General features: G+C 68.1%; 44 protein-coding genes and 3 pseudogenes (1 of these 47 running past the window's edge). 20 read left to right on the top strand and 27 right to left on the bottom strand.

Annotated features, from left to right (window positions below):
• The 5 genes and pseudogenes from ABTX62_RS29030 to ABTX62_RS29050 form a co-directional block, all read left to right on the top strand.
• Positions 1-512: transposase family protein (locus ABTX62_RS29030; RefSeq protein WP_352118950.1), on the top strand; the 512-nt coding region annotated here is incomplete at its 5' end.
• Positions 513-523: 11 nt separating this feature from the next.
• Positions 524-1324: pseudogene (locus ABTX62_RS29035) on the top strand (low temperature requirement protein A); the annotation flags it as partial.
• Positions 1325-1418: 94 nt separating this feature from the next.
• A complete protein-coding gene (locus ABTX62_RS29040) occupies positions 1419-2447 on the top strand; it encodes a P1 family peptidase (RefSeq protein ID WP_352118951.1) in 1029 nt (342 codons plus the stop codon).
• Between the two features lie 205 nt (positions 2448-2652).
• On the top strand, positions 2653-3870 hold the full coding sequence (locus tag ABTX62_RS29045; protein ID WP_352118952.1) for a L,D-transpeptidase: 1218 nt from the start codon (positions 2653-2655) through the stop codon (positions 3868-3870).
• A gap of 191 nt (positions 3871-4061) precedes the next feature.
• On the top strand, positions 4062-4808 hold the full coding sequence (locus tag ABTX62_RS29050) for a DUF6227 family protein (protein ID WP_352118953.1): 747 nt from the start codon (positions 4062-4064) through the stop codon (positions 4806-4808).
• An 89-nt stretch (positions 4809-4897) separates the two neighbouring features.
• Here the strand turns inward: ABTX62_RS29050 and ABTX62_RS29055 are convergent, their stop codons facing one another.
• The 5 genes from ABTX62_RS29055 to ABTX62_RS29075 form a co-directional block, all read right to left on the bottom strand.
• Positions 4898-5053 carry a hypothetical protein gene (locus ABTX62_RS29055; RefSeq protein WP_352118954.1) on the bottom strand — a complete coding sequence of 52 codons (156 nt, stop codon included), beginning with the start codon at positions 5051-5053 and terminating at the stop codon, positions 4898-4900.
• 149 nt (positions 5054-5202) lie between these two features.
• Positions 5203-7257: a PTS fructose transporter subunit IIABC gene (locus ABTX62_RS29060; protein WP_352118955.1), complete on the bottom strand. Its 2055-nt coding sequence runs from the start codon at positions 7255-7257 to the stop codon at positions 5203-5205.
• A 145-nt stretch (positions 7258-7402) separates the two neighbouring features.
• Positions 7403-8350 (bottom strand): 1-phosphofructokinase, encoded by a 948-nt coding sequence (pfkB, locus tag ABTX62_RS29065; RefSeq protein ID WP_352118956.1) that lies wholly within the window; start codon positions 8348-8350, stop codon positions 7403-7405.
• The gene (locus ABTX62_RS29070; protein WP_352118957.1) at positions 8347-9108 is read right to left on the bottom strand and encodes a DeoR/GlpR family DNA-binding transcription regulator; all 762 of its coding nucleotides are present in this window, start codon (positions 9106-9108) and stop codon (positions 8347-8349) included. The genes pfkB and ABTX62_RS29070 overlap by 4 nt, the downstream gene beginning before the upstream one ends.
• Positions 9109-9520: 412 nt before the next feature.
• The gene (locus ABTX62_RS29075) at positions 9521-11029 is read right to left on the bottom strand and encodes an MFS transporter (RefSeq protein WP_352118958.1); all 1509 of its coding nucleotides are present in this window, start codon (positions 11027-11029) and stop codon (positions 9521-9523) included.
• 62 nt (positions 11030-11091) lie between these two features.
• Here ABTX62_RS29075 and ABTX62_RS29080 point away from each other — a divergent pair, with 62 nt between their 5' ends.
• Positions 11092-12075 carry a helix-turn-helix transcriptional regulator gene (locus tag ABTX62_RS29080; RefSeq protein WP_352118959.1) on the top strand — a complete coding sequence of 328 codons (984 nt, stop codon included), beginning with the start codon at positions 11092-11094 and terminating at the stop codon, positions 12073-12075.
• Between the two features lie 122 nt (positions 12076-12197).
• Here ABTX62_RS29080 and ABTX62_RS29085 read toward each other — a convergent pair whose 3' ends face one another.
• Together ABTX62_RS29085 and ABTX62_RS29090 are read right to left on the bottom strand one after the other, a co-directional pair.
• On the bottom strand, positions 12198-12896 hold the full coding sequence (locus ABTX62_RS29085; RefSeq protein WP_352118960.1) for a TetR/AcrR family transcriptional regulator: 699 nt from the start codon (positions 12894-12896) through the stop codon (positions 12198-12200).
• 670 nt (positions 12897-13566) lie between these two features.
• Positions 13567-14565: a sigma-70 family RNA polymerase sigma factor gene (locus ABTX62_RS29090; RefSeq protein WP_298564440.1), complete on the bottom strand. Its 999-nt coding sequence runs from the start codon at positions 14563-14565 to the stop codon at positions 13567-13569.
• A gap of 194 nt (positions 14566-14759) precedes the next feature.
• Between ABTX62_RS29090 and ABTX62_RS29095 the strand changes: the two genes are divergently transcribed.
• Positions 14760-15278, top strand: coding sequence for a GNAT family N-acetyltransferase (locus ABTX62_RS29095; protein ID WP_352118961.1), 519 nt, complete (start codon positions 14760-14762; stop codon positions 15276-15278).
• A gap of 50 nt (positions 15279-15328) precedes the next feature.
• Here the strand turns inward: ABTX62_RS29095 and ABTX62_RS29100 are convergent, their stop codons facing one another.
• A complete protein-coding gene (locus ABTX62_RS29100; RefSeq protein ID WP_352118962.1) occupies positions 15329-16114 on the bottom strand; it encodes a dioxygenase family protein in 786 nt (261 codons plus the stop codon).
• A gap of 87 nt (positions 16115-16201) precedes the next feature.
• On the opposite strand from ABTX62_RS29100, the gene ABTX62_RS29105 reads away from it, so the two are divergent.
• On the top strand, positions 16202-16735 hold the full coding sequence (locus ABTX62_RS29105) for a MarR family winged helix-turn-helix transcriptional regulator (RefSeq protein ID WP_283973940.1): 534 nt from the start codon (positions 16202-16204) through the stop codon (positions 16733-16735).
• Positions 16736-16847: 112 nt separating this feature from the next.
• Here the strand turns inward: ABTX62_RS29105 and ABTX62_RS29110 are convergent, their stop codons facing one another.
• Complete coding sequence (locus tag ABTX62_RS29110; RefSeq protein WP_352118963.1) at positions 16848-18389, bottom strand: MFS transporter; 1542 nt, start codon at positions 18387-18389, stop codon at positions 16848-16850.
• Between the two features lie 362 nt (positions 18390-18751).
• Positions 18752-19396: a TetR/AcrR family transcriptional regulator gene (locus ABTX62_RS29115; RefSeq protein WP_352118964.1), complete on the bottom strand. Its 645-nt coding sequence runs from the start codon at positions 19394-19396 to the stop codon at positions 18752-18754.
• 359 nt (positions 19397-19755) lie between these two features.
• On the opposite strand from ABTX62_RS29115, the gene ABTX62_RS29120 reads away from it, so the two are divergent.
• Both ABTX62_RS29120 and ABTX62_RS29125 read left to right on the top strand, forming a co-directional pair.
• Complete coding sequence (locus ABTX62_RS29120) at positions 19756-21036, top strand: M6 family metalloprotease domain-containing protein (protein ID WP_502998029.1); 1281 nt, start codon at positions 19756-19758, stop codon at positions 21034-21036.
• A 549-nt stretch (positions 21037-21585) separates the two neighbouring features.
• Positions 21586-23226, top strand: coding sequence for an IclR family transcriptional regulator domain-containing protein (locus tag ABTX62_RS29125; RefSeq protein ID WP_352119000.1), 1641 nt, complete (start codon positions 21586-21588; stop codon positions 23224-23226).
• Positions 23227-24199: 973 nt separating this feature from the next.
• Here the strand turns inward: ABTX62_RS29125 and ABTX62_RS29130 are convergent.
• The 13 genes and pseudogenes from ABTX62_RS29130 to ABTX62_RS29190 all read right to left on the bottom strand — a co-directional run.
• A pseudogene (locus tag ABTX62_RS29130) lies at positions 24200-24358 on the bottom strand (IS5/IS1182 family transposase); the annotation flags it as partial.
• Between the two features lie 31 nt (positions 24359-24389).
• Positions 24390-26609: a protein DpdD gene (dpdD, locus tag ABTX62_RS29135; RefSeq protein ID WP_352118966.1), complete on the bottom strand. Its 2220-nt coding sequence runs from the start codon at positions 26607-26609 to the stop codon at positions 24390-24392.
• A complete protein-coding gene (gene dpdK / locus ABTX62_RS29140) occupies positions 26606-27118 on the bottom strand; it encodes a phospholipase D-like domain-containing protein DpdK (protein WP_042176375.1) in 513 nt (170 codons plus the stop codon). The genes dpdD and dpdK overlap by 4 nt, the downstream gene beginning before the upstream one ends.
• Positions 27115-31596, bottom strand: a complete 4482-nt coding sequence (gene dpdJ / locus ABTX62_RS29145) for a protein DpdJ (RefSeq protein ID WP_352118967.1) — start codon at positions 31594-31596, stop codon at positions 27115-27117. Before dpdJ ends, dpdK begins: the two co-directional genes overlap by 4 nt.
• The gene (locus ABTX62_RS29150) at positions 31593-32303 is read right to left on the bottom strand and encodes a hypothetical protein (RefSeq protein ID WP_352118968.1); all 711 of its coding nucleotides are present in this window, start codon (positions 32301-32303) and stop codon (positions 31593-31595) included. Before ABTX62_RS29150 ends, dpdJ begins: the two co-directional genes overlap by 4 nt.
• On the bottom strand, positions 32300-35371 hold the full coding sequence (gene dpdH / locus ABTX62_RS29155; protein WP_352118969.1) for a protein DpdH: 3072 nt from the start codon (positions 35369-35371) through the stop codon (positions 32300-32302). Before dpdH ends, ABTX62_RS29150 begins: the two co-directional genes overlap by 4 nt.
• Complete coding sequence (dpdG, locus tag ABTX62_RS29160) at positions 35368-36291, bottom strand: protein DpdG (protein WP_352118970.1); 924 nt, start codon at positions 36289-36291, stop codon at positions 35368-35370. The genes dpdH and dpdG overlap by 4 nt, the downstream gene beginning before the upstream one ends.
• A complete protein-coding gene (gene dpdF, locus ABTX62_RS29165; protein ID WP_352118971.1) occupies positions 36291-38897 on the bottom strand; it encodes a protein DpdF in 2607 nt (868 codons plus the stop codon). Before dpdF ends, dpdG begins: the two co-directional genes overlap by 1 nt.
• Positions 38894-42298, bottom strand: coding sequence for a protein DpdE (gene dpdE / locus ABTX62_RS29170; protein WP_352118972.1), 3405 nt, complete (start codon positions 42296-42298; stop codon positions 38894-38896). Before dpdE ends, dpdF begins: the two co-directional genes overlap by 4 nt.
• Before the next feature lie 1446 nt (positions 42299-43744).
• A complete protein-coding gene (gene dbpB / locus ABTX62_RS29175; RefSeq protein WP_352118973.1) occupies positions 43745-44848 on the bottom strand; it encodes a DGQHR domain-containing protein DpdB in 1104 nt (367 codons plus the stop codon).
• Between the two features lie 46 nt (positions 44849-44894).
• A complete protein-coding gene (gene dpdA, locus ABTX62_RS29180; RefSeq protein ID WP_352118974.1) occupies positions 44895-46115 on the bottom strand; it encodes a tRNA-guanine transglycosylase DpdA in 1221 nt (406 codons plus the stop codon).
• Positions 46112-47245, bottom strand: coding sequence for a DGQHR domain-containing protein DpdB (dbpB, locus tag ABTX62_RS29185; RefSeq protein ID WP_352118975.1), 1134 nt, complete (start codon positions 47243-47245; stop codon positions 46112-46114). Before dbpB (ABTX62_RS29185) ends, dpdA begins: the two co-directional genes overlap by 4 nt.
• Positions 47242-48138: a hypothetical protein gene (locus ABTX62_RS29190; protein WP_352118976.1), complete on the bottom strand. Its 897-nt coding sequence runs from the start codon at positions 48136-48138 to the stop codon at positions 47242-47244. Before ABTX62_RS29190 ends, dbpB (ABTX62_RS29185) begins: the two co-directional genes overlap by 4 nt.
• Positions 48139-48261: 123 nt before the next feature.
• Here ABTX62_RS29190 and queC point away from each other — a divergent pair, with 123 nt between their 5' ends.
• The 6 genes and pseudogenes from queC to ABTX62_RS29220 form a co-directional block, all read left to right on the top strand.
• Positions 48262-48957 (top strand): 7-cyano-7-deazaguanine synthase QueC, encoded by a 696-nt coding sequence (gene queC, locus ABTX62_RS29195; RefSeq protein WP_352118977.1) that lies wholly within the window; start codon positions 48262-48264, stop codon positions 48955-48957.
• Between the two features lie 2 nt (positions 48958-48959).
• Positions 48960-49595: a 7-carboxy-7-deazaguanine synthase gene (queE, locus tag ABTX62_RS29200; protein WP_352118978.1), complete on the top strand. Its 636-nt coding sequence runs from the start codon at positions 48960-48962 to the stop codon at positions 49593-49595.
• The gene (gene queD / locus ABTX62_RS29205) at positions 49595-49951 is read left to right on the top strand and encodes a 6-carboxytetrahydropterin synthase QueD (RefSeq protein ID WP_042176402.1); all 357 of its coding nucleotides are present in this window, start codon (positions 49595-49597) and stop codon (positions 49949-49951) included. Before queE ends, queD begins: the two co-directional genes overlap by 1 nt.
• Positions 49952-49955: 4 nt before the next feature.
• The gene (locus ABTX62_RS29210) at positions 49956-50732 is read left to right on the top strand and encodes a GTP cyclohydrolase I FolE2 (RefSeq protein ID WP_042176403.1); all 777 of its coding nucleotides are present in this window, start codon (positions 49956-49958) and stop codon (positions 50730-50732) included.
• 355 nt (positions 50733-51087) lie between these two features.
• Complete coding sequence (locus tag ABTX62_RS29215) at positions 51088-51300, top strand: hypothetical protein (protein WP_352118979.1); 213 nt, start codon at positions 51088-51090, stop codon at positions 51298-51300.
• Positions 51301-51425: 125 nt separating this feature from the next.
• A pseudogene (locus ABTX62_RS29220) lies at positions 51426-52061 on the top strand (NF041680 family putative transposase); the annotation flags it as partial.
• A 40-nt stretch (positions 52062-52101) separates the two neighbouring features.
• Here the strand turns inward: ABTX62_RS29220 and ABTX62_RS29225 are convergent.
• From ABTX62_RS29225 to ABTX62_RS29235, 3 genes are all read right to left on the bottom strand, one after another.
• Positions 52102-52335 carry a hypothetical protein gene (locus tag ABTX62_RS29225; protein WP_352118980.1) on the bottom strand — a complete coding sequence of 78 codons (234 nt, stop codon included), beginning with the start codon at positions 52333-52335 and terminating at the stop codon, positions 52102-52104.
• An 89-nt stretch (positions 52336-52424) separates the two neighbouring features.
• Positions 52425-52874 carry a hypothetical protein gene (locus ABTX62_RS29230; RefSeq protein ID WP_352118981.1) on the bottom strand — a complete coding sequence of 150 codons (450 nt, stop codon included), beginning with the start codon at positions 52872-52874 and terminating at the stop codon, positions 52425-52427.
• Between the two features lie 124 nt (positions 52875-52998).
• On the bottom strand, positions 52999-53121 hold the full coding sequence (locus ABTX62_RS29235; RefSeq protein ID WP_352118982.1) for a hypothetical protein: 123 nt from the start codon (positions 53119-53121) through the stop codon (positions 52999-53001).
• 234 nt (positions 53122-53355) lie between these two features.
• Between ABTX62_RS29235 and ABTX62_RS29240 the strand changes: the two genes are divergently transcribed.
• Together ABTX62_RS29240 and ABTX62_RS29245 are read left to right on the top strand one after the other, a co-directional pair.
• Complete coding sequence (locus tag ABTX62_RS29240; RefSeq protein ID WP_352118983.1) at positions 53356-53604, top strand: hypothetical protein; 249 nt, start codon at positions 53356-53358, stop codon at positions 53602-53604.
• Positions 53605-54515: 911 nt separating this feature from the next.
• Positions 54516-55175, top strand: coding sequence for a hypothetical protein (locus tag ABTX62_RS29245; protein ID WP_352118984.1), 660 nt, complete (start codon positions 54516-54518; stop codon positions 55173-55175).
• Positions 55176-55385: 210 nt separating this feature from the next.
• Here the strand turns inward: ABTX62_RS29245 and ABTX62_RS29250 are convergent, their stop codons facing one another.
• Positions 55386-55724, bottom strand: a complete 339-nt coding sequence (locus tag ABTX62_RS29250; RefSeq protein ID WP_352118985.1) for a helix-turn-helix domain-containing protein — start codon at positions 55722-55724, stop codon at positions 55386-55388.
• Between the two features lie 191 nt (positions 55725-55915).
• Here ABTX62_RS29250 and ABTX62_RS29255 point away from each other — a divergent pair, with 191 nt between their 5' ends.
• Both ABTX62_RS29255 and ABTX62_RS29260 read left to right on the top strand, forming a co-directional pair.
• Positions 55916-56863, top strand: coding sequence for a hypothetical protein (locus ABTX62_RS29255; RefSeq protein WP_352118986.1), 948 nt, complete (start codon positions 55916-55918; stop codon positions 56861-56863).
• Between the two features lie 220 nt (positions 56864-57083).
• A protein-coding gene (locus ABTX62_RS29260) for a site-specific integrase (RefSeq protein ID WP_352118987.1) crosses the window boundary here: on the top strand, positions 57084-57671 show its 5' portion. It continues 327 nt past the right edge of the window; 588 of the gene's 915 nt are visible here — the first part of the coding sequence; the start codon lies at positions 57084-57086; its stop codon lies beyond the right edge, outside the window.

Below are 57671 nucleotides of genomic sequence, written 5' to 3' on the forward strand. Positions count from 1 at the left end.
CGAGCCTCGCCGAGGCGGCGCGGACGGCCTCAGCGAAGGCGTTCGTGCTGTTGGACGGCACGCTCCTGCCGATCGACCGCATCGCCGCGGACCGGCCGTTCTACTCCGGCAAACACAAGAGGCACGGGATGAACGTGCAGGTCATCGCCGACCCCTTCGGCCGACTGCTGTGGGCCTCACCGGCCATGCCCGGCGCCGTCCATGACATCCGCGCGGCCCGCGAACACGGCATCGTCGAGGCCCTCACCGAGGCAGGCATCCCGTGCTGGGCCGACAAGGGATACCGAGGTGCCGGCGGCACGGTCCGCATCCCGTGCTGGGGACGGTGGGAGACCCTCTCCGCAGGCCAGCAGGCGGTGAACCGGTCGCACGCGAAGATCCGAGCCCTCGTCGAGCAGGCCGCCGCCACCCTCAAGTCCTGGCGACTCCTCCGCAAACTGCGGTGCTCAACCACCCGGATCACCAGCCTCGTCCAGGCCGTCCTCACCCTTCATCTGACCAGCTCAAAGTGAGGTTGGAAAAGGCTCAGTGGCTGCGGGCGGCCCGCTCCGGCGAGGGGGCGGAGCGGACGACGGCCCTGCGCTATGCCGGCGGCGTGCTGGCGTGCCAGGTCGGCTGGCTGGGGCTGCTGCTCCTGCCCGAGGGGGCGCGGCCCTGGTGGTTCCTGGTGATGGCGCTGCTGGAGATGTGCGTCCCGCCCTTCGCGGAGCGGGGCTACACGACGCCCTGGCATCCCCGCCACATCGCGGAGCGGTACGGGCTGTTCACCATCATCGTGCTCGGCGAGACGATCGCCGCGGCCACGGTCGCGGTGAAGTCCGGCATCGACGAGAACGACGCGCTGGGCGAGCTCCTCCCCATCGCGGCGGGCGGGCTGCTGGTCGTCTTCGCCGCATGGTGGATCTACTTCGCGGTGCCCGTCCACGGCCATCTGCGCACCAGCCGGCAGGCGTTCCTGTGGGGCTACGGCCATTACCTGGTGTTCGCCTCGGCGGCGGCGATCGGGGCCGGGCTGGAGGTGGCGGTGGAGCAGACCGTCGGCACGGCGCACATCTCCACACTGGCGGCGTCGGCGGCCATGACCCTGCCGGCGGCCCTGTATCTGCTCACGGTGTGGGTCCTGCACTCGCGCCACTTCAAGCGGGGCATCACCCAGCAGCTGGTGCTGCCGACGACGGCGTTGCTGGTGATCTGCTGCACGTTCCTGGGCCACTGGGCGGTGTTCGCGGCGGGCGTGGTCTGCGCGCTGTCGGTGGTGGCCGGGGAGACCCTGGCCACCCGCCCGGCCGTCCGGGGCGGCGGACCGGCGACGTGGACCGGGTGAGGGCACCCGCGGCACCGCCCCACCCCGGAGGTCAGTCGGCTGACGCGGCACCGACCGGCTCGCCGGGGCCGGCGGCTGGACGACACTGTGGGGCATGACAGTTGACGCACTGACGGATGTCGCCGGCCTGCGGGTGGGGCATGCGACACGCACCGGCGACGGTTGGCTCACCGGCACCACGGTCGTGCTCGCCCCGGAGGGCGGAGCCGTGGCCGCCGTGGACGTGCGGGGCGGCGGACCCGGCACCAAGGAGACGGACGCGCTGGATCCACGCAACGTGGTGCGGAAGGTGGAGGCGGTCGTGCTGACCGGCGGCAGCGCGTACGGGCTCGACGCGGCGTCGGGGGTGATGGCCTGGCTGGAGGAACGGGGGCGCGGGATCCGGGTCGGGTCCGACCCGGCACATGTCGTGCCGGTGGTGCCCGCAGCCTGCGTCTTCGACCTGGGGCGGGGCGGTGACTTCCGGGCCCGGCCGGACGCGGCGACCGGCCGTGCCGCGGTCGAGGCGGCCGCGGCGAGTGAGCTCGGCGCACCCGTGGCGCAGGGGTGCGTGGGCGCGGGCACGGGAGCGGTGACCGGGGTGATGAAGGGCGGCATCGGCAGCGCGAGCACGGTGCTCGACTCCGGGATCACGGTGGCCGCGCTGGTGGTGGCCAATGCGGCGGGGTCGACGGTGGATCCGGAAACGGGGGTGCTGTACGGGGAGTTGTTCCATGGGCGGGTGGAGTATCCGGAGGCGGAGGTCCACGCCGCCGCGCGGCGGCGTCTCGCGGAGACGGCCGCGCGGAGCGCGCCGCCCCCGCTCAACACCACCCTGGGGGTGGTAGCCACGGACGCCGGCCTGACGAAGGCGCAGGCACAGAAGCTGGCCGGCACGGCGCATGACGGCATCGCCCGGGCGGTGCGTCCGGTGCACCTGCTCAACGACGGTGACACGGTGTTCGCGCTGGCGACGGGGGACCGCGCACTGGACGCCGCGAACCCGCTCGCCCTGAACGAGATCCTCGCGGCGGGCGCGGACATGGTGACACGCGCGATCGTGCGGGCCGTACGGGCCGCGGAGCCGGTCGACGGCCCGGGCGGGGCGTGGCCGTCGTACGGGGAGTTGTACGGGGGCCGCTGAGCCAGGCCCTCGGCGCTCAGCGGATCCACAGCAGCCGCCCCGTCCCCCGGGCACTCAGTGGAGCCACAGCCGCCCCGGGATTTGTCGCGGTTCTGTCACGTGACGGCCTTCATGAGGAACGGACGGAACCCGACCGGCTCCCCGGCACCTCTTGCCTCACGTACTGGAGCGGATCACGCGACATCACACGAACTGGGAGCAGCCCGTGACAACGCCGAACATTTCAGCGCGGCGCACGCTGGGGGCCTGTGCCGCCCTGGTGGTCGGCGCCCTGACGCTCACCGCCTGCGGTGGCAGCGCCAACGCCAAGGACGACGAGAAGAACGGCAAGGGCGGCACCAAGACGTCCGTCGCGAAGATCGCCATCTCGGCGAAGGACGGCTCGACCGGAGCGTCCATCAACAGCACCGGCGTGAAGGTCAGCGACGGGAAGCTGACCGACGTGAAGATGACGGTCGCGGGCACCGACCAGACGGTCGCGGGCTCCGTCTCCGCCGACGGCAAGGTGTGGAAGCCGAAGGAACAGCTGGAGCGCGGGACGAAGTACCAGATATCGGCGACCGCCAAGGACGCGGACGGCAAGACCGCCGCGGCCAACTCCATCTTCACGACGGTGACGACGTCGAACAGCTTCATCGGGACGTACACGCCGGACAACGGCACGACGGTCGGTGTGGGCATGCCGGTGTCGTTCACCTTCGACAAGGCCATCACCGAACGCAAGGACGTGCAGTCGCACATCACGGTGACGTCCAGCAGCGGGCAGAAGGTCGTCGGGCACTGGTTCAACGGGCAGCGGCTGGACTTCCGGCCGCAGGAGTACTGGAAGCCCGGCTCCAAGGTCACGATGAAGATCGACCTGGACGGCGTCGAGGGCGCGAACGGCGTCTTCGGCGTGCAGAAGAAGACGGTCACCTTCACCGTCGGGCGTTCGCAGGTCTCCACGGTCGACGTGAACACACAGACCATGACGGTCGTGCGGGACGGCAAGACCCTCAAGTCGGTCCCGATCTCCGCCGGCGACGCGCAGCACACCACGTACAACGGGCAGATGGTGATCTCCGAGAAGTTCGTCCAGACCCGGATGAACAGCCGAACGGTGGGGCTGGGCGGTGAGTACGACATCCCGGACGTGCCGCACGCGATGCGTCTGACGACGTCCGGCACGTTCCTCCACGGCAACTACTGGTACAACAAGGGAAATCCGCCGTTCGGCCGCCAGGGCACCAGCCACGGCTGCGTGGGTCTCGCGGACGTCCGGGGCGCCGGGGGCGACACGCCCGCCAAGTGGTTCTACGACAACTCCCTGATCGGGGACGTGGTGATCGTGAAGAACTCCCCCGACAAGACGGTGGCGCCGGACAACGGGCTCAACGGATGGAACATGGCATGGAGCCAGTGGGTCGCGGGCAGCGCGTCCTGACTGACCGTAAGACCATCTGAAAGATCGTCCCATCTGGGGTTTTTGACGCACCGGCCGGGCCGCGCGGGAACTTTTCGCGCGGTCCGCGCGTTTTCCCGGACGTACGTTTTCTCGGTTCCCGGACATGATGTCCGACCGAGGGGCTACGGTATGCACTCACAAGGTGACATGCAGCAACGCCGGGAGAAACCTTGAGCGTTCCGTACGAGACGGCAGCGTACGAACCCCACGACTCGCCCGAGTCTCCGGAGGAGCACCTCGCGCGACTCCTCGGCCGCGCCCTGAACTCCTTCGAGCTACCGGACGAGACGATAAGGCGGCTGGACTGTGCGCTGGCGCACGACGGTTCGCTGCACTCCGCGCACCACAGCGCGGGCCTGCACCGGGAGACCTACCGGCACACGTGGCTGCTGGCCGACGGTTCGGCACTCACCCTCTGGGAGCTCGTCCACAACCCCGCGCCGGGCAGCGAACCGCAGCACGAGGTGTACGTCGACGAGGAGGAGCTGCGCGCCGCCACCATGCGGCTGCCGCTGCCGCCGGACACCCCGGACTTCGAACTGCCGGTGACGGTGCAGCTGTCCCCGGCCCCCACGCCCCGGCACGCCTACGCCGGGGAGGACTCGGCGGACCACGCGCGCAGGTTACTGCGCCGGGCGGAGAACGCGGACCGGCCGGGCGCGGACACGGCGGCCCGGCTGGCCACGGCGTCGGGGTACCAGATCACCCAGGCGTTCGGCCGACCGTGCCGCGCGGGCCGGGCGGGGCTGGGCTTCTCGCTCTACGAGCACGCGTTCTTGCTGCGCGACGGCGAGGAGGTCTCCCTCTGGGAGGTCGAGCACACGGCGACGCCGGACGGGCGGCACATGTGCGAGGTGTACACCAGCGAGGACGCGGCGCGCGAGGCGATGGAGCGGCGAGCGGCGCAGCTGTCCTGAGCCAGGGCCTGACGCTGGGTTCATCCCGGCGTCGCGGGGGTCTGCCGCACGGCGCCGTACCGCACGCCGGCCTGATCCAGACGCTAGACCTAGAGTTTGTCGCCGAGTTGGCGTATCAGCTCGGCGAAGGCGGCTCTCTCCTCCGTGGTCAGTTCCACGGACTCCGACCGGGAGCCCGCCTGCCGCTGTTGCGGGAGGGCGGGGAGCGGGTGACCTTCGGGCCACCGGGAGACGTGCTCGGGCATGCGCCCCAGTAGACACCACGGCCCGGGACTTCGGTCCCGGGCCGTGACTTTCGTGATCTATCTCGCAGGTGGCATGAACCGTTCACACACCCCGAAAGGGGGCGAACCTCCACCGCTTCACCGCTTCACCGCTTCACCGTTTCAGCGCTTCACGCCGCGACGGGCTGCTTGCTCTCCGCCGTGCGGACCGCGCCGTCCTCACCGGAGGCCGGTGCGGCGCCCGGGGCCGGCTTGCGCAGACCCTTCAGGACGACGACGAGGGTCGTCGTGACGCAGACGCCCGCGGCGATGGCGACCAGGTAGAGGAACGCGTTGCCGATCAGCGGGACCACGAAGATGCCGCCGTGCGGGGCGCGCAGCGTGGCGCCGAAGGCCATCGACAGGGCACCGGTGACCGCACCGCCCGCCATGGAGGCCGGGATGACGCGCAGCGGGTCGGCCGCGGCGAAGGGGATCGCGCCCTCGGAGATGAAGGAGGCGCCGAGCACCCAGGCGGCCTTGCCGTTCTCGCGCTCGGTCCGGGTGAAGAGCTTGCCGCGCACGGTCGTCGCGAGGGCCATGGCCAGCGGCGGGACCATGCCGGCCGCCATCACCGCGGCCATGATCTTCATCGCCGAGTCGCTCGGGGCGGCGACCGCGATGCCGGCCGTGGCGAAGGTGTAGGCGACCTTGTTCACGGGGCCGCCGAGGTCGAAGCACATCATCAGGCCGAGGAGGGTGCCGAGCAGGATCGCGTTGCTGCCGGACAGGCCGTTCAGCCAGTCGGTCATGCCCTTCTGCGCCTCGGCGATGGGCTTGCCGATGACGACGAACATCAGGAACCCGACGATCACCGAGGAGATCAGCGGGATCACCACCACCGGCATGATGCCGCGCAGCGCCGCCGGGATGTTCACCTTCTGGATCGCCATCACCACGCCACCGGCGATCAGACCGGCCGCGAGACCGCCGAGGAACCCGGCGTTGATGGTCAGGGCGATCGAGCCACCGACGAAGCCGGGGACGAGACCGGGCCGGTCGGCCATGCCGTAGGCGATGTAGCCCGCCAGGACCGGGACGAGGAAGCCGAAGGCGACGCCGCCGATCTGGAAGAGCAGCGCGGCCCAGCTGTCGGCCTGGGTCCACAGGAAGTGGTCCATCACCGAGGGCGCCTTGTTGATCTCGTAGCCGCCGATCGCGAAGCCGAGGGCGATCAGCAGACCGCCCGCCGCGACGAACGGCACCATGTAACTGACGCCGGACATCAGCCACTTGCGCAGCTTGGTGCCGTAGCCCTCGCCGGAGTCGCCGGAGCGCTCCACCGGAGTGGCCGGGGCGGATCCGGAGGTGACCTCACCGCGGGCGGCCTTCTCACGGACCTCGGCGATGAGTTCGGCGGCGCGGTTGATGCCCGCCTTCACGCCGACGTCGACGGTGGGCTTGCCGGCGAACCGCTCCTTCTCCCGTACGGGCACGTCGTGGGCGAAGATCACGGCGTCCGCCGCCGCGATGACCTGCGGGTCGAGCCGGGTGAAACCGGCCGAGCCCTGCGGCTCGACGGTGAGTTCGACGCCCGCCTCCCGGCCGGCGTTCTCCAGCGACTCGGCCGCCATGTAGGTGTGGGCGATGCCGGTGGGGCAGGAGGTGACGGCGACGATGCGGAACGGGCGCTCGGTGGACGGTTCTTCAGCGGTGGTGTCGTCGGTGACCGTGGCGGCGGCGGGAGAGGCCGCTCCCGCCGACGCCACGGCGTCTGTGGAACCCGCCGGTGCGGGTGCGTCCGGCTCGTCGCCGCGGATCAGGGCCGCCGCGGCCGGCGCGTCGCTCACCGCGCGCAGGGCGTCGGTGAACTCGCTGTTCATCAACTGCCGGGCCAGCGACGACAGGATCGTCAGATGGGCGTCGTCGGCGCCGGCCGGCGCGGCGATCAGGAAGATCAGGTCGGCGGGGCCGTCCGGGGCGCCGAAGTCGATGCCGTCGGCGCTGCGCCCGAAGGCGAGCGTCGGTTCGGTGACGTGCGCGCTGCGGCAGTGCGGGATGCCGATGCCGCCGTCGAGGCCGGTCGGCATCTGGGCCTCACGGGCGGCCACGTCGGCGAGGAAGCCGTCCAGGTCGGTCACCCGGCCCAGGGCCACCATGCGCTCGGCGAGGGCACGGGCCGCCGCTTCCTTGGTGTCGGCCGAGAGGTCGAGATCGACCAGGTCCGCCGTGATCATGTCGCTCATCGCGGGCTCCTTAGCACGCGTATCGCCCGGTGGGAGGGGTGGGCGGGGAGGGGGACGGGGATGCGGTGGGGGGTGGCGGAGAGGAAGGAGGGGGGTAAGGGGGAGGCCCGCCGCTCGCGCGTAGGTCCATGCTGCTCGCCGTACGTCATGTGACCGGCTCCTTCAGCACTCGGTCCGCCGGGACCTCGCCCGTGACCGTCACCGCCGCCGGGTCCAGGTCGCGCGGGGTCGGCATCACACTGCCGGGCAGCTGGACGGCGGCCGCACCGTGCGCGATCGCGGAGGCGAGGGCTTCGGGGCCGTTGCCGCCGGCGATCAGAAAACCGGCGAGGGAGGAGTCGCCGGCGCCCACGTTGCTGCGGACGACGGCGACGCGCGCGCTGCCGAACCAGGCACCCTCGTCGGAGACGAGCAGCTGCCCGTCGGCGCCGAGACTCGCCAGGACGGCCCGGGCGCCCATCTCGCGCAGTTCCTCGGCGGCCTTCACGACGTCGCCGACGGTGGCGAGGGGGCGGCCGACGGCTTCGGAGAGCTCCTCGGCGTTCGGCTTGACCACGTCCGGCCGCTCGCGCAGGGCCGCGAGCAGCGCGGGCCCGGATGTGTCCAGGGCGATCCGGGTCCCGGCGGCGTGCGCGCGGGCGACCAGCTCGGCGTACCAGGAGGGGGCGAGTCCGCGCGGCAGGCTGCCGCAGCAGGCGATCCAGGAGGCCTCGCGGGACTGCTGCCGCACGGTCTCCAGGAGTAGTTCCCGCTCGGCGTCGGACAGTTCGGGACCGGGCGCGTTGATCTTCGTCAGGATGCCGTCGGACTCGGCGAGGGCGATGTTGGAGCGGGTCGCCCCGGCGACCGGGACGGGCGCGACCTCGATGCCCTGCTGGTCGAGCAGCTCGGCGACGAGGGCACCGGGGGCGCCGCCCAGGGGCAGGACCGCCACCGTGCGCTGTCCCGCGGCGGCCACGGCGCGCGAGACGTTCACGCCCTTGCCGCCCGGGTCCATCCGCTCGCCGGTGGCGCGGATGACCTCGCCGCGGTCGAGGGACGGCACCTCGTAGGTCCGGTCCAGGGACGGGTTGGGGGTGACGGTGAGGATCATGCGCGCACTACTTCCGTGCCGCCGCGCTCGATCGCGACGGCGTCTTCAGGGCTCAGCCCGCTGTCGGTGATCAGCAGGTCCACATCGCTCAGGTCGCCGAAGCGGGCGAAGTGCTCCTGGCCGTGCTTGGAGGAGTCGGCGAGCAGCACCACGCGGCGGGCGGCGGCCACGGCCGCGCGCTTGACCGCGGCCTCGGCGAGGTCGGGGGTGGTCAGACCGTGCTCGACGGAGAAGCCGTTGGCGGCCACGAACAGCACGTCGGCGCGGATCTCGCCGTACGCCCGCAGCGCCCAGGCGTCCACGGCGGCGCGCGTCCGGTGCCGTACGCGCCCCCCGATGAGGTGCAACTGCATGCCGGGGTGGTCGGCGAGGCGGGCCGCGATGGGGAGGCTGTGCGTGACGACGGTGAGGGAGGCCTCCAGCGGGAGGGCGGCGGCCATCCGGGCCACCGTCGTCCCGGCGTCGAGGATCACCGTGCCCTCGACGGGCAGTTCCGCGAGGGCCGCCTTGGCGATGCTGTCCTTCTCGTCTGCGGCGGTCGTCTCGCGCTCGGAGAGGTCCGGCTCGAAGTCGAGCCGCCCGGCCGGGATGGCCCCGCCGTGCACCCGGCGGACCAGACCCGCGCGGTCGAGGGCCTTCAGATCCCGGCGGATCGTCTCCGCCGTCACCTGGAACTCCTCGGCCAGCGACACGACATCCACTCGGCCGCCGTCGCGGGCGAGCCGGAGGATCTCCTGCTGCCGCTCCGGTGCGTACATGTCCGTTCGCCTCCGCCTCATGCCCGAACGTGTGGTTTCAGCGGCACGCTACGCCGAGATGTCCGAGAAGTAAACAGCTTCGGACCCAATCGGGCATGATCGGAAAAGCGCACGGATCCGGAACCGTCGTGCCGGGCCCGATCGAAGACGCGGGCGGGCCGGGGACCGTAGTGACCGGGCCGACTGAAAACGCGGACGGCCGGCACCGTAGCGACAGGCCGATCGAACGTCCGGCACCGTAGCGCCAGGCCGACCGGAAACGCGGACGGCCCGGCACCGTAGCGACAGGCCGACCGAAAACACGGACGGCCGGCACCGTAGCGACAGGCCGACCGAACGTCCGGCACCGTAGCGACAGGCCGACCGAACGGCCGGCACCGTGGTACCGGGCCCGTCCCCGCGACCGCCGCTCTCAGGAGACCAGCACCCGCTCCTTCTCCTCCACCGGCGCCCGCTCGCCCTCCACATGCTGCGCGGGCCGCTTCGGCAGCGCGAACATCAGCAGGAAGATGGCGCCCATCACCGCGGCCACCCATCCCAGCGCGTTCTGGAAGGCGTCCACGAAGGCCGGACCGATCTGCTCCGGCCGCAGGCGGTCGGAGATCGTGCCGAAGAACACCACGGACACCAGTCCGAGACCGAGCGCGTTGCCCATCTGCTGCACGGTGTTGATCAGGCCGGACGCCGAACCGGCGTGCTCGCGCGGCACCTCCGAGAGGATCGCGTCGGTCAGCGGCGCGACGATCAGCCCCATGCCCACGCCCATGACGACGAGCGGGAGGGCCATCTGCCAGGGCTCTATGGCGAGGCCGTAGTGCCCCGACTCCCAGATGTAGAGCAGCACCCCGGCCGCCATCACCAGCGCGCCCGCCTGGAGCACTTTGCGCCCGAAGCGCGGGACCAGCATCTGCACCGACATCCCGGCGGCCGCGGACACGGCGATCGAGAACGGGACCCCGGTCAGCCCGGCCTTCAGCGGGCTCCAGTCCAGCCCCGTCTGCATGTACAGCGTCCACACCAGGAAGAACACACCGAGCCCGATCCCGAAGACCGTCTGCACAGCGATCCCGGCCGCGAAGCTCTTGACCCGGAACAGCGACAGCTCCACCAGCGGGGAGCCGTCCCGCGCGGTCTTGCGCCTCTCGTACGCCACCAGCGCCGCGAGGACGACGAGCGAGCCGGCCATCGAGACGTACCCCCACACCGGCCAGCCCAGCTCACGGCCTCGGGTCAGCGGGTAGATCAGCGTCAGCAGGCCCAGCGTCACCAGCGCGACGCCCACCAGGTCCAGCTTCAGAGCACGCGGCGCCTTGGACTCGGTGATGAAGCGGCCGCCGAGGATCAGGCCGGCGACACCCACGGGCAGGTTGATCAGGAAGATCGACCGCCACCCCCAGCCGAACAGGTTCCACTCGGTCAGCAGCGCGCCGAGCAACGGACCGGACACGGCTCCGAGACCGACCACCGCGCCGAACAGCCCGAACACCTTGCCCCGCTCGTGCGCCGGGAAGGTCGCGTGCACGATCGACAGCACCTGCGGCACCATCAGCGCCGCCATGCCACCCTGCAGGAGGCGGGAGGCGACCAGCATCTCGGGGTTGACCGCGAGGCCGCACAGCGCGGAGGCGACCGTGAACCCGCCGATGCCGACGAGGAAGATCCGCTTGCGGCCGTGGATGTCGCCGAGTCGTCCGCCGGTGATCAGACCGGCGGCGAAGGCGAGGGCGTAACCGGCGGTGATCCACTGGATCTGGCTGAAGGAGGCGCCCGCCTCCCGCTGGATGGACGGGATGGCGATGTTGACGATCGTCACGTCGACGAGGTCCATGAAAGCCGCGGTCATCACGATCGCGAGGGCGAACCAACGTCGGCGGTCGGTCCCGCCGCCCGCCGTGCCCGGGGTGGTGTCGGTGGAGTTCATGCTTCGACGTTAGAGCCCCACTAGGACGGGTCATGACCTACTGGTGCGGCATCCTCATGCGTATGACGACGGACACTCCGGCTCGGCTGCTGACGCTCCTCTCCCTTCTCCAGACGCCCCGCGAATGGCCCGGCGGGGAACTCTCCGAGCGGCTCGGGGTCTCCCGCCGCACGGTCCGGCGGGACATCGACCGGCTGCGCGAGCTGGGCTACCCCGTGCAGGCGACCAAGGGCTCCGACGGCGGCTACCGGCTGGTCGCCGGGAAGGCCATGCCCCCTCTCGTGCTCGACGACGAGGAGGCCGTGGCCATCGCGGTCGGGCTGCGCGCCGGAGCCGGGCACGCCGTGGAGGGCCTCGACGAGGCCTCGGTGCGGGCCCTGGCCAAGCTGGAGCAGGTCCTGCCGGGCCGGCTGCGCCACCGCGTGACCACCCTGCAGGCCGCGACCACCCCACTGACCAGCGGCGACGGGCCGAGCATCGCCCCCGAAACCCTGACCGTCATGGCTTCGACGGTCGCCGGACACGAGCGGCTGCGGTTCGCCTACCGGGCGGCGGACGGCACCGAGTCGCGGCGGCTGACGGAGCCGTACCGGCTGGTGTCGACGGGGCGCCGCTGGTACCTGGTGGCGTACGACATCGACCGCGACGACTGGCGCACGTTCCGCGTCGACCGGGTCAGCGAGCCCTTCGCCACCGGGGCCCGGTTCGTGCCCCGCGAGCTGCCGACGGGGAACGCGGCGGAGTACCTCCGGCAGTCCATGCAACGGCAACAGCAGACCTACGACTTCGAGGTCACGTTCGCCGCACCGGCCGCTTTCGTCGCCGCCCGGGTGCCCGCGTGGCTGGGCACGCCCGAACCGCTGGACGAGCACAGTTGCCGGCTGCGCGGGTCGATCGGCGACGCCGTGCAGTGGGTGGCGTTCCGGCTGGCGATGCTGGAGTGCGACTTCGTGGTGCACGAGCCGGAGGAACTGCTGGCGGCCGTACGAGAGTTGGGGGCGCGGTTGAGCCGGGCGGCCGGCGGCCGGGACACGGAGGGGGCGTGAGCCCTCGCGGCCACGGACACCGGAGGTCCATGCCACTCAGGTCTACGACCCTCGCAGGTCACCCCCGCCGGAGGACTCGGCCCTCGCAAGTCACCCCCGCCGGAGGACTCGGCCCTCGAAGGTCACGCCCTCGGGAGGTCACGCACCCACGGGAAGTCCCGTAGCGCCGCAAGATTCCGCAGGGCGAGTTCCGCCGGACCGTCCGGGCCCTCGACGGGTCCGTCCCCCTCGGCCCAGGCCTCCAGGGCCGTCCGCACGGCGGCACTGGCCACGGCGGCCGCGAAGCGCGCCCGGGGACCCTCGGCAACGTTGTCGGAACCGTCCGGCCCTGCGGTCGTTCCCGAGGCACCGGCACGTGTCACCACCTCCGTCAGCGCCTCCCCCAGCAGCCGCTCCGACGTCTGGCACACCTCCGCCCACACCCTGCGCAGGGACGGGTTCACCTCCGCCAGGCGCAGCAGCGTGCGGACCCACTCCCAGGAGGACGCCGAGACGCCGAGGCCCGGGGTGAGGGTGTGGCGGACCCCCTGCTCCAGGGCGCACAGCACGCCGGTGCCGGCGGGAGCGGCGCGCACCGCCTCCACCCAGCGCAGGGCGCCGGCGGCGTAGAGGGGGGCGACGGCCTCCTCCTTGGTCGCGAAGTACCGATAGAAGGTGCGCGGGGCGATGCCGGCGGCCTGGGCGATGTCCTCAGCGCGGGTGGCGCGCAGGCCGTGCCGTACGAAGAGGCCGGCCGCAGCCCGGGCGATCTCCATACGCGTCTCGGCCTTGCGCCGCTCGGTCAGTGAGGACGGAGGCGGGTTCGGGGTGGTGCTGCTCACGCCCGGCAGGTTATGCCCATGTGACACAATCTGCCATCTGGCGGGCCACCCCGTGGTTCAGGTACGGGGTGGCCCGCCCTCCAGCAGCCCATCCCCACACTCCGCCGGGCCACCACACCGGCCACCGCACCGGAGCGCTGCGAGCGGCCGGGGGCGACGGCCGGAGACGGCGGCCAGAGGCAACGGCCGGAGACGGCAGCCGGACAGAATGAAAGCCGGGCTCCGGCATCCGGGGGGAAGGACGCCGAAGCCCGGCCTCGGGAAAGTCCCGGCGCCGGGGGGAGTGCGACGGGACTTGGCTGTCGGGGGCAGGGGGTGTGCCCCGGACTCGGGCTCGAACTGGTGGGCCCAGAAGTCTTGTTCCCTCAGTCCGCGAATTGAAGCGGCGTTACAACGCCATGTTTGCGCGGTCTTTCGCCACCCGGCGTACGCGGTGACCCCCGGGCGCACACGATCCGTCACCCACTGGCCGCGGGAACGGGTCGTTCGTACGCCCGGACGTTCACCGTGCCCTCCGTGCTCTCCGTGCTCTCCGTGCTCTCCGTGCTCTCCGTGCTCTCCGTGCTCTCCGTGCTCACCGGTCTCGCGCCGGCCCACGAACGGGCGGTCCGCGCCGCGCGGGCGGACGCGCGGGCGGACGCGCGGGCGGGGCCGGAGGACGGGGCGGGGATCACGCCGCCGCGTCGAACCCGGTGCTGCGGGCCAGCTTCTTCAGCTCCAGCAGCGCGTGCTTCTCGATCTGCCGGATGCGCTCGCGGGTCAGGCCGTGCTCCTTGCCGACCTCGGTCAGCGTGCGCTCCCGGCCGTCCTCGATGCCGTAGCGCATCTTGATGATCGACGCCGTGCGCTGGTCGAGCCGGCCGATCAGGTCGTCGAGCTCCTCACTGCGCAGCAGTGTCAGCACCGACTGCTCGGGCGACACCGCGGAGGTGTCCTCCAGGAGGTCGCCGAACTGCGTCTCGCCCTCGTCGTCCACCGACATGTTCAGCGAGACCGGGTCACGGGCCCAGTCGAGCACGTCGGTGACGCGCTCCGGCGTCGAGCCGAGCTCGGTCGCGATCTCGGCGGGCTCCGGGTCCCGGCCGTGCTCACGGTTGAACTCGCGCTGCACACGGCGGATCCGGCCGAGCTCCTCCACGAGGTGGACGGGCAGGCGGATCGTGCGGGACTGGTCCGCTATCGACCGCGTGATGGCCTGGCGGATCCACCACGTGGCGTACGTGGAGAACTTGAAGCCCTTGCGGTAGTCGAACTTTTCGACCGCGCGCACCAGGCCGGCGTTGCCCTCCTGGATCAGGTCCAGCAGCGGCAGACCGCTGCGGGGGTAGCGGCGAGCGACCGCGACGACCAGGCGCAGGTTGGAGCGGATGAAGACGTCCTTGGCCCGCTCGCTTGCGTCGACCAGGGCCCGCAGTTCCTCCGGCGAGGCCCCGGCCTTGTTCTCCTCCAGGCCGTCGAGGATCTGCTGTGCGAACACACCCGCTTCGATGATCTGCGACAGCTCGACCTCCTTGGCGGCGTCGAGCAGCGGTGTGCGCGCGATCTCGTCGAGGTACATGCCGACCAGGTCGCGGTCGGCGATCTCGCCGCCATGGGCGCGAACACTGCTTGCCGCGTCGGCCGTCTCGCCGGTGGCGGACTGACGACGGGCGACGGCACGGGTTGCCATGCGAGCTCCCTTGCGATGGTGAGGTCAGCGGGTGGTCCTTCGGACGCTGGACTCCGTCTTTCGAGACTCTCCGGACTCTCCTCGGGTGCCCTGCATCCGATGGAAACAACGACTGGAATCAGGACAGAATTCCCAACCCGGCCCCCGATTTTTCTGATCATGCAGTACCCTGTCCGGCCACGCAGGGAGGCGCGATGCTGTCGGAACGTACAGAGGTGCAGGTCAGGCCAGGAGTCGAGGACGACCTCGAAGCCCTCACGGTCCTCTACAACCACTTTGTACGTGAGACGGCGATCACATTCGATACCGCGATCTTCACTCCGGAGGAGCGCCGCCCTTGGCTGCTCTCCCACCCTGAAGACGGGCCGCACCGCCTGATGGTTGCCAGGGAGCCGGACACACAGCGGATTCTGGGTTACGCCACTTCCAGCCCTTTCCGAACGAAGCCCGCCTATGCCACCTCCGTGGAGACGACTGTGTACGTCGCCCCGGACGCCGGCCGGCGTGGCATCGGCACGCTCCTCTACACGACCCTCTTCGAGGCGCTGTCCGGCGAGGATCTGCACCGCGCGTACGCGGGCATCGCACTGCCGAACGAGGCGTCGGCCCGGCTGCACGAAGGCTTCGGCTTCCGGCACGTCGGCACGTACCGGGAGGTCGGACGCAAGTTCGGCCGCTACTGGGACGTGGCCTGGTACGAGAAGCCGCTGTAGGTGCCCGCACCACAACCGCGCAGTCCCACAGCCCCACAGCCCACCCCGCCTCAGCCGAACTGCACCGACCGCTTCGCCAGCCCCATCCAGAACCCGTCGATCACGGATTTCTGCGTGTCCAGCTCGCCGGCCGCGTCGGCCGCGCCCATGGTCACGAACAGCGGGGCGAAGTGCTCGGTGCGCGGGTGGGCCAGCCGCCCGGCGGGCGACGTGTGGGTGAAGTCGAGCAGGGCGTCCACGTCACGCGCCTCCAGCGCCCGCCGGCCCCAGTCGTCGAACTCGGCCGACCAGGCGGGGACGCCGCCCTGCCGGAGCGCGGCCAGGTTGTGGGTGAAGAAGCCGGAGCCGACGATGAGCACGCCCTCGTCCCGCAGAGGGGCGAGCTTGCGGCCGATCTCCAGCAGCCGGACCGGGTCGAGCGTCGGCATGGACACCTGAAGGACCGGGAGGTCGGCCTCCGGGTACATCTCGACGAGCGGGACGTAGGCGCCGTGGTCGAGGCCGCGGTCGGGGACGTCCTGGACGGGCATGCCGGGGGCGCGCAGCAGCTTGCGTACGGACTCGGCGAGCTCCGGCGCGCCGGGGGCGTCGTACGTCACCCGGTAGTAGTGCTCCGGGAAGCCCCAGAAGTCGTAGACGAGCGGGACGGTCCTGGTGGCGCCGAGGGCCAGCGGGGCCTCCTCCCAGTGGGCGGAGACGATCAGGACGGCCTTGGGGCGCGGCAGTCCGGCGGCCCAGGCGGCCAGTTCACCGGGCCAGACGGGGTCGTCCGCCAGGGGTGGCGCGCCGTGGCTGAGGTACAGAGCGGGCATGCGCTCCTGAGTGGCGGCGGACATGCTGCGGCTCCTTCCACAATGGTTCCCTGACAAACTGTACGGGCCATTTATTTAAAGTTCAAGAAGGGTCCACGTAGAGTGGAAGACATGAAGGCACCCGCATCCGCACCGACACCCGGCTCCGCCGCGGCGCCCCAGGAACCGCGCTGGCTCACCGACGAGGAGCAGCGCGTCTGGCGCTCGTTCATGGAGGGCGTCACCCTCCTCGACGACCACCTCGACCGTCAGCTGCAGCGCGACGCGGGCATGCCGCACGTCTACTACGGCCTTCTGGTCAAGCTCGCCGAGGCACCGCGGCGGCGGCTGCGGATGACCGAGCTCGCGATGCTGGCGAAGATCACCCGGTCCCGTCTCTCGCACGCCATCGCGCGCCTGGAGAAGAACGGCTGGGTGCGCCGCGAGGACTGCCCCGACGACAAGCGGGGCCAGTTCGCCGTCCTCACGGACGAGGGCCTCGACGTGCTGCGGCAGACCGCGCCGGGCCATGTGGAGGCCGTGCGCCAGGCGGTCTTCGACCGGCTCACCCCGGAACAGCAGAAGTCCCTCGGCGAGATCATGCGGATCGTCGCCGAGGGACTTCAGCCCGCCGAAGCGGGTGCGGACCTGCCCTGGCTCCGCTGACGCGGGAGCCGGGCAGGTCCTGGATTCCGTAGGTACGAGGCGTCCCCTTCCTCGTACCTGCGGACGGCCCGAAGTACCTACGGATGGCCCGAAGGGGTGGAGGGCGCGGCCGTCAGTGGGCGACGACCGGGATCTGCACCTCGTCCGCCGCGTCCGCGTCGGAGCCGGTCACCGTGGTCGTGCCCGGGCGTCCGGCGTTGACGAAGGTCAGGGCGATCACGGCGGCCGCCACGAGGATGCCCACGGCGAACCAGATGGCGCTGGTGTAGCCCTCCACCATGGCCTCCAGCTGGACCAGCCGCTGCTGGGACCGGCTGGCCGCCCCCGCGATGTGGTCGGCGACGTACGCCGTGGTCGCCGAGGCGGCGATCGTGTTCAGCAGGGCCGTGCCGATCGCGCCGCCCACCTGCTGCGAGGTGTTGACCATCGCCGAGGCGACACCGGAGTCCCGCGGCTCGACGCCCTGGGTGGCCAGCGACATGGCCGGCATGAACGCCGTACCCATGCCGAGACCGAGCAGCAGCATCGCCGGGAGCAGCAGAGCGGCGTACGAGGAGCCGATCTCCAGCTGGGTCAGCAGCAGCATGCCGAGCGCGGCGACCAGGAAGCCGGGGCCCATCAGCAGGCGCGGCGCGACCCGGGTCATCAGGCGGGTGCCGATCTGGGTGGAACCAGTGATCATGCCCGCGATCATCGGCAGGAAGGCGAAACCGGTCTTGACCGGCGAGTAGCCCTTCACGATCTGCAGGTAGTAGGTCAGGAAGAGGAACAGGCCGAACATCGCGATGATCGCGAGGCCGAGGGAGAGGTAGATCCCGCCGCGGTTGCGCTCGGTGATCACGCGCAGCGGCAGCAGCGGGGCCTTGACCTTGGACTCGACGAGCACGAAGGACGCCAGCAGCACCGCCGAGGCGACGAACATGCCGACGGTCACGGAGTCGCTCCAGCCGTCCGACTCGGCGCGGGTGAAGCCGTAGACCAGGGCGACCAGGCCGAGGGTGGAGAGGATGACGCCCGGGATGTCGAGCGCGGAGCGGTTGCGGCCGCCCTCCGGCTCACGGATGACGAAGTAGGCACCGGCCGCGGCGACGATGGCGAAGGGGATGTTCACGAAGAACGTCCAGCGCCAGTCCAGGTACTCGGTGAGGAAGCCGCCCAGGATCAGGCCGACGGCGCCACCGCCACCCGCGATCGCACCGTAGATGCCGAACGCCTTGGCGCGCTCCTTGGCGTCGGTGAACATCACCGCGAGCAGGGAGAGCGCCGCGGGCGCGAGCAGCGCGCCGAAGACACCCTGGAGGGCGCGGGCGCCGAACATCATCGCCTCGTTGGTGGCCGCGCCGCCGAGCGCGGAGGCCACGGCGAAACCGCCGAGCCCGACGACGAACGCCCTCTTGCGGCCCCACAGGTCGGCTATCCGGCCGCCGAACAGCAGCAGACCGCCGAAGGCGAGGGCGTAGGCCGTGACGACCCACTGCCGGTTGCCGTCGGAGATGCCGAGGTCCTGCTGCGCGGACGGCAGGGCGATGTTCACGATGGTGGCGTCCAGGACGACCATCAACTGGGCCAGCGCGATGAAGACGAGCGCTTTCCAGCGGCCGGGATCCGGTTCTCTGGCCGGTGCGCCGAGAGTCTTCGAGGCTGCTGCAGACATGGGGATACCCACTTCGGGACTTCGTGACGGAAATTCGGGACGTCGTGCTGAAAAGGCTGACGAGAGCCGACGGCTCGTCCACGGGGACGGCCGCAGGGACTGTCGTTCGGGTTTAAGACCGGTGGGGCGGCCTGAACTCATCGGGCTGAGACGATCGGACGGAACCTGACGATCGGACGGAACCGACCGGAGCGAGCTGGTGGAACTGAACCGATCGGACTGAGCTGGTCGGACGGAACCGACCGGGCCGGGTTGGCCGGTGGGCGAACCGATCGGACTGAGCTGATCGAACTGAACCGATCGGACTGAACCGATCGGACTGAACCGATCGGATCGAGCTGGTCGTTGGTCGGATTGATCGGTCAGGGCCGGCGCAGGTCCTCCAGGGTCACGGCCGTACCCGGGAGAGCCGAGCGAGCGGGAGCCCGCAGCCCGTCCAGGAACAGCTGAAGGTGGCGGTGGACGAAACGGTCGGCCCGGAAGCAGTCCGTGCCGGCCGGGGGCCGGCTGAGCTGGGCCACGGCGATCATGACGTCCCCCACGTCCACGTCGGACCGGAGCTGTCCGGCCGACCTGGCGCGGTCCATGACCTCCGCGACCTGCCGCTCGACTCGTTCGCGCGCGGCCTCCAGGTCCGGATGGTGCTTGTCGAACGTGCTGGAGACCATCGGGCACAGCGCGCTGATCCGCTCGTCGGCGGCGGCGTGCACGAAGCGCTCCAGCGCCTCGAACGCGTCGCCGGTCTCGGCGAGCGCGAGCTCGGCCGCGGCGGCCGTACGGTCCATGACGGAGCAGACGACCTCGCGGACGAGCGCGTCGCGGTCCGGGAAGTTGCGGTACACCGTGGCGTTGCCGACGCCGGCCCGGCGGGCGATCTCGTCGAGCGGCACCTCGGGGCCGTGCTCGACGAACATCTCCCGGGCGGCGGTGACGATCCGCTCCCGGTTGCGCAGGGCGTCGGCACGGGGCCGGGACACCTTGCGCGCTTCGGGGCCGGCGATCTGCACGGCGTACTCCTGCTCTGAAGGGGGTGGCGTTCCCTGGAAGGGGTGGCGCTCCGATCCGGGGAGCGGGTCCCCGTTTCGGTCGGACACATGGCTAAACGGGGAGTGGGTCCCCGGTATTTCCCACTGACGCGACCATTGTTTGTGATCTGACTCACAAACCCCGCGGGCCGCTACTCGCGAGAAACCCACGATCGGTCTCCTCCAACGGGTGTCCCCCCACCCCCCGGCGCAGGGTGAGCACAAGGGTGCAGCCGGAAGCCAGAGGCTGCCGTGGCGCGGGAGGTCCCTTGCAGATCCCTTGCAGGCAGCCGCAGCCTCGGCGCCCCCGGCCGGACCGCACGGGTCCGCCCGGCCGCCGGATACCCAGGCGCCGACTGGCCGCCCTGGCCTGTGTGTCCGCGCTGACCTTCACGGTCAGCACCTCGGCCGGCACGGGTCGTCTCACCCCGGGCGCCAGTACGGCGGGAGCGGGCCCGGTCGTCCTGTCCCACACCCCCGCACACGGCCCCTGCATGATCCGCGGCGCCCGTGAGGTCCAGATGTCCGAGGGCATCCCCACCTCCCCCGGCTACACCCGCTCCACCGGCACCGTCCGCGCCCTCACCTTGATGATCGACTTCTCCGACGCCCCGGGCGAGGGCGAGGCCCAGGACCGCTTCCGCGAGTTCTTCCCGCAGACCCGCGAGTGGTTCCGCACCAGCTCCTACGGCCGCCTCGACTACCGCCCCGAGACCCCGATACCGGGCTGGCTGCGGATGCCGAAGTCCTTCCGGGAGTACGGCATAGAGCGCGGAGCCCCGTTCGAGCCCGGCTACCGCGCGCTGGTCCAGGACCTCGTGGCCGCGGCCGACCCGAAGGTGGACTTCCGCGCGTACGACCTGCTGAACGTCCTGGTCACCCCGAACGCCGGCCCCTCCGCTCTGGACACGGTCCTGTCCGTCACCTTCGCCGGCAACCCGGACGCCCCCACAGCCGACGGCATACCCGTGGCCAACGCCTCCTTCGTCTACTCCCGCCAGGACGACGGCTCCGGCTCCTACGACCGCACCGGCTACCGCGTCCTCCCCCACGAGAACGGCCACGTCTTCGGCCTGCCCGACCTGTACACCGCGGAGGGCGGGGGCGCGGTCGGGCACTGGGACATCATGAGCGAGGACTGGGGCGCCAACAACGACTTTCTCGGCTGGCACAAGTGGAAGCTGGGCTGGCTGGACGCCACCCAGGTCCACTGCGTGGCGACCCCCGGCACCACGGAGTACACCCTCACGCCCCTGGCCCGGGCCGGCGGCTCCAAGCTGGTCTTCGTCCCCCTGGACAGCAGAACCGGCTACGCCGTCGAACTGCGCACCCGCGCCGGCAACGACGAGGCCGTCTGCCGCCCCGGCGTCCTGATCTACAAGGTCGACGCGCGGGTGGACACGGGCATGGGCCCGGTCACCGTCCATGACTCCCGCGGCGACAGCGGCGGCTGCACACGCGCACCGAACGTCCACGCGGAGCTGTCGGACGCGCCGTTCACACCCGGGGAGACATTCCGGGACGCCGGGAGGGGCATCACGATCGAGGTGGCGGAGTCGGGGACGGGAGCGGCGGGGGCGAACGCGGAGAGGGGTTACCGGGTGCGGGTGACGAGGGAGTAAGCAGTACGGCGACACACGCAGGGGCGCACGGGCGACGCCCGCAGACTCACGGCGACGCAGGCAGGGGCACAGGGGCGACGCCCGCAGGCGCCGGCCCCTCGAACCCCGCCCTGCCTCCGGACAGCGCATTCCGGATTACGGTGGGCCTGCCGCGACCGTCGCGAGCGCCGTACCGGAGAGCCGATGCCAGCGAAGCCCACGTCCGAGACCCCGCAGGGGTCCGCCCCGCCGGCCGCCGAGAAGAGGCCGCCGGTGGAGAAGGCACCGCCGGTGAAGAAGAGGCCACCGGGAAAGACGCGGCCACCGGCCGAGAAGAGGCCACCGGTCGAGCATGGGCCGCCGACCGAGAAGGAGCGGCCGACAGAGAAAGAGCGGCCGACCGAGAGTGAACCGTTGGCCGGGAAAGAACCATTGGCCGGGAAAGATCCGTTGGCCGAGAACGAACCACCGACAGAGAAGGCCACCGCGCCCGCCGCGCGGAAGGACGCGCCAGCCACGCGAAAGGGCGCGCCAGCCGCTCACACGGCGAGCACCGCCCGAGAGAGGGAGATCCCCGCCGAGGCGGTCACTCCCCTCATCCGCGGCATCGCGGTGCTGCGGGAACTGACGGAGGCGGACGGCACGCTGAGCCTGAGCGGCCTGGAACGGGCCACCGGCCTCGCCCGCTCCACGGTCGACCGCATCACGGCCACTCTCGCCCGCATGGGCTACGTCCGCTTCGACGGCAGGGACGTACACCTGTCCCCCCGTCTGATGGAACTGGGCAACGCCTACATGTCGGCCCTGCGCCTGCCCGCGCTGCTCTCCCCGCACGCGGACGCCCTGGCCGACGAACTGGACGAGTCGGTCTCCCTCGCGGTCGCCGACCGCGACGGCATCCGCTTCATCCATCAGGCGACCCGCCGCCGCGCGATGTCCCTCAGCTTCCGCATCGGCGACCTCCTTCCCGCCGAACGCACCGCGCCCGGGCCGCTGTTCGCGACGGAGTGGACGGCCGCGGACTGGCAGCGCTGGCGGGACCGCAGGGCGGCCGACCCGAGGGACCTGTCGTTCACGGCCGTACCGCCACGCAGGTACGGGGCGGACACGCGGGACGACGAGACCTTCGCCGACCGTACGGCCGAGGCGTCGGCCCGCGGCTGGTCCGTGGACGACCAGCTGATCGAGCCGGGCCTGGTGGCGATCTCGGTACCCGTCCGCGCTCCCGGCCCGGACCGCCGGATCGTGTGCGTGGCGAGCGTGGTCAGCCACACGAGCCGGCACACCGCGCACCACCTGAGGACGGCCCTCCTGCCGAGGCTGCGGTCAGCGGTCGCGGACATGGAGCGCGCGCTCCGCCGCACCCCGCCCGCCGAACCCGGCCCGCCCCCCTCGGACCTGGCGCTCTGGACGGGCGCCTCGAAGCAGCAACTGGGCCGCGAGTTCATCGAATCCCTGGCCCGGGGCCTGACGGTCCTCACGGCCTTCGGCGAGGGCAGGCCGGAACTGACCCTCACGGAGGTGGCCCGGGCGACGGGCCTGGCCCGGGCGACGGCCCGCCGAGCCCTGATCACCTACGAGCACCTGGACCTGGTGGCCCCGGCCGGCCGCACCTTCACCCTCACCCCTCGGGTCCTCTCCCTCGGCTTCCCGCCCCTGTCCCGCACCTCCCTCCCCGAGATCGCCCAGCCCCACCTGGCCGACCTGACGTCCCGCATCCACGAGTCGACGTCACTGGCGGTGCTGTCGGACTCCGGCGAGGAGATCCAGTACACGGCCCGGGTGGCGACGGCCCGGGTGATGAGCGTGAACATCACCGTGGGCACACGTCTGCCGGCACACGCCACGGCCTTGGGCAGGGTCCTCCTGGCGGACGCGCCCGAAGACGCCCCCCGACCGGAGCCCCTACGGGCCTTCACCCCGCCCACGATCACGGAACAGCAGACCCTGGAAATGGTCCTGACCTCGGTCCGCTCACAGGGCTACGCCCTGGTGGACGAGGAACTGGAAGAGGGCCTCCGCTCGATCGCCGTCCCGATCCGCGACCGGTCGGGCCGGGTGGTGGCGGCCCTGAACGCAGCGATGCACGCGAGCCGCCGCACGCCGCGGGAGTGCGTGACGGACCTCCTCCCCGAACTGACGGCGACGGCCGGCCGCATCCAGACGGACCTCCACACAGCGGCCCGCTTCACCCGCGTCCCCATGTCCTGACCACAGCCCCCTCCGGCACCGGGCCGCGTCGCCGGACGCCCCCACGCCGCCCAGCCGGTCCGGATCCCCGACCTGACCCCACACCCGCCCCACCCACATCCGGTACGCTGACGCCTGTGGTCCTCCCAGACCACGGGCACATCGCTGCTTGCGTTTGCTGCCACTGCCTTCGTGGGATCTGTCGGAAATTCCGTCGTCGCAGCTCAGGCCTCATGCCATGCGACGCCCCCAAACGCTGCAGCGCTGAATCCCAAACGTTTCTGCCGTGTTTTTGCAGCTCACGACCCGTGTCGCACTCGGCAAAAACGAGGCGTGATACACCGCAACCTGTGCACGCCCGCGATAGCAGGGCGACCCCAGCTGGCCGCCCATGCCTGGCGCTCTGGGGGTGAGGGGCTCACCCATAGGAGGGCACACAGCTTGCTACTTGAATAGCTGTCTGCGCAGTCTTGCAGTGTGCCCACTTACTCCAACCCACAGCAGCCCATCGACCGCCGCGTCTGCCTGCTCCTCCTAGATGACCAGGACCGCCTAATGCTGTGCGGCGGTTGCTGCAGCGGCTGGACTATCCCTCAACTATGGCTCGCTCCCGGCACCGACTTTCGAGACGGAGCCGCTCACTACCTCGCCGAACGGCTTCGCATCACCAACCCCCGCTTCGGATCTGTCTATGGAGTCCTTGAAACACAGGATCCCAACTGTTGGGAGCACGACCGCCACACCATTTCACACGTATTGATCGTGAGGATCAGTTCTGACGTGTCTGATGCGCTTCAGGCAACTTCTCGGACACATGCCAGGTGGGGACTCGGCGAACTCAAGTCCCGTTACCGGGAAGTCTCGCCGGAGGGAGTCGTCCCCCTCGCCTCAGGCTACGTAGAGGGGTGGCTTCCCGATGGCCCCATCTCTCTCCACTAAGGCCTACTCTGCAAATGATTCATGACGCACACTGGGTGACCCGCTGGCTTTTGCATCACCCGGCGAAGGCGAGGTTGCGCAGGCGGACGAGGCCATGCGTGGCGTGGTGAACTCCCTCTCCTTTCAGGCGGCAGTCGCGAAGAATCTTCCAGGTCTCGATCGGGGCGAAGGCGTGTTCGACGCGGGCGCGGACCTTACGGTTGGAGGCGTTGTGTCCCTACCTCCAGACGAAGAGTGCGACTGACTCAACCTTCCGCGAGTTCGCGCAAGATAGCAGACGAGCCCCGAGAGTTGACGAGCACGACTGGTCGCGTTCCCCGCTTGGCAGTAATGAAGTCGGTGGCGGCATGCTTCGCCGATGCTGTCACCACGACGAAGACGTCAGCGTTCGCTGCCTGTGCGGCAAGTTTGCTGCTGCCGTCGTGTTCGGCGCTCGTCTCGACGTCGATCTTGGGTACCAGGATGCGCAGTACCTGTGCCGCCCGGATGGTGGCCGACTCGGTCAGGGAATACAGCACCACCTTTGAGTCCTGCAGGTAGCGGTACGGCGCTCCAGGGTCGGTGTCCTGTACTTGCTCGGCAAGCAAGTCTTCCGGGGCGCCGACTCCCAGTTCGCCGGCTATGAGCTTGATGGCCTCAATGTCGGTTGGGTCCAGTGCCGTCTTAAACGGCCTTACCGTGTTGGTGATCTTGTAGAAGAAATCAACAGTGGCGGGACTCGTTGCCGCTGCCGATGTAGCTGTCGCCGTCTGCAGTATGTCGATCGCCCACGTCGTCGTTACAGCTGAGACGTTCGCGGAGATGATGAGATCGGTCCACTCGAGCGCTGAGGCGAACACCTCGGATGTGGGGTTGGCAGACAGCAGATAGTCCAGTAGGGCTTGGGTCTGCACCCGAACGCCAGCCGAATTCTTGCCGCTCAGCGCGAGACCGGCAAGGACACGTTCGCTGAGTTCGGCCGCTCCATCCTCAGTGAAGATGTCGCGGTGCGCCGCCATGAACTGGCCCCCGATCTCACCGAGTTTGCCGAGTACCTCGTCGGATGCATCGTGAAGCCATGCGGTCAGTGCACTGTTGCTCAGTGGCGTCCAGGCGTCAGTTATTTCGGGGCCGGCCGCCAGTGCTGCGCTGCCATGGTCGCCTTCCAGAGCGTCCAGCCAGGTGCGCCAATCCACGTGGGGGCCGTCTTGGGTGAACTGCTCCAGCCAGGCAAGATCATCGCGCAGGCGTGCACTCGCTCCGCCGATCAAGCCATGCAGGTGATGCGTGGAGACGTACTCAAGCACCAATGCTGCTTGCTGTGGTGACTGCAGGTCGCGCGCACAGGTCAGGAGCAGGTATGCCGCGTGGAGGCTCGGTTCGAGTGTCAGCACGACTTCGATGGCTGCCTGAAGTTCGCCCCGGGCCATCATCCCGGTCGCGCGCTCGAGGGGCGATTCGCTCGGGGCGCCGGGCTGGTCCAGGGGGGCGGGTGGCTCCGACGGGGTGGTGGGCTGCGGGGTTTGTTCCCGGTGCAGGTGCAGCACGTTGCGCAGATGGGCGGGGAGGCCGGGTTCGACCGTGCCGGCTTCGTCGAGGAGTCGGTTGAGAGTGTCGTCTCCCGCGTCCTCTTCGACCGCGATGAGGAACTCCACGACAGCCTGCGCCCGACTCGTTATCGGTGTGCCCGAGAACAGGGGCCGGAATGCCGCGGGGAGCGCGGCAACAGCACCGAGTAGTTCATTCTCTGCGCCTGCTGCGTCGTGCGAGGCGAACCATCTGGCGTAGACCGCCTGCTGGATCACTTGAGTGACGCTCAAGGGGCGACGCATGGCGAGGACGTGGTCGAGATCCCGGTCCCCGAGAACGGCCTTCCAATCCTCGAGTCCAGCGAACAGTCGCAGTCGCAGGAAGGCCAGGTTCGGCTGGTCGAGATCGGCGGTCGCCTCAAGTTCTCGCAGGCAGGCCAAGGCGACAGTACGGTCGCGGGCAGCGATGGCGTGTCCGAGGTCGTCGAGGACCTCGACGGTGGTTCGGGGGGCGTCGAACTCCGAGGGCGGCCGGCCGTTGAGGAGTTTGCTGAGAACCAGCAGGGCGTCGCGTACCTGGCCTCGCGCGTGTTTCCAATCCTCCGAATCCGCTGTCGGGCGGGGCAGCACCTCAAAGCGCAGTGGCTTGACAGGTGCCTTTGCCAGTGCGGCGTCGAACGGATCAGCCGGGTTGAGGGCACCACGGTGGCGGGGCAGGTCGCTGAAAGTGGGGCCGATCCAGCTGTCGAGGATGGCGAGTGTCTCGCGCTGCTGGCGCGGGGTGGGCGCGAACCCGTACCACCACAGACGGCCGTGAGAACTTCGTGGCAGGAATCCGATCTGGCGCTGCTGGATGCCTGCCATGAAGTTCTCGAGGATGAGTTGTAGGTTCGGTTCTACCCGTGTGGGCGTGATGTCGTTGCCTGGACCGAAGAATTCCTTGAAGTCGACGCTCATGGCAATTGGTACCTGTTCTGGTATTCGACCCAAGCGCGAGCGATCTGGTCGGGGTCGGATACGACGGTGACGCCTTCCTGGTTCACTCTCTGGCCGAAGAAGGTGAAGTTCATCGAGCCGTGAACATGGAATCGGTCGCTCACCATGCCCTTGTCGTGCAGTGTGTTCCGGATGAGCAGGGTCGGCCGTGGCCCCACCGGGGCGAGGTCGGTGAGGCGTTGTCCTGTGACGACGTTGCGCGGCTCGTCGCGCATGATCACTCTGACGTCCGAGCCACGGCGGGCGAGTTCGATGAGTACTTCCGTCAGCCGGATGGGTCGGGCCGGCAAGGCGGGGAGCACGCTCTTGAACTGTCCGGATGCATTGTCGATGACGACAATGTCGGAGATCCACGGGGACAGTACCCACAAGCGACTTGACGGCGCCAGCAGCTCGGACACCAATAGGTTCTGCACCAGATCGGTGAGTTGTCGAGTCTCGCCGGCCCCGGCGGTGATGATCCTTCTCATGCGGCCACCTCGGCAAGTTCGAGGGTGACCACGACGCTGCCCTCGGAGCGGTGGTCGATCTCGACGACTCGTGGGAAGACTTGGAGGAAGTCCGTTTCGATGGCGCGGATCGACAGATCCACCAGCATGCCTGCCAGGGCGGGTACGTCCTCGGGGGGTGCGATGAGTTGGGCGGATCCCTGTTGGGCCAGGCGTGTGCGCACTAGGGTGACCGCGTCGGGATCTGTCACGCTGATGAGGTCGGCTGTTGACGTGAACAGCCCCCGGAGCAGATCGGGTGCGGCCGGCAAATTGTCGAAGTAGGGGTTCCACGACTGCAGTGCTCCGGAGCGTATGGCCCATCCGCGTGGCCAGAGGGCGCTCTGGATGGCGTCGATACGTTGGCGGTCCGAGGAGTTCGCCGACAGGTTCAGTCCGGGGTCCAAGTCGTGCCTCTGACGCATCAGATAAGCCCAGGTACGCGGCGAGATTTCAAGGCCCAGACGTTGCTCTTGGATCTCCCACTCGTCGACGAGGGTGCGTAGTGCCTGGTCCGTCTGTGCCGTCGATCCGGGCCGGAGCAGGCGGTTTGCCAGGCTCGAGACGACGGATTGTTCCGCGCCGTGGATGCCTGAGGCCCGCAACTGCGCCCGTATGCGGTCAAGGTTTTTCACCCGGTCTGCCTGTGTCGCCGAACTGCGGTACTCAGCAACGAGGTCGAGCCAGTCGCTGCGCTCGGTGGTGTAGCGCACGATCCGCCGCATGTGTGCGTCGACCAGTTCGCTGGTGGAGGGCTGGACGGCTCTCATGATCAGCCGTAGGAACCGCCGCGGGTCGGGGCGCACGCGCGTGGCCAGCGCTTCGATGAAGCCGCCACCGCCGATCGAGGCTTCGGTGAGCCAGACCTGGCCGCGGCGCCATGTGCCGTCGAGGGCGTAGCCGGGCTCTATGTCGACGATGATGCCTTCGGGGTCGTGCTCGGGACAGATCTCCCGGGCGGCCCACAGGGTTGCCTGTCCCAGCGTGGCGAGGACACGCTGGCGCAGCCAGGCTTGGAACTGCGCGGGATCAGGGTTCCAGACCTGATCCGTCAGGTGGTCCAGGCGGGCGACGATGTCCTTGTCGGCGAGGAGTTGGCGCAGTCGCTCACCCACTCGGCCGAGTGTGGCAGATTCGCTTTCCTCGACGTCCGAACTGCGGAACATTGCCCTCAGGGTGTCCGTCAACCGGTCGGCGAAGGTTTCCCGCACCGTCTGGTAGGCGTGGGGAAGCGGCGTGCCGTCGGTCACGGCGGACATCAGCAGCATGCATTCGATGGTCTGGTGCAGCCATTCCAACTGGAACTTGTTCATCTGTTCCAGTAGTTCGGGGTCGTTCGTCAGAACGTGCTGGAACCAGGCGCTGCGCAGGGCTGGGTCGATGTCGCCGGGTGGTGCAATCACCTCTGGCACCGTGATCGTCAGGCGTAGGCCGTCCACGTCGTAGGTGGCTCCGAGACCGATCCGCTCGTCATCGAGCGAGAACTGTGCTTTGACTCGGGCTTCGCCGCCACGGGCGAAGACCAGGCTGGCCTCGCTCTGGACGGCAAGACGGCGGACCTCGACGTGGGCGTTTTGAGCGTGCAGGAAGAAGCGTGCTTCATCAATGAGGCCGCCAATGGGGTCCGACAGGGGAAGGCGGGCGACCAGGCCGAGGCCCCTCTCCAGGAACTGGGATCGCCAGAGCAGGGCCGCGTTGGAAGCATCCTTGAGTTCTGGCGGTGCGAGTTGGAGTTCCACCCTGTCGGGACGGACGATGGGGATGGGGGTGGGGACTCCGCCGACTTCGACGGTGGCGGCCTCCTCCCGATGGTGCGCCTGAAGGACAGGGGCGAGGTCCATGACGGTCTCGCGCTGCCCGTAGGGAATGGGGATCCAGTGCCGGTGCTCGAGGTTGCGGGTGGCAAAGCGCCGTGACACTCGTCCGGGCGCGTATTCGCGCAGCATCTGGGCCAGGCTCATCGCCTGCAGCTCAGGTTCCTTTTCCCACGACTGTTGGGGGGGGATGACCACGTACGCTTCGGGAAGTGCGAGTTCGCTAAAGAGGTTCTCGGGGAAGAAGTCGGGCAGCGGATTTTTGCCCATTGTGTCCTTGCCCGTGGCGTACGTGTGGTCCTCGGCGATGGCCCACTCGTTGTCCAGTCGTCGGGCCAGTGTGGGCACGGCCGCCAGGATGAGCGGGCGAGGGGGGTGCCACAGGATCTCGGCGGCCAACTCCTCGGGCACCTGGAGTGCGCCTTCGATCCACAGACGGAGGCTGCGCTGGCGGCCGGGGTCGCGCAGCAGGTCACGCAGGATGGTGACGGCTGTCTGCTGGACCTTGCGGTTCTCCAGGTAGTCCGGATCGGCGAGACCCTTCAAGTCACGCCACAGCTTTGCGTACCGGTGAACGGGCTGCAGTTGATCTGCCAGCCAGTCAAGCATTGCCAAAGTGGCTTGAATGCGCAGGACCGCGCGGTTGCGGATGGGAAGAACCAGTTCGGGCAGGACGGGATCGAACAGCGCGTCCCAGGCCTCGTAGGTGGCACGGTCGCGACCGTAGTCGGAGAGCACAACGACGGTGTACGGGCGCATGCGGCGGCTTCGGCCGGCTCGGCCCTTGCGCTGCAGGAACGCGGCGACGCCGCGGGGCGCCTTGTGCTGCAGCACGGCACCGACATCTGGATCGTCGAAGCCGACCTCGAGCGAGGCGGTGGCGACGACGAGTTGGGACGCGGTGTCGACTCCTGCGTCTTGTGAGGTAGTCCGGCTCACGTTGAGGCCTGGGCGGTCGAGTGCGTGGCCCAGTTTCACTGGCAGGTCCCAGACCTGGCCTGCGCGCCGCTGGTCGGTGAGGTTGTCTTGCCCGGGACGTCGCAGGGATGCCAGGGGGTCTTTGAACTGCTGGGTACGTGGGGCGCGGTAGCGCTGGCCTTCCGCGTCGAGGAGGTAGAAGAAGAGCCGGTTGGTGACGTCGAGGTCGTCGGTGAAGACGAACGCCTTGGTGCCCAGAAGTCCTTGGGATGTGCGCTGTGCCGGGTGGTCGAGGACGCGCGGGAGAAGCATTGCTGTCTGGATGGTGGTGGACAGCACGGAGGCGCCGCTGGTCGGGTCGCTGCGCACTGCGACCATGTATTCGGCGCCCTCGTAGTCCATCTCGTCTGCGTCCGGTTCGATGTTGGTGACGAGTTCATCGTCAACGCCCGTCAGATCGGCCATGTGGCGAACGGCGTTCGACAGCGTCGCGGACAGGCCGACGAAGGTGACCGGACTGCGCAGAGAGTGGTGCCAGCGCCGCAGGACGAGGGCTGCCTGGGCGCCGGTGGTGCCGCTGTAGGTGTGGATCTCGTCGAGCAGCATCAGGCGCGGTTTCTTGGCCGCGCCGACACCGAGCAGTTTGCCCAGCGATAGGTCGGACAGACCGCGGTTGAGCATTTCGGTGGTGGTGAACAGCACGTCCGGAGGCCGCTGGCTCATCCGATGCCGGGTCAGGACCAGCATGGAGTCGTCGAACACGCGCGAGCAGGTGCCGCAGGTCAAGCGTTCCGTTCTGGCCCTGGCGTCCTGCTCGGACCAGAACAGTGCGCCCCCGCACACGGTGTATCCGTTTCCGGGGCAGGTGAAGTGAGGGCACTGAAAGCCTTCGGCCCGTTTTATCCACGTGGAATAGGGGGCCGTCAGACTTTTCGTGCTGGTCGGGGTGTCCTTGTTGAGCACCCCGATGGTCATGGGCCGGCCGTTGGTCTTCGTCCACAGGTGGTCGAGTCGCCGGGCGTGCGCGAAAGCTGTGTTGAGTTGGTCCTTGAGGAGTTCGTTGCGCGGGTAGACGGCGAGCGCACGTGTCCATGCCGACGCGTCCTGGAGTCCCGTCAGGTAAGCGAAGGCCGGCAGGTAGAAAGCGAGTGTCTTGCCGCTTCCGGTGCCGGCGCCGACGACTGTGGCGGTGGTGATGTTGGACTGCAGGGCCGTGAAGATCTGGCGGCTGGCACGAACCTGGAACCCGCTGAGGTCGGCGTGTTTGGGCCCTTTCCGCGTCATGGCATCGATGACCTGGCGGTAGAGGTCGTGGAGCGCATCGGTGCCGTCGATGACGGCGTGTCTGGGCTGATCGCGCCGCGGGTAGGCGCGGGCGCGCCGGGCGTAGCGGAAGTCCGAGACGAGAGCGGTACCTTGGCGCCAGGCCGTGGGGTCGTTGGAGGGGAAGATTTGGCGCAGACGGGCCAGCAGACGCAGCGTCTCGCCGTTGCGGGTACGCCACTGCGACGGCGAGACCGCATCATCGCGGATGATCAGACCCTTGTCCTCGAGGGCCTCGATTGCCTCCTGTGCGGTGTCCAGTTCGGCGCGCTTGATGAGAACGTCATCGACGTGGGTGTGCAGTTCGTCGTCGGTGAATCCGCCGTCGACAACGCCCCAGGACAGCAGGGGGTCCTCGTGTGCTTCGAGGACGTCGAGGATTTCACTCTCGGTCTCAGGAGTCATCGCAGCCTCACCCAGAAGCGGTCCAGGATTCCCAGCCTCGACAGCCCGGCAAGGACTTCGGGGGTGAAGGAGTTCAGGGGCGTCCCGGTGGCTTCCTGAGCGCCCGTGATCACTCGGGCGAGGACCGGGTCAACGAGTTCGGAGATCTGCTGGCCGCATGCGTGGAGGCTCTCCAGCGCCGCGGCCAGCCTTGCGACGTCGCCCAACTCGGGGACGGCGCGGTTTTTCAGGACGTTGAGCACGCCATGCGCCTTCTCGATCTTGATGCGGATCTCTTCCACGTCGATCCCGCTCTTGTTCAGCGTAGCGACGAGATCCTCATTGATCACCGGTACTTCGCGGTTACGTTCAGCAGTCCATGCCTGCTCAACGCTCCCGCGAAGGCCCTTGACGAAGCCATCGGCCGCCTTGATCTGCGCCTTCAGTGCTTGCGGTGGGGTATCGGCGTCCTGGCTGGGGAGCGTTTCGGCGAGCACGTGCAGGTCTGCGGCCAGTTGGGCGGCCTGCGGACCGAGGTCTGCGTCGAAAGGGGCATGGGCTGCGCGCAGTTCGGCGACGCCTCGGCTGAGGCGCTGCATCGTCTCGATGAGCGTCTCGACCCTCTCGGCCAACTCGGCCAACTCGCCGGTGCGGCGGTTGATCTTGTTCTCGTCGTGGGCAGCGACCGCTGCTACACGCAGACGCTGAACTTGTTCGATGAGCGTCATGCGCCTCCCTCGCATCCGGCCACGTCCATGACCTCACGGCTCAAGGTATCCAGCCCGGCCACGAGCCGCTGGAGGGTCTCGTCGTACTCGCGCTGAGCCTCCGAGGCGGGTCCGGCCTGGAGCTTTTGCTCCAGTGCGTTCACGGCTTCCAATGCAGGCTCGAGCCAGGCTCGAATGCGCAGGGCCGGCCTTTCGTCCTGGGTCATCAGGCGCAGGCGCTGATCGGCGGTGAGGGTGGGCCAGCCGTTGAGGCCCTCAGTCAGGTCTGTCACCTTCTTCAGATCACTGGGTTTCACCGCCTTCGCCGCGTCGTGGAGGGCGGGCAGGTTGATCGAGTTGGCTGACTGGCCAAGCGCCGCCAGGTCGGAGAGCAGGGTGTTGAGGGCATGGGCCACCTGGGCGACGTCACCGCCGAGATCGCTCACGTTGGGTACCAGCCGTCGCGTTTCGTTGAGCATCGGATCCAACGTGGTGGTTCGCTTCTCGATGTCGTCCGCCGCTTTTCTGATCTGCTCGGGGACGTGCTCGGGCCAGGGCGCCTCAGCCGCGTCGTCGCGCATTGCGCGCACAAGGCGGGGCAGGTCAATGGCCAGCGGCTTGCCGGTGCCCTGGCGGTAGGACGTCAAGCGGAGCAGTCGCCGCTGAAGGGTGTTGCGATCCGCTTTCGGGTCGACGAAGCGGTCTTGCAGTCGTCGCATGTGGGGCCGTTGCACGGGATCAGCCAACTTCGGCGGGCTGGCGAAGAGCGCCTTGACCCGGCTGATTGCGTCGCTCTTATACGAGTCTGAGATCCCCAGGGCCTTACTGACGGACAGAAGAGCGTGCGCGAGTCGGCCCAGTTCGGCGTCGTCACCTTCCGAAGGAAGGAGGAAAGCGGACACGCTGTCCGCCCATTCCTGGACCCTGTTCACGCACAGGCTCTGCAGCGCGTCTCCTTGCGGCACGTCCTCCCAGGACCCTTTTGCGTTCACCCAGGCGAGGGCACGAAGAACGCGGACGTCCTCCACGTTGCGGTGGTCGATCGAGATCAGCGCGGTCTGCAGGGCACTGCCGTCCAGTGCGATCGAAGTGTTGGCATCAAAGCTCGGCGCGAGTTCCGCCCTCGCCTTGGTCCAGTCTCCGCTGTCGCCTCCGTATCCGTCTTCGAGCCCCAGACAGCCGACGACGGCGGTGTGCACGATCTTCCGGAGATCGTTGCGGTGGCTCTGAAGAAGCTTGCCGCTGTTGTGCCACTCGTCGACCGCCTGGACCAGGGGCGGCTTCGAAGCCGCCGGGGACGGACGCGGGGGTGGCGGCGTGAGCGGGGGCGGCGTCGGCAGGTCCACCACACGGGGTGGCTGCGTATTGTCCAAGGGCCGGACGGGCTCCTGCCCTGACGGCTGATGCGGGAGGGTCTGCTGCTCGGTGATGAGGTCAGGCAGGGGCGGGATAGCGAATGCTTCGTGGATCGTCGGGTGAAGGTTCTGCGGTCCGTGGCCCGGCCCCCAGAAGCGGACCATCCGGACGCGGCGCTCGGAGAGCGCGGGGTCACCTGGCGTGCGCAGCCGGACCTGGTCCTCGACGTTGTCGAGGATGTCCAGCGCACCGGTGTGGAAGTCGTTCTCGAATCCGGTGCTGGGAAAGCGGCCTTCGTCGAGTTCGGTCTGGTCGCGGTGGAGGACGGGGCGTATGACGCGGGTCAGCACGTCGCGGGCGACAAAGGCATCGCCTTTAGACTGGCTGCGGATGGCCCGGTCGAGTGCTGTCCTGCTGAATGGGAACAGGCCGACGCCTTCAACCTCCCCGAACGCCTGGTGGCACTTGTCTCGGACGGGGCATTGCAGACAGTGGTTGGGCTCCGGGCGTTCGTGCGTGCGATGCTTGTCGATCTCCTGGGAGCCGACGCGTACCGCGTTGAGGTACCGGGCGGCGAACCGTGCGGGGTCGAACGGGGCCGTCTTGTCCGCGGGAAGTTCGAGATCGAAGACCTTGTAGGTCCGCGTGTACACCGTCTCCGGCATCTGGTTGACGAAGTAACCAGTGGTGACGGCCATGACAACACGCATCGGGCACAGGGCGAGCGTCTCGGTGGGCAGTAGGGTCATTGCGTCGATGAGGCCGCCCTGGATGCCTTGGAAGATCGAGAAGTCCTCGATCAGGAGGAGGAGTTCCAGTCCCTGCCTGTACAGGTCGAGGCGTAGTTCGACGAGGAGTTGCTTGAGGTCGTCTCCCCCAATTCCGAAGACCTCGCTGACCGCCGGTCCGAGTTGCTCGTTGAGCATCTTCGCTGCCAGGTCCCGCAGGGGGGCATCGCTGGCGAGTGCGCTGGCGACGCTTGCAGCGTCGGCGCCGGCCTTACTGACATCGTCGACCGAAAGGTCCAGGTCTGCCGCGGTGAAACCGAACGCGTCCTCCTTGTCCTCCGAGCCCTTGCCGGAGAGCTTTTCCCGGACCAGACGCGCGATGGGACCGTTGTCGGCGAGCAATCGCCTGCGAAAGACGGGGTCGCCCAGCAGTGCGGGCAGGCCCTCCGCGGAGGCAAGGAAGGCGCGGAGATCGTTCTCCTCGGGTGTGCCGTCTTTGTCTGCTCCGCGGGTCTCGACCAGGACAGCCAACTCGTTGCGCAGGCGGAGCTGTGCTGTTGTTTCGTCTGCGGCAGCGTCCGAAGCAGCGGCGACCTTCGCGCGCAACTCCGCGGCGCGTTCGCTGGTGGCGTGTTCCAGGATGAGTTCGAGGATCCCTCGCAGCGACATGCGGTGTTTGGGGACAAAGATCAGCCGGGTCGCGTCGTTGGGCTTCAGGTTGATGCGAAGCCAGCGGATCAGGTGCGACTTGCCTGTGCCCGACTTCCCGAGGATGGGGATGATGGGCTGGTCCGCCGGCAGTTCCTCGACGGCGCGCCGCAGGTTGTGTTCGTCGACGATGGTGCCGCCGATGGCGCTGTCCACCTGGTGGCGCAGGAGGATCGGGATCGAAGTGTGCGTGGCGAGGAAGACCCCGTCAGAGGTGCTCTCTGCCTCGACCGGAATGATGGCAGGGGCCTCACGGGCCTCCCAGCATGCTGCAGGAAGAGTGCCCCGCCAGGTCATCGCTTTCCTCCTTGAACCAGGGTGACGTGCGTTTGGCGTTGGCTGTCGAATCGCGACAGCCGGATGCCGTCGGCGTCCGGCAGGGTGTCGAAGACGAGCCGGCCGCGGTCCTGCAAAATGCGCAGTGCCTGGCCTACCGAACTGTCGGCGCAGTCTTGTGCGATGCCCGGGTCGGGGTCTCCGTCGGGAAGGTACGCCACAAGGGAGGCGCGGACGAGACCGCCGTGCAGCACAGGCAGTTTGGCCGCCAACTGGCCCAGGAAGTCGCCAATGGGCACCTGTCCGGCAGGCAGTTCGTCCAAGACATCGTTGATCGCCACGACGGGGAGGGGCACAAATCCCGATCTGGCCTGTACGAGCGAGGGCGCCGCGAGGCCAAGTGCCTGTCCCCATCGGGCGACGGGACCCCAACGGGTGTCGTTGGTGATGGCCCAGGTGTCATTGTCCGGGTCCGGGAACTGCGCGTGCTGGAGGGCCTGAACGCCGCTGGTCCACGACAGGGGACGCCCGAGCGCATCCTGCGCAAGGAACCACGACATCGCTCTCAGCAGATCACGCGCCCCGCCGGTGAGGCTCTCTCCCGGGCCGGTCTGCCACGGGTCACCGTCGCGGTCCAGATCGAGGGCATGCTTTTGAAGTGCCCGGCGGAACACTATCGGCGACAGGGTGCCTCCCCTGGCAGCGACGGTGTCGCTCACGGTGATCACACCGGCCGTGTCACTGCAGAGCATCCCGATCGCCCGGAAGGTGTACAGGGTGTCCGCGACCCCTTCAGCGGAGGAGATGGCCTCGTTCAGGCCTGGCGGTCTGAACGCCTCGATCAACTCTTCCTCGGTCCAGGCCCGTCGGGATCCGGTGAGGAAGTTGATGATGGAGCGGCCAAGCGCCGGGAGGCTTCGCGGTGGGTTCAGGACAGCCATCAGAGTCTCCTGAGGAAGTCGTCAATGGTCCAGTGAGGGCTGCGGATGCTCTTGATGAGGGCATCTGGATAGGCCGGGTCGGGCATGTCTTCCGGGACGACCACGACGCGCAGCGGTCCGCTGGTGGGGGCGAGCCATGAGAGGGGCGGCGTCTGCCCATGGTCCATCAGGATCAGGCTCGGCACAGAGAGGCGTGCAGGTACCCCGCCGGTACGCAGGGGGTCCACGGCAACCATGCCCTCGTCGGCGAACCGCGAGGCCGTACGGATGGCCGGGAGCCCAAACAGCGCGGCGGGGGCGACGATGCCGCGTACGCCGTTGGTGACGCATGACTGGATGAGGTTGCTCAGGGCATTTCTGAGGCGTCCGCTGGGGTAAGTGACCACAATGTTGCGGTGACCGGCGGCCAGGTTCGCCAGGGCTGCGCTGGGGCTTCTGCCGAGATCGGGCATGAGCGCTTCTCCGACGAGCGGACGCGCGGTGTGCAAGATGCGCTCGTGCACGTGCCCCTCTGCCGGGCATCCGGAGCACGCGGGCGCCACGTTCTGGCTAGCCCTCATCGTGCCTATGCCCATGTAGGTGTACTCCTCGCTCAGTACGCGTCCCCAGCATTCTCTTCTTGCCAGCAGGCGGGTGATGCGCGCCGTTGAGGCGGCTTCGGCGTTTTTGATCTCCGTGCGGGTCCGCTGCAGGGCAGCCTCAAGGGTCTCCTGGTCCAGGTTGGCCACGTGCGGTCTGAGACGTACCGGAACGTGGCTTACGAAGGCAGCCCACTCCTTGTTGAACCGTGCTTGCCACGCCTGCTCGGGCTCGCCGGGGATGCGTTCGACCACCGGGGGGTCCAGCCTCTCGATGGTGATGAGGTTGGCGCGTTCCATCAGGACGAGCGTGTTGCGGTTCCACAGTTGGTTGGCGTCCGAGGGCTCTTCGCCGTGCTCGGGTACAACCGTGGTGTCCAGGACCAGGCCGTTACCCGGCTCCTTCGGGGACAGGTCCTGATCCCGCATGGCTTCCCATCGGTTCCACGCCTTGACGTCCCCGATCACGGTCGCGTTTTCGACTCGCTGGCCTTCGGCCGCGTCAGGCATGGCGGGAAGCCAGACTGACAGCGCCGCGTGGCCGTCGCGTCCCCCGCGACCGACTTCTTGGTAGAAGCGGTCGACTGAAGCAGGGACGCACGCATGTACCACGGTACGGACGTCGCTCTGGTCCACCCCCAGACCGAAAGCGCTGGTGCCGACCACGATGTCGGTCGTTGTCGGCCCGTCGTCGCCGGACCATCCACGCATGATGCCAAGACGCTCGGCAGAACCGAGGCCTCCGTGGAAAACGGCGGTGCGTGCAAACCCGGCGGCCCGCAGACGCTCAGCGATGGTCCTGGCGGGCTCCTTCTTGGTGGTGTAGATGATCGCCGGCCGCGGAAGGTGGTGCATCGCTTCGACAAGGCGTTCCATCCGGGCGCCGGGGGACGTGGTAGTGCCCAGCAAGTACCGCAGTTCGGAGCGCAGGAAGGTCGACCCGACGAACAGTGACTCGGCGCTGCCTGCGAAGAGTTGATCGTTGAGTTGGAGGCTGGGCGCTGACAGCGTTGCGGACAGAAGTGTGACGCGTGGCGGGGGGTGCCCGGCCCCGGTGGCGAGTTCTCGCAGTTCTCCCACAAGCGAGGCGACGATCTGGAACTCCGGACGAAAGCTCAAGCCCCACAGGCGTACCAGGTGCGCCTCGTCGATGACCAGGTTGGTGAGTTGGCCGGACGCTGCAAGGGTGCGCAGCGTCGCGGTGAATCCGCGTACGAGGGCTTCGGGGGAAGTGAGGAGGATCCGCTGCGTTCCCTCGCGCAGGCGTTCTTTGATGACTGCGCGTTCCTCGCTGACGCGGTCACTGTGATAGGCCAATTCGCGAGGGAGCACGGACGTCGGGAATCGCTTGTGCAGGTGGCGTTCCTGGTCGAGCGCCAAGGCGATGGTGGGCAGCACCACGATGGTGGTTCCGCGTGCACGAAGCAGCCCAGGGGCCAGGCCGACGAGAGATTTGCCCGTGCCGGTGGGCAGGACGACATGCAGGGTGGAGGCCGGATCTGCCAAGCAGGCGGTGCGAACTGCGCTGGCTTGGCTGCGTGAGCGGTAGTGGCCGATGTCGGGAGCGATCGCGTGCAGGGCTGGATCGACTGGCACCGGGCTGTTCGGGCGAGCGCTGGTCTCCACCGTCGTGTTGTCGGTGCCTACGAACGGCCCGGGGCTTGCGCAGGCGAGATCGATCCAGCGGGGGTCGCCGTGGAGCCAGCCAGGCGCCCAGGCATCACCGAGTCGCACAGTGTGCCGTGTGGCTCCGAACCGTTCGACACGCAGGTGTGCTTGCTCGAGTGCCTGCAGTTCGATTCCGCGTGCGTGGAGGTTGATCTCCAGTTCGTGATGGTGCTGCCCTGTCACGCCCGCTTGATGGCGAAGCATCTGAGCCAGGAGAGCGGCGATGTCGCCGCTGAGGGCGGGCCCGGCAAGGCCGGAGCGCCAGGCATCGGCGAACCGCCGGTGGGGGCCGGTGAGCTGATCTGCCGATGCCCCCTTTCCCAGGACAAGGCGCTGAACGATGTCGAGTTGAGCGGTCACGCGCAACCGTCCTGCTCCAGGCTGCGGCCCGAGACCACGACCACACCGGTGCTGTCTAGGCGGAGCGAAGGTGTTTGGAGGGCTGTCATCAGCGCTTGGCCCGCCAGCGCCTCCGTCTCCACTTCTTCCTCCAGTTCAGCGCGCTCGTTTCCCTCTGACCGCGCGGCACGCAATCTCAGCTGCCGCAGTCGGGTGACTACGTCGGTCTCGGCGAGGGCCAGGGCCCGTGTGCGGGTCTCACTTGCGGCGTCGTCGCTGTGGACCAGGCGCTGAGCCCTGTGCTCAGCAGCACGCCAGCGCGGCCCCCATTGTTCGGCCGGAATGAGTTCGTATGCGTGTTCGATGCGCTCTGAGTTGAGTGCGTAGTCGCCTCCGGGCTCTGCGGGCGTCGGCTTGGCATAGCGCGCCTGCAGGGCGTCGAGGTGGCGCCCGTCGGTGATGGGTGTGCCATCTGCGTCGGTCCACACGGTCGCAATGAGCGGCGGGAAGAGCGCGTCGGCGCGGCGTCGCAGCGACGGCAAGTCCACCAGGTCGCTGGTCCAGGCTGCAGCAAGTTGGTCGAGCAGGTCGCTTTCCGGGCTGGCCTGCAGCGGCTGCGCTTCGATGGCGTAGTCGAAGCGGTAGGCAAGGCGCTCTGCGTAGGGCCAGGTGGGGATCCACCGCCACATGCCGAAGGCTCTCCCCCGGTCGTCGTTCCACAGGAAGTCGGACACGGCATCGATGAACTGATCGCCGTAGCGGTAGAGGCGGACGTCTTCGTGCTCGACGGCCACTTTGCGCACGAAGGTGCCGCGGTGTCCTGCGAGCGGCACGAAGTCGCGCTGCAGTCGCGCTGCGGATACCAGCGGCATCTGGACGCGTCCGGCTGCCAGCCGGCTGACGGGTTCGTAGCTGCCGATCGCATGGGCGGGGTCGCCTACGGGGGCGAACCGCAGGTTTCCGGCCGCCCGCCGCGAGGACAGCAGTGCATCGGTGACGTCGGCGAACGAGGCTGCCTGGCTCTCCGATGCCATCATCCGTCCGTACACCGAGCGCTCGTCAGCGGGTGCTTCGATGCTGTCCAGGGCGTCCTGTTCCTGTACGCGCTTGACCTCGTCCTCGAGCATGGTGCGGACCATGCGGATGGCGTCGGGTGCGGCATCGGCACCGTGCTCGAACAGCAGGTCCCAGGCGGCGTCTGTGGCGGCGTCCACCGCATGCTGCAGGCTGGCTATCGACGTGTCGAAGATGGCGAACCCTTCGCTGAGGATCTGCATCCACGCTGCGGCAAACGACTGCGCGTCGGTCGTCTCGGCCACCCAGCAGGAGCGCCAGGCGCCGCCTTCGCGACGGGCGTCCCAGCGGTCGCACCGGCCGATACGCTGCTCGAGGCGGTTTGCCCTGGGCGGCAGGCCCACGTGGATGAGGAGATCGGCGAACTGGAGGTTGCGTCCTTCTTCCGCTGAGTGGTCGGCAACGAGGACGGCCGCCGTCCGGCTCTGCTCGAAATCCCGCACTGCCTGCTCGGAGGCTGCGGGCGAGTCGCTCGCCAGGTGCTGGTAGACAGCCCCGGGAAGCACTTCCTTGAACGCGCCGGCCAACTCCCCTGCCAACTGCGAGGTCGGGCAGAAGACGACCACCCGCTCACGTGCTTTGAACAGGTAGGTCAGTGCATCGGCCAGCGGGCGTGCCATGTCGCGGCGGCGGCTGATGAAGCGCAGGTCACTCTCGATGCGGTCGAGCGCGTCCTGCTCGCCCGGCGTGGCGGCCACTCGGGACTGGGCCCACGCGCACAGGGCGTCCGGGTCCAAGGACAATGCCACGGCCGTCGCGAAGGCCGACGCTGCCTCGTGGCGGGCCTCTTCGTCGAACTCACAAGCAGCAAGAGCCTCCTGGCGCCAGTTATCCAAAAGGGGGGCAAGGCCGGCAAAAGCGGACGAGGGAAGAACCACCTGCTGGGGGCGCAGACGCCCGGTGACCCGGTACGACTCGTGCAGCGCAGCGGTACGACGGGTGCGCAGCATCCGGCGGTGGACCCGATACACCTCGGACACGTAGGTGCGCAGCGCGCCGATCGCAACGGCCAGCGCATGCCGGTCCGGTCCTGCGACTGCCTGCCTGACCTCACCGATCAAGGCGGCGACTTCAGCGTCTTCAGGGAACGCGGCGCCGATCTCCGTGAGGCGCTTGTTCAGCAGCACGCCAGGAAAGTGGGGCTGCAGTCCAAGGAACAGCCGGCCCAGCGCGGAACGCGCCTCAATGCGCCGTCGCAGGTCTTCGGCCGTCGTGTCCCGGTACACGGCCGGGTCGAGCAGTTTGAGCATGGCCAGGAAGGCACGTTCGTTGTGCAGCGCGGGCGTCGCCGACAGCAGCAGCAAGCGCGGGCTGGCGGTGGCAACCTCGGCAAGGCGCGTGTAGCGGCTGGACAGTTCGGGCTGCTCGCTGTGCGCCAGGCGGGCCAGATGGTGCGCCTCATCGACCACGACGAGATCAGCCGGTACCCATGTGTCGGGTGCGTCGTCGCGGGAGTACATGATGCGGGCGCCCGGGAAGTCACCGGTGCGGAACTTGCCCGCCAGTTCGCGGCGCCATTGCTCCACGAGGAACGGCGGGAGAATCAGCTGCACGGTGAGGTCGGGCTGGTCCAGCAGGAGTTCCCGCACGACAAGGCCGGCCTCGATCGTCTTGCCGAGACCTACCTCATCGGCCAGGAGGTAGCGCTGCACTGGGTCCTGCAGCACGCGCCACACGGTCTCGACCTGGTGCTCGTACAACTCGATACCGCTCGAGAGGGCGCCGCGCATGCCATGGGCCGCCGAACGCTGCGTCAGGGTGCTCTGCAGGAAGGGGCGCCTCATGTCGGCCAGCAGAGGCGATTCCAGCAGTCCGGCGCCGGCAAAGCCGACGGGGTCGGTCAGCGGCTGGTCCCAGCGGACATACAGGTCCTCTTCGGCAAGGTATCCCTCCCAGTTGCGCGCCCGCACGTGGATGTCCCGGTGGGCTGTGGCCTCGATGACGCGCCCGGAGCGCCATGCGGCACCCGTTGACCAGAACACCCGCGTCTCGGGTGCCAGCGTGAACCGCTTAAGGCCCTTCCTGGGGACGGTGTGACGACGGCGCTCGTCCGGAGGCTGTCCTGGGGTGTCGAAGTACTCAAGGATCAGGCCATCGCCGTCCTTGCCTACGAGTTTGCCTGCCCCGAGCGTGTTGGCGCTGGATACGAGCAGGTCGCCCCGGCGCAGCGACAGACCGCGGGAGGTGTCGCTGCTGCGCGCCGGACGGCTCGCCTTCGCTGTGCGGGGCCGTGCCGACGCCGCCTTGCCCGCGCCGCCGTCGATGGTCCGTGATCCACGGCATTGCGGGAACCGTGAACAGCCCCAGAAGCAGTTGCCTGCGTTAGGTCCCCGCGATGCGAATTGCATGACCATTTTGGCGCCGCACCGGGGACACACGACAGCATCATCCGTCACAGGCACACTCCGAAAGAGCAGCGCAGGCAGGCGCCGTCGGCAGGTTAGGACGGCGCAGGCGACCCGGCGCCATTCTGCCGGGCTGCCGGGACGGCCGTGGAGTGCGCACGCGCAGGTCCTGACGCACGCGCTGGGTGGAGGCAACGGCAGGCAGTTGCGCGCCCGTGCGGAGCGGGGCGCCCACGTGGTGCACGTGTCCGCTGCCCGGCGCCGACTGACGATGCAGAACACCGCGTCGGCAGGCTGGGGAGCCGACCGGCCCACGCGTCGGTGCACGGCCATGCGCAGCGGTGCAGTGTGCCAGCAGCACGGATTCCTCTACGGCCTCACAGCAGGTGAGTGTGGAGCTTTCCCACTTGTGCAAGACGGCACGCCCACACCTCCAACAACCGGCAAAGCAGCACAACTCCCCCACGCTCGGCCTTGGCATTGCACTTCCTTCACAAGGTGCTCACATCCAGCTGGTTGCAGCGTAAACGGAGCCACTGACAGTGCCTCCGCCCGGGCGTGCCGGTCTGCCGCGGCCCCGCGACGGAAAAATGCTGCTCACCATGCCGGAAGCTCCCCCTGCCCCGCTCGATGTCACCACGGTCGCGTACCGACTCGCGCCGCCCCGCCCCCTACGGCATATTCAGCGCACGTTGGCGGTGATCGTGCCGTTCACGATCACCATGGAATACCGATCCATGAGGTACGTGCAAGGCGATGGACTATTTCCACCGAAGCAGTGTGTCTGCCGGGAGGCGGATGGGGCCACCCGGGGAGCGATTGGAGCCAGGCCGATAAGCCGACGCGGCCGTTCAGACGGCAGATGGAGGCGAGGTGTTCGAACGTTGCAGCGGAGCGAGTCGGGCGCTGCGCGCTCGATGGCCAACGGTACGCCGCACGAGGAGGCCGGCGCGGTGCGCCGACTGCGTCATTGGCCACGGTGCGAGGATGAAGGACTGTTCGGAACGAGACGCCGGACCTTATACGTGCCGTGGGACGGCCACACTCGCTGCGCGGTGGGGATGCTTGCTTATCCCGGCGTCTCGTCGGCAGTGATGAGCGTTGGCGCTGAACGTGGGCAGGGCGGAGAATTCGCTGCGTAGTGTGTCTGCCGCTGGCCGGCCGATGTTGCGCCGTGCCTACCGACGGCGGCAACGCGCAAGACGGCCGCCTGGATTCGCCTCGGCTTGCGTGCCTGGAACGCCGCTCTTGCCAGGCGCGACGCCGACACCGCGCCGATCATCGCAGCCCTGCTGCCCAGCACCAATGGGCAGGTTATACGCGGCACCAACCCTTCGTGCTGTTGCGCAGTGCGGACGCACCCTCATCGAGAGGGTGCGAAACGGTTGACCGACAGGCGACATCCCGGATTCACCGCGCCGGGCCAGGGCACGGTGAACGGGTGCTACGTCAGTTGCGGACGGCACGTACCAGCAGGTCGGTAAGGAGACGGATGTCGTTGGGTGTGTTTTGCAGGCCATTCCAACGACGCTGTTCGCCGTCGGCAAAGCGCCACATACCGGAGGTCCAGGCGGTAATGGGCATCAGCCCCAGGACGGCGTTGCGTACCTCGTCGCAGTCGACGTCTTCGGCAGGCATGCCGTCGGTGAGAGTGTCCATGACGAAGCCCATGGCTTGGATGCCGACACCGTGGGTGAGGCGGGACTGGCGAGGCGGGAGTTTCCAAGCGTCGCTGAAGGTGTCCCTCACGATGTTCCAATACGCGCGCAGATGCTTCAGCATGCGCTCTACGTCGCCGGAGCCGTCTTCGGGGTTGCGGTACTGGTAGAGAGCGCCTTCGAAGAGGCTGTGTTCCAGCATGCGCAGCATGCTGGTGTCCTTGATATTGCCGTGCGGTGAGGTGGGGCTGGCTACCCTGCCGTAGAAGGGGCCCTGGCCATCGGTGTTGAGGCGGGTCATCAACTGGGCGGGCAGGCGCCGACGGGCGTAGGCGGGGGGAAGGTGTCCGCTGGTTTCGGGCAGCAGTTCGTGGATGAGGCCCTTAGGCAACGGTTTGGTGGAGTTGACCAGGATGAACTGAGAGCGCTGGTCTTCTTGGTTGTCGGCGATGAACCCGACGGCGGCGACGGGGAATTCGGCCAGGTCCGCGTCGCGGATGGCGGCGCTGCGCTGCTGGCCATCCACAATCAGGGCGGGCTTGTCCTCGTCGGTAAGAGATTCATCCACCGGGATCACCAGCACGCCGGGGACCGAGTAGTCCACGCCGGCTTTCGGGCGGATGCCAGTTTCGAAGCGGACGGTGTCGTCGAATGCCAGGACGAGCGCGTTGGGGAGCATGGCGTGCTCGGACTCGAGGTAACGGCGGATGCCGCGGATGTGGCTGAGAACCTCGGGCCGCTGGTAGCCCTGCAGTTCGCTGCTGTCATTGCGGCGGACGCGGGAGACAGCGGCGAAACTGTGGATTTTCTTCCCGTCGACGGCAAAGCAGTAGATTTTTCGGTTACCTTGGCGCACTTCAAGTGCGGGAAGCCTCAACTCGTATCGGTCGGCCATCACATCTCCTGGCAGGGCTGGAAAGAAAAGCTAGAAGGGGGTGCATTTACGCGAAGGAAAGTTGTCTTATCTTAGCTTCGAGTACGGCGAGATTATGGAATCCACGGCGTTTATTACGCTCACTGCCGCGGAATATAGCGATTTCGATTCCATGTTTCTTGCACAGAGCGCAGGGGCAAGTGCGCCACGGGGCGTAACTTAGGGTGCGTTCGTAGTACTCAAGGTAGCTTTTCTTTTTCGGGCCGAGCACGAGAGCTTCGTACGTTGCGAGGGCACTCATGACTTCTTCGAGTGCTGTTTCTTCCTGGTCGAATTCGCGCAGGGCGCGCAGGCAGGAGCGTTCGGCGACGATTGCCTCGGCTTGGGAGACGTGGCCGGAGAGGATGAGGCGCTTCAGGGCAGGGTTTCCGTCGACCTGGGGGACGCGGATGGCAGTGTAGGAGTCGGTGGCCGTGTGGTAGTTGTTGCGGTCGTCCATGAAGGCCTGGCGGAAGGCGGAGGTGCTGTCGAAGCTGGTCACGCCGTGGCGGGCGAACTGCTCCATGCTCTCGACACGGTTGATGCCGAGCAAGTGCAGTCCGGTTTCGGGAGTGCGCACTTCGTCGATAGCCCGCAGGCAGGCGAGGATCTCGTGGGACTTCAGTGGGACCATGCCACCTAGGGCAATGCGCCGGTATCCCATCTTCTGCAGCTCCGCGACGCTGTGGGCGTAACTGCCGGGTCCCCATCCCTGGGCGGCACCAACTGGTTCGAAGCGGGCGCCTTGCGCGTGGGTTGCGGTGATGAAGTCCTCAGCAAGTTCGAGGGAGATCTCCTGGCGCTCCACCCACGCCGACTCGGGTTCCGCATCGGACTCTTCCGGGATGTATCCAAAAATGATGTGGTCGATACTGATGCCTGCGTCGAAACCGCAGCGGCCGTAGAAATCAAGGACTTCGTCTACCTCATACGGTGGGCGTTCTTCGTCGATGTAGTTAAAGGCGCCGCAGTCACCGATCGTAGAGCAGGTGTCGGGAAGGCGGAAGAAATTCCGCACGCCCAGACGGTAGAGCCGCTCGCGCTGTGGGGCAGAGTATTTCCCTGCCCCCTTCATGGATCCGTCGACAACCGCTTTGCTGACGAGGATCCCGTCGTAGGGGATCGGCGTCACGGCCTGGTGAGCGTAGACGTCATCGCGCTGGCGCACTCGGTAGGGCGAGTACTCGTCGTTGATGAAGTCGTAGGTGGGGCTCACCAAGTCCTGGCTGTCAGGGAAATAGAATTTCACGCGGCTTTTGCCTTTTCCTGCACATAGATACGGAGGAGGTAGTTCGACAGGGTACTGATGTGGCGTGGGTTGTTCTGGAGTTCGTTCCAGGGGAGGTTCAGGTCGGGCCAGCGTCCCTGGGTCCAGCGGCAATGGGGGGCGATCAGGGCGAGTTCGGCCCGTGCCTGTTCCACAGCGAGGGGCGATGCCGGATCGATGGCCATCATCACTCGGTCCATGAGGCGTCCCATCGAGCGGATGCCCACGCCGTGCATCAACCGCGACCGTGTCGGCGGGAGCCCCCACGCGGTGGGAAAGGTGTCACGCACAGCACTCCAGTAGATGACGAGGATCTGGCGGATGGTGGCCGTGTCGACCGTGCCGTTGGACAGGTTCTTGTGCGGGAAGAAGACGCCTGCAGGGGAGTTGAGGGATTCCTGGATGGCCGTGGTGAGGCTGTTGTCCGTGACAACGGCGTCCGCTTTCTGCTCGGACGTGGTGGAGGGGCGGCGCACCAGGCCCTGGAACGGTGAATCCTTGTCGTGGTTGAGGGCTTCGACCAGGACGGAGGGGAGTTTGCGAGCGGAGAGTTTGGTGGGCAGGGCCGTGCCGACTTCCGGTAGGAGTTCGGTGACCAGGTTGGTGGGCAGCGGGGAGACAGTGTTCACGCGCAGGAACTGGTCTCGTTGGGTTTCGAGGTCTTCGGCAACGAATCCGGCAATAGTTACGGCCAGGCGGGTGTTACGGGTGCGTGCCAGCGCGAGGCTGCGTTGCTGGCCGTCGACGATCCAGGCGGGTCGCGGGGCATCGAGGGAATCGGGCACAGGGATCTCCAAGGTGCCCGACGTGCACAGGCCGTCGCTGCTGCCCGGGCCCGGGCTGGACTTGAACCGCACGCTCGAGGGAAGCGCCAGGATCAGCCCGTTGGGAAAAAGCACCTCTTCCCCGTCGAGGTAGTCGAGGATCTGGCGTACGTGCTGCTTCTTCTCGGGCCGCTGGTAGCCAATCAGTTTGCCGGCTTCATCTCGGGAGATTCGTGCCACGTCGGCGACCTGATGCACCTCTTCTGCTGCCAGAGTGAACACATACAGAGGGATCGTGGGGTGCTGCTCGATCCGCAGGGCCCGGCGCTTAAGCACAGTGGAGGTCATCGAGGGCCAATCGTTGAGGTATACAGGTCTGCGAACCGCTTCTGCTCACAGGCCATCCCCTTGTCTCTCAGCAGGCGCAGCAGGCGGGTGCGCGAGTAGTCGGGGTAGCGGTCCTTCATCTCTCTGATGAAGGCGATCACGGCCTGGTCCGACATCGGCTGTCGGACATAGCGTTCCGTGCGGGCTACCTGGGACGCCCATGTGCTCCACCGCTCCTTGGCAGTTGGGGTGATGAGGTGGCCCGGCGTGCAGTGCTCGAGCCAAGAGGCTGCCATGCGGACGTTCAAACTGGTCAGCGTTCCGCCCAGGGCCTGCCTGAGGGCGGCGTTGGCCGGCATGCGCACGATCCCGTCCACATCGCTGGCGCCGCCGATCAGTACCACGTCGGCTCCGGTGGCTGCCAGCGCGACAAGGTCGTTGTGCATGGCCTGGGCGTAGGTCTCGGACAGCACCACCAGTGCCTGTCCGGCAGTTGCCGCGATCTGGGGAAGATGACGGCTGGCCTCCATACGCTGCAACTGATCCCACCACTGGACTGCCTGCGCGCTGGAGGATGCCACGGAATCTGCGTGGCGAGGCATAAAAGTGGCCGCATAGGACGGGGCGAGACTGGAGACTTGTTGCAGGCCCAGGCCGGCCGAGGCCACGTACAGGCGAGGCGTAAACCCTGCCCCGGAGGCGGCTTTGGTGAGGGCCGCGGCGCGGCGCCATTGGTCTCCCTGATACAGCTCCCCCAAAGCGGTCCGCCGGCCCGGTGCGGCGTGCAGACGCCGTGCCCATTCCGCCGCGCGTTGCCGGATGTCCGTGGCGGGCAGTTCACGCACGCGCAGGCCGGGTTCGGGGGGTGAGGTCTTCCGGTCTGTGCACGTGACCACGATGGGCAACTCGTTCACTACGGATCGACCTCTGACTTCCATAACTCGATTCTTGTTGTGGTTACTGTAGCCGGTAGTTAAGAGGGTAGGCTGCACTTGTCTCAACGGAGGCAACTGGACCTTAGGTTAGGGAGTGACAGCATGGACCGTCCCGCGATCGTGTTGCTGAGCGGCGGCCTGGACTCGACCACGGTGCTGGCCATCGCCAAGGACCAGGGCTTCACTCCCTATGCGCTCAGCTTCCGCTACGGGCAGCGACACTCCATCGAGTTGGAGGCGGCGCAGCGCGTCGCAGAGGTCCAGGGGGTGGCCCGGCACGTCATCGCCGACATCGATCTGCGGGTCTTCGGCGGCTCTGCTCTGACGGCCGACATCGAAGTGCCCAAGCATGAGTCCCTCACTGACGTGGAGGATGCGGGGGTACCGATCACCTACGTGCCGGCCCGTAACACGATCTTCCTGTCGTTCGCGTTGGCGTTTGCCGAGACCGTCGGCGCCAGCGACATCTTCACCGGGGTCACGGCGGTGGACTACAGCGGCTATCCCGACTGCCGCCCCGAATACATGGAGGCCTTCGCCACCATGGCCAACCTCGCGACCCGAGCCGGCGTCGAAGGCACCTCCAAGATCACGCTGCACTCCCCCCTGATCGCCCTGTCCAAGGCCGACATCGTCCGCGAAGGGCTACGTCTAGGCGTGGACTACTCCCTCACCTCATCCTGCTACGACCCCGACGAGCAGGGGCGGGCGTGCGGCCGGTGCGACACCTGCCTGCTGCGGCTGAAAGGCTTCGCCGAAGCCGGCGTCAAGGACCCCGTCCGGTACCAGAACGCCTGAGCATGACCTACCTGATCAAAGAAATTTTCTACACGCTGCAGGGAGAAGGCGGCCACGCCGGCCGACCCGCGGTCTTTTGCCGGTTTTCCCGTTGCAACCTGTGGACCGGCCGGGAACGCGACCGCTCCCGTGCCATTTGCCAGTTTTGTGACACCGACTTCGTCGGCACCGACGGCGAAGGCGGCGGCCGCTTCCGCACGGCGCAGGAGTTGGCCGAAGCCGTCGAGGCCGCCTGGCCCACCGCCGATCAAGCCCACCGGTTCGTGGTGTGCACGGGCGGAGAACCGCTGCTTCAACTGGACGAGGCCGCCATCGACGCCCTCCACGCGCGCGGCTTCGAGATCGCCGTGGAAACCAACGGCACCCGACCGCCCCCCCGCGGCATCGACTGGCTGTGCGTCAGCCCGAAGATCGGCTCCACCCTGGCCCTCACGAGCGGCGACGAACTCAAACTCGTCTACCCTCAGGCCGGTGGCGACCCCGCCCAGTTCGAGGGGCTGGACTTTCGCCACTTTAGGCTGCAACCGCTGGATGATGCCGACCGCGAGGCCCACACTCGTGCCGCCGTCGAGTACTGCATGAAGAACCCGCGCTGGACGCTTTCCCTCCAGACGCACAAGTATCTGGGAATTCAGTAATGGAAATCTTTCGCGAGTTCGCCTTCGAGGCAGCCCACCGCCTGCCGCGTGTGCCGGAGGGCCACAAGTGTGCCCGCCTGCACGGCCACTCCTACAAGGTCACCGTGCATGTGGAAGCGCCCGTCGACGTGGAGGCGGGATGGGTGATGGACTTCGGCGACATCAAGCGGGCGTTTAAGCCTATTGATGCGCAGCTCGACCATTATTACCTGAACGATATCGAAGGCCTCGACAACCCCACCAGCGAGAACCTGGCCCGCTGGATCTGGGACCGGATGATCACCGAGCTTCCCAGCTTGTCCGCGATCACCGTACGCGAAACCTGCACCTCCGGTTGCACCTACCGAGGCGAGTGACGGCATGCACGACATCCAAAACGAGCCCGACGGCCGCGGTATCCCTATCGACGAGGTCGGCATCAGCGGCCTGCGCTACCCCATCACCTTCGATGACGGCCACACCCGCCAGCACGGCATCGCCGACATCGCCGTCACCGTCCGCCTGCAGGCCGACCGGCGCGGCACCCACATGAGCCGCATGATCGCCCTCGTCCACGAGGACGTAGCGACCCTCACCCCGCAGGAGTTGCCCATCGCTCTCAAGCGCGGGCTGACCTTGCTGGACGCCCCGGCTCTCACGCTCACATGCTCACTACCCGTCGCCACCACCGTGACTGCTCCCGCCAGCGGCCAGGAGTCCTGGCAGACACACGAGCTCACGGTTACCGGCCATATCGATGACTCTGGATGCACCGTCACCACGGCAGTGGCCAGCCACGTCACTAGCTTGTGCCCCTGCTCCAAGGCCATCTCCGACTACGGCGCCCACAATCAGCGCAGCGAGATCACCCTCGAGGTCACCGGCGCCGCTGACACCCCCTACCCCCTGCACGTTCACGAGATGGTCACCCTACTGCGCAGCGCCGGTTCTGCCCCCGTCATCCCCCTTATCAAGCGCCCCGACGAACGTGTCGTGACTATGCAGGCCTATGACCACCCCGTCTTTGTCGAAGACATCGTCCGTGACATAAGCCTTACCTGTCGGCAAAAAGGCCTTACGCATACCATCCGCGCGAAGAACCTGGAAAGCATCCACAGCCACGACGCCATCGCCACCCTCACTTACAACCACCCCTGACCCACCACTGGCGGTGCCAGCCCCCAACCACAAAACGATCAAGGCGGCGGCTCACCGTCCGGGTCGAACCAACCAGCGGTCTGGCCAACGCCAAGGAGGGCTGACCCCTGTGACCGTTGAAGTCGAGAGTCTTGGCCAGGAGCCGCGCCAACTCCCCCAGGTGGGCGCCAAGTTGACCTACTCAGCGGTAACTCGCTAACGTCACAGTAACGTTAAGGGGCCCCACCGTGGCATGCCATGGTGGGGCCCCTTTTTGTCCTCTTCTGCACAAGCGGTGGAGGTGAGTGGGGGCGTCGCCGTCATCAGGTTCCTAGGCCACGAAAGCGGCGACGCCCCACCACGAAGGGGGTTACCCATGAACCACCAGCATGACATGTCTGCCACCGAGAGCCAGAAGGACGGCTTGGTCACTTCCGAGGTTCAACTCGCAGGCACGCCCCGATGCGTGCGCGTGACCATCGGCAAGCACTTCAACCTGTTCGTGTCCCTGTCGGTCTCGCCTGGCTTCCTCACGCTCCTGGCCGTTGCCGTTGGTGTCGCGGGTGGGAACTACTGGTTCCTGCTCTGAACTTCTCGGCCTGCTCTACCTGTCCATGGCCTGGCGCAGTGATCAGCGCCAGGCCATGGACCACTTGTGAACGGGGCGACCTCAGCGGATTGCGATAGAGCCTGTAACCAGCGCCGTTCCATGAGGCAGAAGCCAAGGCATGGGACCGGCTGCATCCGCGGCTCACCCGCCGGGCCGCCTGGCTCGGCCACGACGGACCGCTGCCCATCATCGAGGGCACCGTCATCCGCCTGGTCGTCGAAAAGTTGCCCAGCGGCGGGGTCAACAAGCCGCTCTGGCTGTGGTGGTCGCGCACCGGCGCTACCGAAACGGATGTCGACCGCTGCTGGCAGTGCTTCCTTCGCCGCTTCGACATCGAGCACACATTCCGCCTGTTCAAGCAGACTTTCGGCTGGACCAAGCCCCGGCTTCGCAGCTCGGAAGCGGCAGACCGGTGGACCTGGATCGTAATCGCTGCCTATGCCCAGCTCCGGCTCGCTCGCCCGCTGGCCACCGACCTCCGCAGGCCCTGGGAGAAGCCGGGCGAGCCGAACAAGCTCACGCCCGCCCGCGTGCGCAGAGGGTTCAGGAACCTGCAAGCGAAGACCGGCTCCCCGGCTGGTGCACCGAAACCGTCCCACCCCGGCCCAGGCAGGCCGCCAGGCTCGAAGAACCGCCACCCGGCCACCCGACACGACGTGGGCAAAGTCCTCGCCACCGGCGAGGCGTTCAGCCGTCCCACCCACCACAAAGTCGGCACCAAACCCCGGCGCGGCACCTGAAGGCCCTTGGGGAGGATCGGACCGGTGAGTAGCGGCTCCGTCAGGCGCTGGTGGGCGAGGTTGCCGATCGCCGGCGCAGCGCGGTGAAGTCGGTCTGCGCGGCCTCGACGGCTTCGGGATACGCCTGGGCCTTCTTGTGTTCCGCGAGGGCGCGGTAGATTCTGGCGACGGAGGGGCTGTGTCCCTTGCGTTTGCCGGTGGGGATGATCAGGTCGGGCTGAATCCGCTCCACGGACTCGCCGAGCGCGCGGTGCCGGAGGACGGTGTGCAGCATGTCCTCGGTGAGTCGGCATCACGCCCGACAGACTACGGACCCGCTCTGCCTCGCGAGAGCACATGCGGCAGGTGGTCCGCAGGGGGCCCTCACGCCACGTGCAGGTGCCGATCTCGGCGCGGGGGCTCCTCGTCCTTCGTGGCGGGCGGTTCCGGCACGGCCTGGAGGGGGCCCGTCTCGGCGGTGTCCTCGGGCTTGCGGTTCAGCTTCGACCTGAGGCCGTTGAGCTTGCTCTTGATGTGCGGCGCGGCCTTCACGGCGACGGCACCGAGCGCGGCGGCGGCGACGGTGGCGGCGACGCCGACCACCGCGCCGTTCGCGACGCCTTCCTGACGGCCTTCTTCCCTCGCCTCAGCCCTGATCTCGTCGAGTTGGGCGTCGGCCGGGTAGAGCACGGCGTGTCCAGCGAGCACGTTAGCGGCGTCCCGCAGGAGGGCGCTGATCCCCCCGGGACTGCTCGAATCCGAGAGGCTCGTCCCAGCCGGGCGTTCCACCACGAACACGTCTCGGATGGTCCCGGTCTCTTCGTCATAGGCCATGGGAGCACTGTAGGGGGCATCGCCTTTGCCGGGGCGGGGTATCCGGCAGGTGACCCTTGGCCGAGGTGCTCTTCTGCCGGCGGCGCTGCCGCACCACAATCTCGGACATGCGAGAAGAGGACCTCTACACCGAGCAGTACTTCGGCGACGAGCAGCAATCCGTCGCCGATGCGCCGCAGTGGGAGCAGCAGGCGTTGCCGGCGACGAGGCTGAACGTGCAGTACAGGAACCCGTACCTGGACACCATGACGGCGAAGGTACTGCTGGGCGACTACTTCGACACCGGGCGTCTGCCGCCCGCGGAGGTCGTCGCGGCGGTACGGCACCAGTCGTGGAGGGACCTGGAGTACAAGGGGGGTTCGCTCAACGTCGTCGGTGACCGCTGTACGTCCTGTTCTTCCGGTCCGTGTGCTCGAAGCTGTCGTACGTCAAGGTCGGCCGGACGAAGAAGGAGAACAAAGCGCAGGTCCGGAAGTGGATCATGGCGCATGAGGGCGAGGCCAAGATCGCCCAGGCGGTCCTTTTCGACGCGTGGATCTCCCGTCCCTGCGTGTCGGCTGTCGCGTGGGAGAAGGGCGTCAAGGCGCACTTGAGTGCTGCGGCGGAGGAGGACATCATTCCGGTCGAGCAGGTGAAGGCGGAGTACTTCCGTGGCATCGCCTTCGGCGCTGCTGTCCGGGTGGCCCGGATGCAGGAAGACCGCAGCGGGGTGGTCTTCCTCGCACCGTGATGTCCGGTCCGGGGCGTCGTCCTGCGCTGCATGTCCGACGGCTGCGGGGGCAGGGGTCTCTTGCGGTCGCCGCGCGCAGCGCGTCCTCTTCACGTTCCCGGCCTGCGGACTGCGTCCGGCAGCCGGGGAGTGTGGAAGGGATGCCGCGCGGTCGGGCGGTGCGGGCCCCGTAGGGGCCTTGATCAGCAGAAACAGGGCCAGTCATCGAACCTGCATGCCGAAGGGCATCGTCCTGCTCACGACGCCAGAAGGCTGGCGTCACAGTGTCCTCACCGCGGCAGGGGGGATGGATGCTCTGCGGGCATCTCGCCGACGTTCTGGTCACCGCTGGCCCAGCCGAGGCACGGGCCGCCGTGGCGACCATGGTGATGGGACTCGCACACGACTTTCACAAAGTACGCGTCAACGTGACCTGGGATCCGCCCCGGGAACCCGGGTCCTGGACCGCTCAGGTCACCATTGCCTCGACCTCGCCGAACGCCTGTGGTTAAACAACAAGCTAAGGCTTGGGAGCTCGAAGCTTGGGCCCCTCGGGAACCAGTCTCCCGGCGTAACAGTCGAGCGGTCTGAAGTGCCTTACGCTGAAGCCGCGGTGGCCGCGGGCTGCGCCCGCTCGTGTCCATCAGAACGCATTATGGGGCGCGGTTTACACAGCCCTGCAGACTTGCCGCGGACCCTGCGGTAGTGCCCTTGTATCCGCCCTGCGCGTCACCTTTATGTGGGCTGGCGGTACTGCAGGCCTCTGTCTTCAGGTTCCCGCCGACTCAACAGAGTTGAGTCAGCTGACCTGCCCCTTTTCCTGTGATGCACGTCGAGCAGCCGTCGACAGTGGCTGATCAGGTTGCACTCGTTTGTGTGCTCCTGACCCTCTTGGGCAGACGGGGCGAACGCGGTCCCCCTAAGGTGTCGCCATGAGCCTGATCGATGGCCTCAATGCCTCCGCGGACTGGGTTGCCAAGGACATGGAGGCGATGCTCCGAGAGTGCGATGCTGTCATCGCGTCGAAGGACGAACACTTGGCCCGCCTGGCAGCGGGTATCGAGGCACTCCAGGCCGAGATGGATCAGATCAGCGCCGAACGGTCTCTGGCCGTTGCTGACCGTGACAAGGCAGAGCAAGTCCTCGCAGCATTCCGGGCAGCCGTGGAAAAGGGGACAGGTCTGCGCCAGTCACGTGGGCACACCCAGACTCGACTGCGCGTCGTTCCTGACGCTCCCGAACCTGATGCAGCTGCTGCGCCCCACTCCGCGGCCGCAGCGACCGAGCAGCGAGAGGCCCCGGCTACCTCAGCTGCCGTCACCCTGGAGCCTGAAGAAACGGCCGTCCGGATCACCGGCGAACGGTCGGTCGCAGTGATGAAGATTGTCGCAGCTGAACCGGACCGGGGCTGGACCCCGAAGGACATCGCGGTGCGACTGGAGGGCCACGACGCCGGCCAGGAGCCGACTGCTCACGCTCGCGCGCGGGCCCTGCTGGATTCTCTTGCCCGGCGGAAGGTGCTGCACAAGCGGCGCGAAGGTGACGGCCGGCGGTGCGTGTTCCGGCTGGCCGCCGCTTGGGAGGCTGCTTAGACGAGCGCGTCCACATGAGCGACCGCCGCCCCACGCCCGGCCAAGGTGTAGAGGCCAGCGCCTAGGCGCGGGGCGGCGGTCTCCAGCGCGGCTTGGCCGCCACCCTTGACGCTAGCGGGTTTCTGCTCGCGCGAAGAGGAGTGTCCGGCCATTTTCCCTCTATCGGGAGAACGGACAGGCATGTCCTCTTCACACATTCGTCCGAGGCAATCAGCGCGGGGTAGATCCACGTTCCCCGTCGTCACGGCACGTCTCGGGCGGCAACGGCTGGTGGCGGACTCCGTTCTCGTCCTTTGGCCAGTCCACATGGTGGGGCCAAAGCATCTCGCCCAACGTCTCCTCAAGGCTGGCCACGGTGAGCAGGTCAGGCCATGTCGAGCCAGTGAGCACGTTAGTGATGACCTGTCGGTTGACCCCCGAGGCCGCGGCGAGCGCGTTGGCGCTCAGCCCCTTGCGTTCCATTGCTTCCGCGAGTGCCCGGGCGATGGCCTGGCCGACTTGGGCGGGGCGGTAACCGTCCATCATCGCGTACGGCCAGGCGCCGGCCATGGCGTACTCCCACGGCTTCTTTCCACGTCTTGTTCCTCCAGGCACGCGACCAGTGTGACGGACGGTGCACCGACATGCGCACCTCGCCCATGGATGCTATTCAAGCAGCAGGAAGCTGGTGTAGTCAGGCCTATGTCCGCGACCAGAACGGTTCGGCATTTGATTGCTCAACGAAGTGGAGGTGAGGGGCCGTGACGACGGGGCGTTCCCTGCTGGCGGCCGACGAGAAGCTGATGCCCACGCGCAAGATGCGAGCCGATCAGCAGGTAGCCGTGATCAAGGCGGCGTGCATGTCGACGGCGCCCGTGGGTGCTGCCCAACTGGCGGAGGCCACCGGGTTTTCCGCGAAGAACTGCGGGCTAGTCCCCGTGTTCGCCGTCAATACAGGGCTGCTGGTCAAGGCGCACCGGCAGACGATGTATCTCCCGAGCCGGAAAGGCCGTGCAGTGGCACGCGCCTTCGCCAGGAGCGAGGAAGCGGGGCTGGAGGCCCTGCGTGGCGTGTGGCGGGGGCAGTGGTTCGGGCGCACCATGCGGGAGCGGTTGGGGCACGGCCCCGTCACACGCGAGGGCCTGGTCGCCAAGCTACTTCTGGCCGCGCGGGCCACTGAGAATCGGATCCGGCAGGCACACGTTCTTCTGGATCTTTTGGTGTCCGTGGGCATGGTGGTGCCCGGCGACGACGGACTTCTGAACTGGTACGACGGCGCCGCCTACGTCCCAGAGGAGCGATCAGATCCCAAGGCCGCCGACGTGGCATTCACCGAGGTGCCGGAAGTGCCCGGACCACAGGGCACGCCCGCCAGCAATGCTCCAGACGAGGAAGCCCCCCTGCCCGGCACGTCCTCGCCGAGCGAGCCGGAACTTCCATCCACAGGGGATACCGGGCTGGGCACGACCGGGGAGCGGGACTCGGACAGGTACAAGGCCGCGATGGTTCCGGCCCCACGACGCTTCTCCGCGACCGGCCCGCATCCCGGATCCGCGGTCGCGGATGACGATCTACTCGCATTGCTACTTCCGCCGGTGCTTCTGGCGGATCTGACCCGTCTGACAGAGGAGGAAGTGATCGCTCTGCACAGCCACTTGCGTGCGGTGGCCTCACTCACCGCGAAACTCCGGGGGCGCCCCGTCTCATAAGCCTCCCCAAAAAGAACGGTCCGGCAGCGCCCACTATCCCTTGGCCGGGTTGGTGCTGCCGGACCTCCACCGTCACCACGACCGGCGCGGCGAGGCCGCGTAGGAAGGGGCTTCGGCATGCCCTCACACAAGGCGAGGAACAGCGTCCACCGTAGCGCGCCCGCGCCCCACAGCGCGTGTGATTCACCCGCCCGGAACCCGCTCACCCCGGCAGCCCACCGTGACTAGGGCAACGATCAAAGAGGCACTCCTGGAAGTCAGCCGACTCTGGCTGCACAAGGCCGCCGCAGGCGAGATGAGCATCGAGACCGTCGATCTATACATCCAGGTCAGCGAACGCTTCCACCGCTACGCCGACGCCCATCACATCAGCCGTATGGACGATGTCACCCGAGATCTGACGGAGACGTTCATCTCCGCCCCCGGCCGCGACCGCCGCAACAACATCACCCTGGTCCCTGGAAACAGCACCCGCCGCCAGCGCCGCTCCGCGATCGCCTCCCTCTTCGCGCACGCCCGAGCCCTGGATATGACCAGGGCGGCACCGCTCCTCGACTCTCCGCCGATCAAGCGCGACCCTCGCAACTCCGGCGCCGGACTCACCAGACGGGACATCGAGAACCTGCAGTTCCACGCCGAGCGGGGCATGCCCGCAACCCGGCACGCCGCCCTCCTCGCGCTCCTCCTTGCGGGACTGAACAGTGCGGAGACCGCAGCAGCCACCACCACCGACCTCGACCTGCCTGCAGCCGAAGTCAGCACCGCTGGCGGCACCCGCACCCACCCCCGCACCTGCCCACTCAATGAG

It is taken from the genome of Streptomyces sp. NPDC096046 (genome assembly GCF_040303285.1).
In the GTDB taxonomy this organism is placed as follows: domain Bacteria; phylum Actinomycetota; class Actinomycetes; order Streptomycetales; family Streptomycetaceae; genus Streptomyces.

Bases quoted from the DNA above. Each gene is read 5' to 3' on its own strand.
- ABTX62_RS29100 (WP_352118962.1), bottom strand. From the start codon at position 16,114: ATGTCCGCCGCCACTCAGGAGCGCATGCCCGCTCTGTACCTCAGCCAC.
- dpdH (WP_352118969.1), bottom strand. From the start codon at position 35,371: ATGACCTGGCGGGGCACTCTTCCTGCAGCATGCTGGGAGGCCCGTGAG.
- ABTX62_RS29075 (WP_352118958.1), bottom strand. From the start codon at position 11,029: ATGAACTCCACCGACACCACCCCGGGCACGGCGGGCGGCGGGACCGAC.
- dpdD (WP_352118966.1), bottom strand. From the start codon at position 26,609: ATGAGCGTCGACTTCAAGGAATTCTTCGGTCCAGGCAACGACATCACG.
- dbpB (WP_352118975.1), bottom strand. From the start codon at position 47,245: ATGACCTCCACTGTGCTTAAGCGCCGGGCCCTGCGGATCGAGCAGCAC.
- dpdK (WP_042176375.1), bottom strand. From the start codon at position 27,118: ATGAGAAGGATCATCACCGCCGGGGCCGGCGAGACTCGACAACTCACC.
- ABTX62_RS29245 (WP_352118984.1), top strand. From the start codon at position 54,516: ATGAGCCTGATCGATGGCCTCAATGCCTCCGCGGACTGGGTTGCCAAG.
- queD (WP_042176402.1), top strand. From the start codon at position 49,595: ATGGAAATCTTTCGCGAGTTCGCCTTCGAGGCAGCCCACCGCCTGCCG.
- ABTX62_RS29150 (WP_352118968.1), bottom strand. From the start codon at position 32,303: ATGACGCTCATCGAACAAGTTCAGCGTCTGCGTGTAGCAGCGGTCGCT.
- ABTX62_RS29215 (WP_352118979.1), top strand. From the start codon at position 51,088: ATGAACCACCAGCATGACATGTCTGCCACCGAGAGCCAGAAGGACGGC.
- ABTX62_RS29235 (WP_352118982.1), bottom strand. From the start codon at position 53,121: ATGGTGTCCAGGTACGGGTTCCTGTACTGCACGTTCAGCCTCGTCGCC.
- ABTX62_RS29070 (WP_352118957.1), bottom strand. From the start codon at position 9,108: ATGTACGCACCGGAGCGGCAGCAGGAGATCCTCCGGCTCGCCCGCGAC.
- ABTX62_RS29060 (WP_352118955.1), bottom strand. From the start codon at position 7,257: ATGAGCGACATGATCACGGCGGACCTGGTCGATCTCGACCTCTCGGCC.
- dpdJ (WP_352118967.1), bottom strand. From the start codon at position 31,596: ATGACTCCTGAGACCGAGAGTGAAATCCTCGACGTCCTCGAAGCACAC.
- ABTX62_RS29080 (WP_352118959.1), top strand. From the start codon at position 11,092: ATGACGACGGACACTCCGGCTCGGCTGCTGACGCTCCTCTCCCTTCTC.
- ABTX62_RS29055 (WP_352118954.1), bottom strand. From the start codon at position 5,053: ATGCCCGAGCACGTCTCCCGGTGGCCCGAAGGTCACCCGCTCCCCGCC.
- ABTX62_RS29105 (WP_283973940.1), top strand. From the start codon at position 16,202: ATGAAGGCACCCGCATCCGCACCGACACCCGGCTCCGCCGCGGCGCCC.
- pfkB (WP_352118956.1), bottom strand. From the start codon at position 8,350: ATGATCCTCACCGTCACCCCCAACCCGTCCCTGGACCGGACCTACGAG.
- ABTX62_RS29240 (WP_352118983.1), top strand. From the start codon at position 53,356: ATGGCGCATGAGGGCGAGGCCAAGATCGCCCAGGCGGTCCTTTTCGAC.
- ABTX62_RS29230 (WP_352118981.1), bottom strand. From the start codon at position 52,874: ATGGCCTATGACGAAGAGACCGGGACCATCCGAGACGTGTTCGTGGTG.
- queC (WP_352118977.1), top strand. From the start codon at position 48,262: ATGGACCGTCCCGCGATCGTGTTGCTGAGCGGCGGCCTGGACTCGACC.
- ABTX62_RS29250 (WP_352118985.1), bottom strand. From the start codon at position 55,724: ATGGCCGGCGCCTGGCCGTACGCGATGATGGACGGTTACCGCCCCGCC.
- dpdG (WP_352118970.1), bottom strand. From the start codon at position 36,291: ATGGCTGTCCTGAACCCACCGCGAAGCCTCCCGGCGCTTGGCCGCTCC.
- queE (WP_352118978.1), top strand. From the start codon at position 48,960: ATGACCTACCTGATCAAAGAAATTTTCTACACGCTGCAGGGAGAAGGC.
- ABTX62_RS29090 (WP_298564440.1), bottom strand. From the start codon at position 14,565: ATGGCAACCCGTGCCGTCGCCCGTCGTCAGTCCGCCACCGGCGAGACG.
- ABTX62_RS29225 (WP_352118980.1), bottom strand. From the start codon at position 52,335: ATGCTGCACACCGTCCTCCGGCACCGCGCGCTCGGCGAGTCCGTGGAG.
- dbpB (WP_352118973.1), bottom strand. From the start codon at position 44,848: ATGGCCGACCGATACGAGTTGAGGCTTCCCGCACTTGAAGTGCGCCAA.
- ABTX62_RS29040 (WP_352118951.1), top strand. From the start codon at position 1,419: ATGACAGTTGACGCACTGACGGATGTCGCCGGCCTGCGGGTGGGGCAT.
- ABTX62_RS29210 (WP_042176403.1), top strand. From the start codon at position 49,956: ATGCACGACATCCAAAACGAGCCCGACGGCCGCGGTATCCCTATCGAC.
- ABTX62_RS29095 (WP_352118961.1), top strand. From the start codon at position 14,760: ATGCTGTCGGAACGTACAGAGGTGCAGGTCAGGCCAGGAGTCGAGGAC.
- ABTX62_RS29110 (WP_352118963.1), bottom strand. From the start codon at position 18,389: ATGTCTGCAGCAGCCTCGAAGACTCTCGGCGCACCGGCCAGAGAACCG.
- dpdE (WP_352118972.1), bottom strand. From the start codon at position 42,298: ATGCAATTCGCATCGCGGGGACCTAACGCAGGCAACTGCTTCTGGGGC.